This is a genomic window from Nocardioides sp., assembly GCF_036274455.1.
In the GTDB taxonomy this organism is placed as follows: domain Bacteria; phylum Actinomycetota; class Actinomycetes; order Propionibacteriales; family Nocardioidaceae; genus Nocardioides.
In genome coordinates this window covers 1-52,761 of sequence record NZ_DASUFR010000008.1, presented here as the reverse complement: position 1 = coordinate 52,761, position 52,761 = coordinate 1, and the positions used below count along the sequence as shown (strand labels likewise).

The 52,761-nt window shown below is 71.6% G+C and carries 55 protein-coding genes and 2 tRNA genes; 29 read left to right on the top strand and 28 right to left on the bottom strand.

Going from position 1 to position 52,761, the window contains the following annotated elements; translation table 11 throughout:
* Positions 1–43 precede the first annotated feature (43 nt).
* Together VFV89_RS00745 and VFV89_RS00740 are read right to left on the bottom strand one after the other, a co-directional pair.
* On the bottom strand, positions 44–241 hold the full coding sequence (locus VFV89_RS00745) for a hypothetical protein (protein WP_329703975.1): 198 nt from the start codon (positions 239–241) through the stop codon (positions 44–46).
* Positions 242–383: 142 nt separating this feature from the next.
* Positions 384–456: transfer RNA gene (locus VFV89_RS00740), tRNA-Glu, on the bottom strand.
* Between the two features lie 71 nt (positions 457–527).
* Between VFV89_RS00740 and VFV89_RS00735 the strand changes: the two genes are divergently transcribed.
* The 6 genes from VFV89_RS00735 (at position 528) to VFV89_RS00710 (ending at position 4,158) form a co-directional block, all read left to right on the top strand.
* Positions 528–601, top strand: a tRNA-Phe gene (locus tag VFV89_RS00735).
* 193 nt (positions 602–794) lie between these two features.
* Positions 795–2,393, top strand: coding sequence for an MFS transporter (locus VFV89_RS00730; RefSeq protein WP_329703974.1), 1,599 nt, complete (start codon positions 795–797; stop codon positions 2,391–2,393).
* Between the two features lie 80 nt (positions 2,394–2,473).
* A complete protein-coding gene (locus VFV89_RS00725) occupies positions 2,474–2,881 on the top strand; it encodes a DUF7144 family membrane protein (protein ID WP_329703973.1) in 408 nt (135 codons plus the stop codon).
* A 120-nt stretch (positions 2,882–3,001) separates the two neighbouring features.
* On the top strand, positions 3,002–3,400 hold the full coding sequence (locus tag VFV89_RS00720; protein ID WP_329703972.1) for an SHOCT domain-containing protein: 399 nt from the start codon (positions 3,002–3,004) through the stop codon (positions 3,398–3,400).
* A 27-nt stretch (positions 3,401–3,427) separates the two neighbouring features.
* Entirely contained in the window at positions 3,428–3,919 is a 492-nt protein-coding gene (locus VFV89_RS00715) for a DUF6325 family protein (protein ID WP_329703971.1), read from the top strand.
* A 104-nt stretch (positions 3,920–4,023) separates the two neighbouring features.
* Entirely contained in the window at positions 4,024–4,158 is a 135-nt protein-coding gene (locus VFV89_RS00710) for a hypothetical protein (RefSeq protein ID WP_329703970.1), read from the top strand.
* On the opposite strand, the gene VFV89_RS00705 is transcribed toward VFV89_RS00710, so the two are convergent.
* Positions 4,135–6,690, bottom strand: a complete 2,556-nt coding sequence (locus VFV89_RS00705) for a LuxR C-terminal-related transcriptional regulator (protein WP_329703969.1) — start codon at positions 6,688–6,690, stop codon at positions 4,135–4,137. The two genes, VFV89_RS00710 and VFV89_RS00705, sit on opposite strands and share 24 nt — an antisense overlap.
* A gap of 371 nt (positions 6,691–7,061) precedes the next feature.
* Here VFV89_RS00705 and VFV89_RS00700 point away from each other — a divergent pair, with 371 nt between their 5' ends.
* The 6 genes from VFV89_RS00700 to VFV89_RS00675 all read left to right on the top strand — a co-directional run bounded on the left by VFV89_RS00700 (position 7,062) and on the right by VFV89_RS00675 (position 13,688).
* Positions 7,062–9,833 (top strand): HAD-IC family P-type ATPase, encoded by a 2,772-nt coding sequence (locus VFV89_RS00700; RefSeq protein WP_329703968.1) that lies wholly within the window; start codon positions 7,062–7,064, stop codon positions 9,831–9,833.
* Between the two features lie 23 nt (positions 9,834–9,856).
* The gene (gene argF / locus VFV89_RS00695) at positions 9,857–10,858 is read left to right on the top strand and encodes an ornithine carbamoyltransferase (protein ID WP_329703967.1); all 1,002 of its coding nucleotides are present in this window, start codon (positions 9,857–9,859) and stop codon (positions 10,856–10,858) included.
* A 6-nt stretch (positions 10,859–10,864) separates the two neighbouring features.
* Positions 10,865–11,791 carry a carbamate kinase gene (arcC, locus tag VFV89_RS00690; protein WP_329703966.1) on the top strand — a complete coding sequence of 309 codons (927 nt, stop codon included), beginning with the start codon at positions 10,865–10,867 and terminating at the stop codon, positions 11,789–11,791.
* On the top strand, positions 11,788–12,552 hold the full coding sequence (locus VFV89_RS00685) for a hypothetical protein (protein ID WP_329703965.1): 765 nt from the start codon (positions 11,788–11,790) through the stop codon (positions 12,550–12,552). The genes arcC and VFV89_RS00685 overlap by 4 nt, the downstream gene beginning before the upstream one ends.
* A 71-nt stretch (positions 12,553–12,623) precedes the next feature.
* Positions 12,624–13,112 carry a DUF1269 domain-containing protein gene (locus tag VFV89_RS00680; RefSeq protein ID WP_329703964.1) on the top strand — a complete coding sequence of 163 codons (489 nt, stop codon included), beginning with the start codon at positions 12,624–12,626 and terminating at the stop codon, positions 13,110–13,112.
* Positions 13,113–13,145: 33 nt separating this feature from the next.
* Positions 13,146–13,688, top strand: coding sequence for a hypothetical protein (locus VFV89_RS00675; protein WP_329703963.1), 543 nt, complete (start codon positions 13,146–13,148; stop codon positions 13,686–13,688).
* Positions 13,689–13,738: 50 nt separating this feature from the next.
* Here the strand turns inward: VFV89_RS00675 and VFV89_RS00670 are convergent, their stop codons facing one another.
* The 3 genes from VFV89_RS00670 to VFV89_RS00660 all read right to left on the bottom strand — a co-directional run bounded on the left by VFV89_RS00670 (position 13,739) and on the right by VFV89_RS00660 (position 14,991).
* On the bottom strand, positions 13,739–14,044 hold the full coding sequence (locus tag VFV89_RS00670; RefSeq protein WP_329703962.1) for a hypothetical protein: 306 nt from the start codon (positions 14,042–14,044) through the stop codon (positions 13,739–13,741).
* Between the two features lie 41 nt (positions 14,045–14,085).
* The gene (locus VFV89_RS00665) at positions 14,086–14,403 is read right to left on the bottom strand and encodes an SHOCT domain-containing protein (protein WP_329703961.1); all 318 of its coding nucleotides are present in this window, start codon (positions 14,401–14,403) and stop codon (positions 14,086–14,088) included.
* A gap of 111 nt (positions 14,404–14,514) precedes the next feature.
* Positions 14,515–14,991 carry a DUF6325 family protein gene (locus tag VFV89_RS00660; protein WP_329703960.1) on the bottom strand — a complete coding sequence of 159 codons (477 nt, stop codon included), beginning with the start codon at positions 14,989–14,991 and terminating at the stop codon, positions 14,515–14,517.
* Between the two features lie 158 nt (positions 14,992–15,149).
* On the opposite strand from VFV89_RS00660, the gene VFV89_RS00655 reads away from it, so the two are divergent.
* Complete coding sequence (locus tag VFV89_RS00655) at positions 15,150–15,593, top strand: DUF7144 family membrane protein (RefSeq protein WP_329703959.1); 444 nt, start codon at positions 15,150–15,152, stop codon at positions 15,591–15,593.
* Positions 15,594–15,661: 68 nt separating this feature from the next.
* On the top strand, positions 15,662–16,990 hold the full coding sequence (locus VFV89_RS00650) for a YhjD/YihY/BrkB family envelope integrity protein (protein WP_329703958.1): 1,329 nt from the start codon (positions 15,662–15,664) through the stop codon (positions 16,988–16,990).
* Between the two features lie 9 nt (positions 16,991–16,999).
* On the opposite strand, the gene VFV89_RS00645 is transcribed toward VFV89_RS00650, so the two are convergent.
* A complete protein-coding gene (locus VFV89_RS00645; RefSeq protein ID WP_329703957.1) occupies positions 17,000–17,731 on the bottom strand; it encodes a DedA family protein in 732 nt (243 codons plus the stop codon).
* A gap of 153 nt (positions 17,732–17,884) precedes the next feature.
* Here VFV89_RS00645 and VFV89_RS00640 point away from each other — a divergent pair, with 153 nt between their 5' ends.
* The 3 genes from VFV89_RS00640 to VFV89_RS00630 all read left to right on the top strand — a co-directional run bounded on the left by VFV89_RS00640 (position 17,885) and on the right by VFV89_RS00630 (position 19,581).
* On the top strand, positions 17,885–18,709 hold the full coding sequence (locus VFV89_RS00640) for a hypothetical protein (protein WP_329703956.1): 825 nt from the start codon (positions 17,885–17,887) through the stop codon (positions 18,707–18,709).
* A 25-nt stretch (positions 18,710–18,734) separates the two neighbouring features.
* Positions 18,735–19,343 (top strand): hypothetical protein, encoded by a 609-nt coding sequence (locus tag VFV89_RS00635; RefSeq protein WP_329703955.1) that lies wholly within the window; start codon positions 18,735–18,737, stop codon positions 19,341–19,343.
* A gap of 73 nt (positions 19,344–19,416) precedes the next feature.
* Positions 19,417–19,581, top strand: a complete 165-nt coding sequence (locus VFV89_RS00630) for a hypothetical protein (protein ID WP_329703954.1) — start codon at positions 19,417–19,419, stop codon at positions 19,579–19,581.
* 6 nt (positions 19,582–19,587) lie between these two features.
* On the opposite strand, the gene VFV89_RS00625 is transcribed toward VFV89_RS00630, so the two are convergent.
* On the bottom strand, positions 19,588–22,212 hold the full coding sequence (locus tag VFV89_RS00625) for a LuxR C-terminal-related transcriptional regulator (RefSeq protein WP_329703953.1): 2,625 nt from the start codon (positions 22,210–22,212) through the stop codon (positions 19,588–19,590).
* Between the two features lie 215 nt (positions 22,213–22,427).
* Here VFV89_RS00625 and VFV89_RS00620 point away from each other — a divergent pair, with 215 nt between their 5' ends.
* Positions 22,428–23,786, top strand: coding sequence for a hypothetical protein (locus tag VFV89_RS00620; protein ID WP_329703952.1), 1,359 nt, complete (start codon positions 22,428–22,430; stop codon positions 23,784–23,786).
* Between the two features lie 27 nt (positions 23,787–23,813).
* Here VFV89_RS00620 and VFV89_RS00615 read toward each other — a convergent pair whose 3' ends face one another.
* The 4 genes from VFV89_RS00615 to VFV89_RS00600 form a co-directional block, all read right to left on the bottom strand.
* Positions 23,814–24,917: a hypothetical protein gene (locus VFV89_RS00615; protein WP_329703951.1), complete on the bottom strand. Its 1,104-nt coding sequence runs from the start codon at positions 24,915–24,917 to the stop codon at positions 23,814–23,816.
* 160 nt (positions 24,918–25,077) lie between these two features.
* A complete protein-coding gene (locus tag VFV89_RS00610) occupies positions 25,078–28,512 on the bottom strand; it encodes a S8 family peptidase (protein ID WP_329703950.1) in 3,435 nt (1,144 codons plus the stop codon).
* A 115-nt stretch (positions 28,513–28,627) separates the two neighbouring features.
* Entirely contained in the window at positions 28,628–29,089 is a 462-nt protein-coding gene (locus VFV89_RS00605) for a CBS domain-containing protein (protein WP_329703949.1), read from the bottom strand.
* Positions 29,055–29,315 (bottom strand): hypothetical protein, encoded by a 261-nt coding sequence (locus tag VFV89_RS00600; RefSeq protein WP_329703948.1) that lies wholly within the window; start codon positions 29,313–29,315, stop codon positions 29,055–29,057. The genes VFV89_RS00605 and VFV89_RS00600 overlap by 35 nt, the downstream gene beginning before the upstream one ends.
* Before the next feature lie 154 nt (positions 29,316–29,469).
* On the opposite strand from VFV89_RS00600, the gene VFV89_RS00595 reads away from it, so the two are divergent.
* From VFV89_RS00595 to VFV89_RS00585, 3 genes are read left to right on the top strand one after another with little or no spacing between them, the layout of a single operon-like run.
* Positions 29,470–30,447: a hypothetical protein gene (locus VFV89_RS00595; protein WP_329703947.1), complete on the top strand. Its 978-nt coding sequence runs from the start codon at positions 29,470–29,472 to the stop codon at positions 30,445–30,447.
* Between the two features lie 53 nt (positions 30,448–30,500).
* Positions 30,501–31,106 carry a TetR family transcriptional regulator gene (locus VFV89_RS00590; protein ID WP_329703946.1) on the top strand — a complete coding sequence of 202 codons (606 nt, stop codon included), beginning with the start codon at positions 30,501–30,503 and terminating at the stop codon, positions 31,104–31,106.
* Entirely contained in the window at positions 31,103–31,882 is a 780-nt protein-coding gene (locus VFV89_RS00585) for an MBL fold metallo-hydrolase (RefSeq protein WP_329703945.1), read from the top strand. Before VFV89_RS00590 ends, VFV89_RS00585 begins: the two co-directional genes overlap by 4 nt.
* A 10-nt stretch (positions 31,883–31,892) precedes the next feature.
* On the opposite strand, the gene VFV89_RS00580 is transcribed toward VFV89_RS00585, so the two are convergent.
* Together VFV89_RS00580 and VFV89_RS00575 are read right to left on the bottom strand one after the other, a co-directional pair.
* Positions 31,893–33,077, bottom strand: a complete 1,185-nt coding sequence (locus VFV89_RS00580) for a sterol desaturase family protein (RefSeq protein ID WP_329703944.1) — start codon at positions 33,075–33,077, stop codon at positions 31,893–31,895.
* Between the two features lie 39 nt (positions 33,078–33,116).
* Entirely contained in the window at positions 33,117–33,500 is a 384-nt protein-coding gene (locus tag VFV89_RS00575; protein WP_329703943.1) for a hypothetical protein, read from the bottom strand.
* 76 nt (positions 33,501–33,576) lie between these two features.
* Between VFV89_RS00575 and VFV89_RS00570 the strand changes: the two genes are divergently transcribed.
* Positions 33,577–33,846, top strand: a complete 270-nt coding sequence (locus tag VFV89_RS00570; protein ID WP_329703942.1) for an acylphosphatase — start codon at positions 33,577–33,579, stop codon at positions 33,844–33,846.
* Between the two features lie 129 nt (positions 33,847–33,975).
* Positions 33,976–34,185, top strand: a complete 210-nt coding sequence (locus VFV89_RS00565; RefSeq protein ID WP_329703941.1) for a hypothetical protein — start codon at positions 33,976–33,978, stop codon at positions 34,183–34,185.
* A 259-nt stretch (positions 34,186–34,444) separates the two neighbouring features.
* On the opposite strand, the gene VFV89_RS00560 is transcribed toward VFV89_RS00565, so the two are convergent.
* Positions 34,445–35,818, bottom strand: coding sequence for a hypothetical protein (locus VFV89_RS00560; RefSeq protein WP_329703940.1), 1,374 nt, complete (start codon positions 35,816–35,818; stop codon positions 34,445–34,447).
* A gap of 15 nt (positions 35,819–35,833) precedes the next feature.
* Entirely contained in the window at positions 35,834–36,415 is a 582-nt protein-coding gene (locus VFV89_RS00555; protein WP_329703939.1) for a 3'-5' exonuclease, read from the bottom strand.
* 56 nt (positions 36,416–36,471) lie between these two features.
* Between VFV89_RS00555 and VFV89_RS00550 the strand changes: the two genes are divergently transcribed.
* Positions 36,472–37,707 (top strand): hypothetical protein, encoded by a 1,236-nt coding sequence (locus tag VFV89_RS00550; protein WP_329703938.1) that lies wholly within the window; start codon positions 36,472–36,474, stop codon positions 37,705–37,707.
* Here VFV89_RS00550 and VFV89_RS00545 read toward each other — a convergent pair.
* Positions 37,691–38,236, bottom strand: coding sequence for an RNA polymerase sigma factor (locus tag VFV89_RS00545; RefSeq protein ID WP_329703937.1), 546 nt, complete (start codon positions 38,234–38,236; stop codon positions 37,691–37,693). The two genes, VFV89_RS00550 and VFV89_RS00545, sit on opposite strands and share 17 nt — an antisense overlap.
* Positions 38,237–38,417: 181 nt before the next feature.
* On the opposite strand from VFV89_RS00545, the gene VFV89_RS00540 reads away from it, so the two are divergent.
* Positions 38,418–39,413, top strand: coding sequence for a serine/threonine-protein kinase (locus VFV89_RS00540; RefSeq protein WP_329703936.1), 996 nt, complete (start codon positions 38,418–38,420; stop codon positions 39,411–39,413).
* A gap of 102 nt (positions 39,414–39,515) precedes the next feature.
* A complete protein-coding gene (locus tag VFV89_RS00535; RefSeq protein ID WP_329703935.1) occupies positions 39,516–39,917 on the top strand; it encodes a VOC family protein in 402 nt (133 codons plus the stop codon).
* A gap of 11 nt (positions 39,918–39,928) precedes the next feature.
* Here the strand turns inward: VFV89_RS00535 and VFV89_RS00530 are convergent, their stop codons facing one another.
* Positions 39,929–40,054: a hypothetical protein gene (locus VFV89_RS00530; RefSeq protein WP_329703934.1), complete on the bottom strand. Its 126-nt coding sequence runs from the start codon at positions 40,052–40,054 to the stop codon at positions 39,929–39,931.
* A gap of 31 nt (positions 40,055–40,085) precedes the next feature.
* Positions 40,086–40,922, bottom strand: a complete 837-nt coding sequence (locus VFV89_RS00525; RefSeq protein ID WP_329703933.1) for an SCO6745 family protein — start codon at positions 40,920–40,922, stop codon at positions 40,086–40,088.
* Between the two features lie 99 nt (positions 40,923–41,021).
* Here VFV89_RS00525 and VFV89_RS00520 point away from each other — a divergent pair, with 99 nt between their 5' ends.
* Positions 41,022–42,137: a Glu/Leu/Phe/Val family dehydrogenase gene (locus tag VFV89_RS00520; RefSeq protein WP_329703932.1), complete on the top strand. Its 1,116-nt coding sequence runs from the start codon at positions 41,022–41,024 to the stop codon at positions 42,135–42,137.
* Between the two features lie 353 nt (positions 42,138–42,490).
* Here the strand turns inward: VFV89_RS00520 and VFV89_RS00515 are convergent, their stop codons facing one another.
* The 3 genes from VFV89_RS00515 to purF all read right to left on the bottom strand — a co-directional run bounded on the left by VFV89_RS00515 (position 42,491) and on the right by purF (position 45,459).
* Positions 42,491–42,673 (bottom strand): DUF3073 domain-containing protein, encoded by a 183-nt coding sequence (locus VFV89_RS00515; protein WP_329703931.1) that lies wholly within the window; start codon positions 42,671–42,673, stop codon positions 42,491–42,493.
* A 161-nt stretch (positions 42,674–42,834) separates the two neighbouring features.
* Positions 42,835–43,890, bottom strand: a complete 1,056-nt coding sequence (purM, locus tag VFV89_RS00510; RefSeq protein WP_329703930.1) for a phosphoribosylformylglycinamidine cyclo-ligase — start codon at positions 43,888–43,890, stop codon at positions 42,835–42,837.
* A 9-nt stretch (positions 43,891–43,899) separates the two neighbouring features.
* Positions 43,900–45,459, bottom strand: coding sequence for an amidophosphoribosyltransferase (purF, locus tag VFV89_RS00505; RefSeq protein WP_329703929.1), 1,560 nt, complete (start codon positions 45,457–45,459; stop codon positions 43,900–43,902).
* Positions 45,460–45,704: 245 nt separating this feature from the next.
* Between purF and VFV89_RS00500 the strand changes: the two genes are divergently transcribed.
* Positions 45,705–47,522 (top strand): HAMP domain-containing sensor histidine kinase, encoded by a 1,818-nt coding sequence (locus VFV89_RS00500; protein WP_329703928.1) that lies wholly within the window; start codon positions 45,705–45,707, stop codon positions 47,520–47,522.
* A 5-nt stretch (positions 47,523–47,527) separates the two neighbouring features.
* Here the strand turns inward: VFV89_RS00500 and VFV89_RS00495 are convergent, their stop codons facing one another.
* From VFV89_RS00495 to VFV89_RS00480, 4 genes are all read right to left on the bottom strand, one after another.
* Positions 47,528–48,064, bottom strand: a complete 537-nt coding sequence (locus VFV89_RS00495) for a TIGR00730 family Rossman fold protein (protein ID WP_329703927.1) — start codon at positions 48,062–48,064, stop codon at positions 47,528–47,530.
* Positions 48,065–48,095: 31 nt separating this feature from the next.
* Positions 48,096–49,508 (bottom strand): FAD/NAD(P)-binding protein, encoded by a 1,413-nt coding sequence (locus VFV89_RS00490; RefSeq protein ID WP_329703926.1) that lies wholly within the window; start codon positions 49,506–49,508, stop codon positions 48,096–48,098.
* Between the two features lie 113 nt (positions 49,509–49,621).
* Positions 49,622–50,965, bottom strand: coding sequence for a dipeptidase (locus tag VFV89_RS00485; RefSeq protein ID WP_329703925.1), 1,344 nt, complete (start codon positions 50,963–50,965; stop codon positions 49,622–49,624).
* A 19-nt stretch (positions 50,966–50,984) separates the two neighbouring features.
* Entirely contained in the window at positions 50,985–51,377 is a 393-nt protein-coding gene (locus VFV89_RS00480; protein WP_329703924.1) for a DUF6916 family protein, read from the bottom strand.
* A gap of 50 nt (positions 51,378–51,427) precedes the next feature.
* Here VFV89_RS00480 and VFV89_RS00475 point away from each other — a divergent pair, with 50 nt between their 5' ends.
* Positions 51,428–51,742, top strand: a complete 315-nt coding sequence (locus VFV89_RS00475) for a DUF6916 family protein (protein ID WP_329703923.1) — start codon at positions 51,428–51,430, stop codon at positions 51,740–51,742.
* A gap of 17 nt (positions 51,743–51,759) precedes the next feature.
* Here VFV89_RS00475 and VFV89_RS00470 read toward each other — a convergent pair whose 3' ends face one another.
* Positions 51,760–52,242 carry a GNAT family N-acetyltransferase gene (locus VFV89_RS00470; protein ID WP_329703922.1) on the bottom strand — a complete coding sequence of 161 codons (483 nt, stop codon included), beginning with the start codon at positions 52,240–52,242 and terminating at the stop codon, positions 51,760–51,762.
* Positions 52,239–52,761: phage tail protein (locus VFV89_RS00465; protein ID WP_329703921.1), on the bottom strand; the 523-nt coding region annotated here is incomplete at its 5' end. The genes VFV89_RS00470 and VFV89_RS00465, both read right to left, overlap by 4 nt.

Genomic DNA, 52,761 nt, shown 5'->3' with positions numbered 1-52,761 from the left:
AGGGTGTGCCGACCAGGATCGCCTGGCCACCGGCGTACATCCCTTACGACCAGCGCTCGAGGGCGCGCGCGACGAATGGGTCGTAGATGGTGCCGATCGGGATCAGTCGCTGGCCCCAGCGACTCCAGGTGGCACCGAGCTCTCCGAGGAGCCCGACCCGGTTGACCTCGGCGATGCCGGGCTCGATGTGCTGCCTGTTGCCGACCTCGGCCCACGCCGAACGCCTCTCGAACCCACGCATGGGCGACTCGCCTGGTCGAGAGGACTTCTGCCCGTATTCTGCCCAGCCACCCGTAGAGCGCCATCCAATGCCGGACACAGCCGGACAGCACGCAAGGGGCCCTGACGAGCGTTCCCGCTGGTCAGGGCCGTTTTCACGCTCGCACCCCCTACCGGATTCGAACCGGCGCTACCGCCGTGAAAGGGCGGGGTCCTGGGCCGCTAGACGATGGGGGCCAGGTGCCGTCCAAGGGTAGAGGACACGATTCGGAGTCCACGATTCGACTCGGGTAGGGTGAGCGCCGCTCGGGCAGGTAGCTCAGTTGGTACGAGCGTCCGCCTGAAAAGTGGAAGGTCGGCGGTTCGACCCCGCCCCTGCCCACGAGCAGTTCGGGTCGCTGACCCGCACGGACGCCCCCGTCGTACGGCGGGGGCGTTCATCGTTCGGTCCGGGCCGACGCGCCCGGGGTGGCCACACACCCCACCCCGGTTCGGGTGGTGGCCGGCCGCCCCGTCAGGCCTAGCGTGGTGACGCCCGCGAGCGCGCGGCGCAGGTCACGAGGTGGTGGTGCACGGTGAGCAATGAGGGAGAAGCAGCAGCCTCCACGGAGTCGTCGGGCAGCACCGGGCTCGCGGTCCTCCTGGCCATGGCGATGTTCGTCCTGGTGGTGGACACCTCCTTCATGAACGTCTCGATCAGTGCCGTGGTCCGGGACCTGGACACCACCGTCAGCGGGGTGCAGTCCGCGATCGCGCTCGAGGCGCTGGTGTCGGCGGCATTCATCCTGATCGGCAGCAAGGTGGGCGACCTGATCGGGCGCAAGCGCGCCTACGTGCTCGGCCTTCTGGGGTATGCAACGGGAGCGGTCGCGATGACCCTGGCGCAGAGCCTGACGGCGGTCATCGTGTTCTGGGCCGTGATCGGTGGCCTCGGTGCCAGCTTGCTGCTGCCGGCGATGCAGTCGCTGGTGCACGGGAACTTCGAGGGCGCCGCACAGCGCAAGGCCTACGCGCTGGTCGGCGCGGCCGCGGCCATCGCGGCAGCTGTGGGCCCCCTGCTCGGGGGCTTCGTGACCACCTACCTGTCCTGGCGGGTCGCCTTCGGCATGGAGGCGGTGATCATCGCGGTGGTCCTGTCGGGCCTCAGGATGGTCCGCGATGCGCCCTACACCGGGCCACGGACCATCGACCCGGTCGGCGCCGTGCTGTCGATCGTGGCGATGGGCGGGCTGGTCCTCAGCATCCTGGTCTGGCAGGAGGGAGGCGAGTTCGTCCTGCTGCTCATGGTGGTGGGCGCGATCGCGCTGGGCTCCCTGGTCCGGTGGCTGGTGAGCCGCAAGCGCGCCGGCCGTCCGACGCTCGTGGACCCCGACCTCTTCGCCGTCCAGACCTTCCGGCTGGGCATCTCGCAGCAGATGATGCAGCAGATCGCGCTGGGCGGCGCGATGATCGCGCTCCCCATCTACCTCCAGATGGTCCTGGAGTACAACGCGATGGAGGCGGGGCTCTCGCTGGCGCCACTGTCGCTGAGCATGTTCGCGATCGCGCTCCTCGCGGGCCGCAAGCAGGGCGACCGACGGCCCAGCGTCATCATCCGGCTGGGCTTCGTCCTCCTGGCGGTCGGCATGGCGGCCCTCCTGCCGATCGTGCCGCGCGCCGACTCCGGGTGGGCCCTCGCCATCCCGCTGGTCGTCGCCGGCTGCGGCTTCGGCCTGCTCGTCTCGCAGCTGAACAACTACACGCTGGGCCCGATCTCCGGGGACCGGGTGAGCGAGGCCGCCGGCATCAACTCCGCGGCCGGGTCGTTCGGGCTGTCCTTCGGGCTGGCGTTCGCCGGCGCCATCATGCTGGCGGCGCTGTCGGTGACCTTCACCCACAAGGCCGACAACAGCTCCGTCCTGCCGCCCGACGACAAGGCCCAGGTGGCAGACACCCTGCAGCGCAACGCCGAGCTGATGAGCAACACCCAGCTCGAGGCGCTGCTGGCCGACGAGCCAGAGCAGATCCAGGACGAGATCGTGCGGATCAACACCGAGGCGCGCCCGCTGGCACTGCAGGTGGCGCTGCTGGTCCCGATCCTCGCCGCGCTCGTCGGGCTCGTGAACTCCTTCCGGATGGTCCGACTGCCCGAGCCCGAGGTGACCGGTGAGACCGAGGGGATGGCGTTCGGCTGACCATCCACCACCCCGGCGGGGTGGGGCGTGTCCACCCGGGTCTGGTGCCATGCTCGTGCTCGACCTTCGGAGGAGGACGCATGACCGCAGACGACATGGACCTCTCGGGGAAGGGCGGGCTTGCCGACGTCACGGCGACATTCGCCGGCGTCCTGCTGATGCTCGCCTCGTTCTTCGACATCCTCCAGGGGGCCTCGGCAGTCCACGACGACGAGCTGTTCGCCGCGGGCACCGAGTACCTCTACAAGATCGACGTGACGGCGTGGGGCTGGACGCACATCGTCATCGGCGTGATCGGGGTCGTGGTCTCGATCGGGATCCTGATGCGCAAGTCCTGGGGCCAGCTCACCGGCATGGTCGTGGCGGGTCTGTCGATCCTGACGAACTTCGCGTTCCTGCCGTTCTACCCCATCTGGGCCGCAATGATCATCGGCTTCAACATCGCCGTCATCTGGGCGCTCTCCTACCAGATGAAGCGCGGCTCGTAGCAAGTCCCGGTACGACCCCGTCCGGGGTAGTGCCCACCCACCCATGTCGTTCCGAGACTGGCGCGCGACTGGCCGGTCGACGACGACCCGCCGCATCACTTTGACCCAGGAGGTTTCACCGTGGTCACCGTTTGGGAGTACAGCCCGGGCGACGTCTTCTTCTCGATGCTCTGGTTCTTCCTCTTCTTCATCTGGATCTGGCTGCTGATCTCGGTCTTCTCCGACATCTTCCGCAGCGACGACCTGTCCGGATGGGGCAAGGCACTGTGGACGATCTTCGTGATCGTCCTCCCTTACCTCGGCGTGTTCGTCTACCTCATCGTGCGCGGCAAGCAGATGGGGATGCACGCGGTCAACGACGCCGCGCGGCGCGAGCAGGAGATGCGCAGCTACGTCCAGAGCGTGGCGGGCACCGGCACCAGCCCCGCGGCCGAGATCGAGCGCCTGGCAGAGCTGCACAAGAGTGGTGCGATCTCCGAAGCGGAGTTCCAGCAGGCCAAGGCGAAGCTCCTGGCGTAGGCCGCCGGTTCGGAGCAGGACACGACGATGGCCGAGGGTGGCGGACGCGACGGGCCCGACACCGAGGCGCGTCTCTCACCCGATCCGGACCTCGTCGAGTACATCGTCATCACGTTGCCCGAGCTGTCGTCGAGCATGTCCGTCGCCCAGGCGCTGCGGAGCCTGGTCGAGTCGTCGAGGATCAGGATCCTCGACCTGGTCGCGGTCGTCACCGACGCGCACGGCGGGTACGCCGTCACCGAGCCCGAGCTGGTGGCGGCGCTCGCCGACCTGCGCAGCGTGGACGGGGAGGTCGGCGGGCTCCTCAGTGACGACGACATCGCGCTGGCGTGCCGGGCCCTGCGGCCGGGTACCGCAGCACTGATCCTCGTCGCCGAGGACCGGTGGGCCCAGGAGCTGGCGGACGCGGCGAGGTCCGGCGGTGGCCGCATCGTGGGCGGAGAGAGGATCCCGCGGAACCGGCTCGAGCAGGCGCACCGCGCCCACCAGGAACACGGGGGGAGGGGGTTCGACACATGAGGCGAGTCTCGCTGTCACGACGCGACCACGCGGGTCTGCTGCGGCGTCCCCCGCCTCTGGACCCGAGAGGCGGACCCGTCGCGACGCCCGTGCAGCCCCGTCGGGTGGACGAGGTCCGACAGCTCCTCCAGCTGGTCGACCGGAGCCTGCTCTCGGAGGAGGAGTTCGAGCGTCAGGTGCTGAAGGTGTTCGGGCTCTCCTCCTCAGACGCAAGATCAGCGGCTGCGCAGCAGCCCTAGCGAGCGCGCGGTCTGGACCGCCTCGGCGCGGGAGCTCACGCCGAGCTTCTGGTAGATCACGCGCAGGTGGAACTTCACCGTGTTGCGGGACACGTAGAGCTCGCCGGCGATCTCGCGGACGGTCAGCCGGGTCGGAAGCAGGCGCAGCACGTCACGCTCCCGGGCCGTGAGCTCGTCGACCAGGATCCCCGGTGAGACCTTGAGGTCCTCACTGCCCACCACGACGTGGCGCAACCGGCGCATCCAGCCCTCCGGGACCCGCCATGCGGCGAGCTCGAGCAGGTCGAGCAGCTCCAGCCCCTCCGAGCCGACCGTCTGGAGCATGCCCCGCTCCGCGGCGATCTCGACCGCCCTGGCGACCTCCTTCTCCGCGGACGCACGCTGGCTGTCCCGCAGGGTCCTCGCCAGCATCAGGTGGCTGATCACCCGGTGCCGGGCCGACCGGGGGACGGCCCGGGTGAGGGCCTCGGCAGCCTCGGGGAGGTGGCGCGAGGCCAGCTCGACGCGAGCATCGCTCAGCGGTCGCCAGAACGGGTCGTCGATCCGCTGCGTCCAGTGTGCGGCCGCGTCGTGGTCCCCTCGGGCCAGGCCGAGCAGCACGCCGCGGCGGGCGAGCTCGCTGATCGCGCCGGGTCCGTGGTGGGCGCGCTCGCAGTTCTCCGAGGCGAGGCCGAAGACCGTCTCGGCGTCGTCGACGTCACCCTTCGAGAGGTGCAGCTCGACCAGCTCGAGCTGCGCCAGCACCTGGACGAACACGAGCGGGTACGACGGCTGTGCCGACAAGCCCTCGAGCAGCTGCCTTGCCTGCTCACGGTCGCCGAGCTCCCGGGTGGCGATCGCATCGGCCAGGGACAGCTCGGTCCGCAGCGAGCTCATGTCCTCGGTGTTGGCGATCCGGCGTACGCCGGCCGACGTCTCGACCGCGTCGAGCGGATGACCGGCCAGCGCGAGACCGATCGCGCGGGTGCCCTCGAGGGCGATCGAGCGGCCGGGGTCCCTGCTGACTCCGAGCCGCACCTGGCCGATGTCGGGGGCGCCGTCCTGCCAGCGCTCGGCGAGCGCGATGCCGTGGGCGACCAGGGTCCAGCCGAACCGGCCCAGGGAGCCGAGCCGGAGCTCGCCGATCGTGTCCAGCGCCTGTCGCGCGAGCCGCTCGCTGCGGTGGACGTCACCGGCGAGCATCGCGGACGCGGCACGCAGCACCAGCAGCCGGCCAACGGTGGCTTCGTCGGCCGGCGCCGCAGACTCCGCTGCGGCCAGCGCCACCTCGAAGGCCCGACGGTCGACGTGCAGCTGGCACCAGGCGAACTCGATCAGGGCGTCGACGTCGGTGTCGCTGAAGCTCGGCGAGATCCCCGCGAGCATGCGGTGGATCAGCGGCTCCCGGCCGCTCTCGAACAGGTCAACAGCGAGGTCCGAGAGCAGCCTGAGGGCCTCTCGAGGCATCCCCGCCGCAAGCCAGTGCTCGACCGCGCTGGTGCTGTCGTCCGCGGTCTCGAACCAGCGTGCGGCCCGGGCATGACGCTCCCGCAGCCGCTCGGGCCAGCGGCGCTCGAACTCGGCGAGCAGCAGCTCCCGCACCAGCCCGTGCACCTCGAACCAGCCGCCCGACTCGAGGGCGGTGACGAACAGCCCGCGGCGCTCGGCCTCGGCGAGGATGTCGCCGGCCTCGGGGTGGCCGGTGAGCGCCTCGGCGAGCGAGTAGTTCACGCGATCGACCACCGACACGGCCAGGAGCATGTCGATCAGCTCAGGGCGCTCGGCGCTGAGCACCTCGTGCCACAGGTACTGGTCGACCAGGCGGCCGGACCCTGCGGGGGCCTCGCCGGTGAGGTCGGGGGGCGGCGTCCCGGCGACCCTGTGGGAGCGGACCGCCAGCGCGATGAGCTGGAGCGCGGCCGCCCAGCCGCCGGCCGACCTGGCCAGGTCCGGCACGTCCTCGGCCGAGAGGTCCGGGCAGAGCCCGGTGAGCATCGCCATCGCCTCGTCGTCGGAGAAACGGAGTGCGTCGAAGGTGAGGTCGGCGAGCGCGCCCGCGGCGCGGAGCCGGTCGACGGGAAGCTTCAGCTGGCGTCGGCTCACCAAGAGGAGGTCCAGCCAGTCGGGCTTGTGCTCGATGAACGACGCGAGGCTCGACGACGCCGCGGCCTCATCGTCGACCAGGTGCACGTCGTCGATGACCAGCACGGCTCGGTCGACCTCCGCGCCCTCGAGCGCCTCGACCAGGGCGTGCACGGCGTCCTCGGGCTCGTGGGGTCTCCGGAGCACGTCCATCGTGGTCTCCGCTGCACCGGGAGCCAGCTGGTCGACCGAGGCCGCCAGCGCCGTCATGAGCTGTTGGGGGTCGCGGTCGGAGTCGTCGAGCGCGAGCCAGACCGCTCGCCGGTCCGTGGACCGGATCCAGTCCGCCGCGAGCGCGGTCTTGCCGGCACCCGCGGGCGCGACCAGGGCGGTGACGGGGTAGTCCGCGAGGTCGTCGAGGAGGCCCACGAGCCGGGGCCGGCGCACGAAGTGGCGGGGAGCGGTGGGCACGCGGAACTTCGACCGGAAGAAGGGCGAGTCGTGACGACGTCGCCGGACCGAACCGGAACCACGCCCAGCGTGTGCCATGGGGGCCATCCCATCGGTGGGAGTCAGTCTTCTCAGCTCTCAGCAGTCCACGTCGACCGCCCGGACCCCGTCCTTGGCGGCTCCGGCCGCCCGTGTCGCCCTGCTCCCGGTAGTGGTCGATCACACGATCTCACGATCTCACCCCCACGGGTGATTTCGGCTCACCCGTCGGAGAGGTACGCCGCCCGAAGCGCTCGGGCGTCGAGCCGAACCACCCATCGAGGGTGAGGCGTGACCACCCACCACCTCAGCAGGCTCCGGAAGAGAGCACCCGTGCCGACCGTGGAGGACCGATGACGACCCAGGACGCACCGATCGCCGCGGTCAGCAACGCAGCGGACCCGGTCTCCACCGCTGCCGCCGAGGTCGCCCGCGGACTCGACGTCGACCCCGAGCGTGGCCTGTCGGCCCAGGAGGCCGCCAGCCGCCTGTCGACCCATGGGCCCAACCTCCTCGCCGGAGGCAAGAAGGAGCCGGCCTGGCGGGCCTTCCTGCGCCAGTACCAGGACTTCATGCAGGTCATCCTGCTGGCTGCGGCCTTCGTCAACCAGGTCGTCACCGGTGACACCGGCACCACGGTCGTGCTCGCCGGGCTGACCGTCTTCAACGCCGTCATCGGCCTGCGCCAGGAGTCCAAGGCCGAGGAGAGCGTGAAGGCGCTCTCGCAGATGATGAAGACGATCGCCCGGGTCCGCCGGGACGGCCAGGCCGTGGAGATCGACGCCGGCGAGCTGGTCCCCGGCGACATCGTCCTCATGGAGGCCGGCAACCGGGTGCCCGCCGACGGCCGGGTCTGCCTGGCCGCCACGCTCGAGATCGAGGAGGCTGCCCTGACCGGCGAGAGCCTGCCGGTCGGCAAGACCGCCGACCCGGTCGTGGGCGACGACATCCCGCTCGGCGACCGGATCTGCATGGCCTACATGAACACCTCGGTCACCCGCGGCCGCGGCGAGATGATCGTCACCGCGACCGGCATGGACACCGAGATCGGCCACATCGCCGACATGCTCGCCAACACCGAGGCGAGCAAGACGCCGCTGCAGAAGCAGCTCGACTCGCTCTCGAAGATCATCGCCTCCATCGCTGCGGTCGCACTGATCCTGGTGATCCTCCTCGGCCTGGGGCAGGGCCAGAGCTTCGACGACCTGTTCATCACCGGCGTCGCGCTCGCGGTCGCCGCGATCCCGACCGGGCTGCCGGCCGTCGTCACGGCGCTGCTCTCGATGGGCACCAGGGAGATCGCCCGCCGCAACGCGATCGTCAAGCGGCTGCCCGCGGTGGAGACCCTCGGCTCGACCTCGGCGATCTGCTCGGACAAGACGGGCACGCTGACGCTGAACAAGATGACCGCCCGCCAGCTGATCATCCCCGGGCGGAACCGCTACACGATCACCGGCGAGGGCTACAGCACGGTCGGCGAGATCAGCCACGTCGGCGGCGAGCGGTACGACCTCGACCCCTACCTGCTGCCCATGGTGCTCTGCGCCGACGCCGTCCTCGACGGCGAGAGCCTGATCGGTGACCCGACCGAGGGCGCCCTCATCGTGCTCGGTGCCAAGGGCGGTCTGAACATCACCGAGACCCGGGCCGCCCTCCCCCGGGTGGCCGAGGTGCCGTTCGACTCCGACTACAAGTTCATGGCCACCTTCCACGACATGACCGGTGACGACGGACAACCTGTGGTCCGCTGCTACGTCAAGGGCGCCCCGGACGTGCTCATCGCCCGGGCCACGACGATCCGGGAACCGGACGGGACGTTGGTGCCGATCACAGACGACAACCGACATCTCGCGCTGGAGGCCAACGACAAGATCGCGAACGCCGGCGAGCGGGTCATGGTGGTCGCCCAGCGCGACTTCCCGCGCGGCACGATCAACCCGAACGACGACCTGATCGGCAAGGTCCAGGGCCTCACGCTCCTGGCCATGGTGGGCATCGTCGACCCGCCGCGGCCCGAGGCCAAGGCAGCGATCGCCGAGTGCCACGACGCCGGCATCCGGGTGCGGATGATCACCGGCGACCATGCCACGACGGCCGCGGCCATCGCCGGCGAGCTCGGCATCGAGGGTCGCGCGGTCACCGGCACCGAGTTCGCGGCCATGAGTGACGACGAGCTGCGCACCGCCATCGACGACATCGGGGTCGTCGCGCGGGTGGCGCCCGAGGACAAGGTCCGCCTGGTCCGGTTGCTCAAGGAGAAGGGCAACGTCGTCGCCATGACCGGCGACGGCGTCAACGACGCGCCCGCGCTCAAGACCGCCGACATCGGGGTGGCCATGGGCATCACCGGCACCGAGGTCTCCAAGGAGGCCGCGGTGATGATCCTCACCGACGACAACTTCGCGACGATCGTCGGCGCGGTCTCCTACGGTCGCACGCTCTACGACAACCTGCTGAAGTACCTGCGGTTCCAGATGTCCACCCTGGTCGCCTACATCGCGATCTTCATCGGGGCCGGGATCCTCGGCATCGCCGACGGCGTACCTCTCAACCCCATGCAGATCCTCTGGCTGAACATGGTCGTGGACATCCCGCTCGCGATCGCGCTCGGCTTCGACGAGCCCGCCCGCGGCCTGATGTCCCGGCCGCCGCGGCCGGTCGCCGCTCCGGTGCTCTCCCGCAACAACTGGATCCGCCTGTGCGTGCAGGGTGCGGTCATGACGGTGGGCGCCCTGGTGGCCTACCAGATCGGCGACGACCGGGGCAGCGCGATCCTGGCCGGGACGATGCTGCTCACGACCCTGTCGTTCTTCCACGTGTTCGCCGCGTTCCTGTCCCGCGACCAGGTCAACACCATCTTCGACCGCAGCGCGATCCCGGGGGCGCTCCAGCTGCGCCGCTACGGCATCGCGCTGCTCGCCATCGTCGCGATCACCGGACTCGACTTCCTCGAGCGGATCTTCGCGACCACCGGCATGACGTTCAACCAGTGGTGCATCTGCATCGGTATCGCCGCATCGATCATCCTCGTGGAGGAGATCATCAAGCTCGTGATCCGCCGACGTACCCCTGTTCCCGCCGCCCTCGCACCAGCGGCGCCCGTCCCCGCGCCCGTCGCGGCCTGAGCCCGAATCACCAAGGAGAACCGATGTCGTTCAACCTCCGCCACCGCAGCTTCCTCAAGGAGCTCGACTTCACCCCGGCAGAGCTCAAGTTCCTGCTCCACCTGTCCGCGGACCTCAAGGCCGCCAAGTACGGCGGCTACGAGGTGCCGCGGCTCTCGGGCAAGAACGTCGCGCTGATCTTCGAGAAGACCTCGACCCGCACCCGCACCGCCTTCGAGGTCGCCGCCAAGGACCAGGGCGCCCACGTGACCTACCTGGAGCCCAGCGGTTCGCAGATCGGCCACAAGGAGTCGATGAAGGACACCGCCCGGGTCCTCGGCCGCACCTTCGACGGCATCGAGTACCGCGGCTTCTCCCAGGAGAGCGTGGAGATCCTCGCGGAGTACTCCGGGGTCCCGGTCTGGAACGGCCTGACCGACGAGTTCCACCCGACCCAGATCCTCGCCGACGTGCTCACCATGACCGAGCACAGCGACAAGCACCTCGGCGAGATCACCTACACCTACCTCGGCGACGCCCGCAACAACATGGGCAACTCGCTGATGGTCGGCGGCTGCAAGTTCGGCATGGACGTGCGCCTGTGCGCCCCGAAGGACCTGTGGCCTGCCGACGACCTGGTCAAGACCTGCCGCGGCATCGCCGAGCAGACCGGTGCCCGGCTCACCCTCACCGAGGACGTCGACGAGGGCGTCGCCGGCACCGACTACCTCTACACCGACGTGTGGGTCTCGATGGGCGAGCCGAAGGAGGTCTGGGCGGAGCGGATCAAGCTGCTGACGCCGTACCAGGTGAACTCCTCGGTGGTCGAGCGCACCGGGAACCCGAACGTGAAGTTCATGCACTGCCTCCCCGCCTTCCACAACCGCGAGACGAAGGTGGGCGAGGAGATCTTCGAGCAGCACGGCATGGACGGACTCGAGGTGACCGACGACGTCTTCGAGTCCGAGCGCTCGATCGTCTTCGACCAGGCCGAGAACCGCATGCACACGATCAAGGCGGTCATGGTCGCCACCCTCGGGGACTAGCCACCGATGCGCGTCGTGGTGGCTCTGGGCGGCAACGCGCTGCTGAAGCGCGGCGAGCCGATGACGGCGGAGAACCAGCGCATCAACGTCAGGGTCGCCGCTCCCGCGCTGGCCGCGGTGGCCAAGGACCACCAGGTCGTGCTCTCGCACGGCAACGGCCCCCAGGTCGGCCTGCTCGCACTCCAGGCCGCGGCGTACAAGGACGTCGACCCCTATCCGCTCGACATCCTCGGCGCGCAGACGGAGGGGATGATCGGCTACGTCCTCGAGCAGGAGCTCGGCAACGCGATGCCTCCGGACGTGCCGCTGGCGACGATCCTCACGATGGTGGAGGTCGACCCCGAGGACCCGGCGTTCCAGGACCCGACGAAGTTCGTCGGACCGATCTACGGCGAGTCCGACGCCCTGGCCCTGACCAACGAGAAGGGCTGGGTGTTCAAGCCCGACGGCGACCACTGGCGGCGGGTGGTCCCCTCCCCCGAGCCGAAGGCGATCTTCGAGATCAGGCCCATCCGCTGGCTGCTCGAGCAGGGCACGGTGCTCATCTGCGCAGGCGGCGGCGGCGTGCCGACCATGTTCCTGCCCGAGGCCAGGACGACCCTGGTGGGCGTCGAGGCGGTCATCGACAAGGACCTCGCGAGCGAGCTCCTCGCTCGCCAGGTCGACGCCGACCTCTACGTGATGGCCACCGACGTCGACTGCGTCTACGCCGACTGGGGGACGCCGCAGCAACGACCGCTCGCGGAGGTGACGGTCGAGGAGCTGCGCGCGCTGAGCTTCCCGGCGGGCTCGATGGGCCCCAAGGTCGAGGCGGCGTGCCGCTTCGTGGAGCAGACCGGGGGGCGGGCCGCGATCGGCGCGCTGACCCAGATCCAGCAGATCGTCGACGGCGAGGTCGGCACCCAGGTGATCGCCAAGAAGGAGGGGTCATGACCGAGAGAGCGCTTCCGGCCTACGACGCCGAGCAGCTCGCCGGCCTCCTGGCCGCGCTGCCGGGGGTGGACTCGATCGAGCTCAAGCTGACCGTCCCCCAGGCCGACCAGCGGACCGTGGTGAAGGGGCTGGGCATCGACTCCATCGACGCGGTGATCCGCCAGGCAGCCTTCGTCGACGACCCCGAGCTGCGCCTGTCGGCCGCCGGGGTGGTCATCCGGGCGCGGCGTACCCAGCGCAAGCCCGGCGACGTGACGGTCAAGCTGCGGCCGATGCTGCCTGCCGACGTGCCGGAGGAGCTGCGCGAGGTGGCGGGCTTCAAGGTCGAGCTCGACGCCTCGCCCGCAGGCTTCACCTGCTCCGCCTCGCTCACCTCGAACGTGTCCGACAAGAAGGTCAGGGCGCTGATGAACGGCGAGCGCGCCCTGGCCGACGTGCTCGACGACACCCAGCGCGACCTGCTCGCCGAGCGGATGCCGGCGTCGGTGCAGATGACCGACCTGCGCGTGCTGGGCCCGGTCCACCTCCTCAAGTGCAAGTTCTCCCCCGATGGCTTCTCCCGGTCGATGACCGCCGAGCTGTGGATGCTCCCCGACGGCAGCCGCATCCTCGAGCTCTCGACGAAGTGCGAGCCCCTCCAGGCCTTCCACGTCGCGGCCGAGACCAAGGTCTTCCTGGCTGACCACGGCGTCGACCTCGGTGCCCCGCAGGAGCTCAAGACCGCCTCGGCGCTGGCCGCCTTCACCGCAGCGAGCGCCTGAACACGCGCACGACCGGTCCACAAGCCGGGCAAAGAGCGCTAGAAAGATCCCAGCAAGAACAAGGAGCGAACATGACGACGTTCACGGTGTGGAAGTTCGAGGATGCGGACGGGGCGCGCAACGCCGAGTCGGCGCTGCAGGCCGCTGCGGCGGAGGGGCTGGTCGAGATCGTGGACCACGCCCTGCTCACCTGGCCGGAGGGTGCGGACAAGCCCGATCTCCAGCACAAGCACGACAGCGGGAAGCGCGGCGCTGCCTGGGGCGCGCTGTGGGGCGTGCTGGGTGGCGCGCTGTTCATGATCCCCGTGGCGGGCCTGCTGGCCGGAGCCGGTATCGGCGCGCTGGCCAAGGCGACCGACGGCACGGGCATCACCAAGGAGGACCTCGAGCGGATCCGCACCGAGGTGACCCCCGGCACGTCCGCACTCTTCCTCGTCACCGACAACGCGAACCTCGACCGGCTCGGTGAGCGGTTCCACGGCGGCAACGGCAAGCTGATCTCGACCAACCTCACCGAGACCGAGAGGGAGATCCTCCTGGAGACCTTCGGCGGCGGCTGAGGTGCCGGCCGCCGGAGCCGGGACTGGTCCTGGATGACCGACCCGGCACCCGATCCGCAACCCGACCCGCTGACGGCCGGCGACCCGCCGCCGCGCCGCCGCGACCTCCTGGGCCTGGTCTCGGGCGGCGAGGGCACGATCACCGGGACGGTCGTGTGTGCCGCGGTGATCGCGTACGCCGGGGGCCACGTGGCGTCGACGGCCGAGCTCTGCGCGGCCATCCTGGGGACGGTGCTGGTCTACTGGCTGGCGCACCTGCACGCCGTCACCTTGGGCAGCTCGCTGACCCACCGGCACCACCCGGTCATCGCCTTGCGGCACGCCGTGCGGGAGACCGTGCCGATCATCGGCGCGTCCGTGGCACCGGTGCTCGTGCTCGTGGTGAGCAGCCTCGCGGGTGCCGACCTGCTGACGTCCGCCTGGATCGCGCTGGTCGTGACCATCGGCCTGCTGACCGGCTACAGCTACCTGGCGGGCGCGAGGGGAGGCCTGGACATGGGCGGCCGGATAGCGAGCGCGGCGGCCGGTGCAGCGCTCGGGATCCTGGTCGCGCTGCTGAAGGTCGCGCTGCACTGAAACGGCCTGGATCCACGCTGAGTCCGCCGAGACCGCTCAGCCCGCTCCGCTCACCCCTTCACCCACGGAGGTGGGTAGCGGGACGCGTATTCCCCGCGCTGCACGAAGCCACCCGCCATGTTGCCGACGTCGAGGACGACGGCAACGGCGATCCAGATCCACTCGGCGCCGGAGACCCCGCCCTGCTCGTGCAGGACGACGTAGACCAGGCACGTGTAGGGGAAGATGAACAACCCGAAGAACGGGATCAGGAACGTGTCGAACGCGTCGTTCACCAACGAGGGCCGTGCCATCCAGATCACGAAGAAGGCGGCGCGTGGGAACAGGAACGTGAAGAAGGTGAGGATGCAGCCCATGTCACTCCCTGGTCATTCGCGGCTCGGGACTCCGGGGACGCTCAGCCGTGCAGGATGCGGTCCTTCTGGACCTCGAACTCGGCCTCGCTCAGCACGCCCTGCTGCTTGAGCTCTCCGAGCTGCCTGAGCTGCTCCAGCTTGGTGTCCATGTCGACGTCCGCCGCGGGAGCCGCCGCGGGCGGCGGTGCGTAGGCGGGCTCCTGGTAGGCCTGCTGCTGCTGGTAGCCCTGCTCGTCGTAGGCCTGCTGCTCCTGCGCCGCCCACCGGCCGGCCTGGCGGCGGGAGACCCGGTTCGACACCGCCGTCGCAGTGCCGGCTACGACCGCGGTGCGTGCTACCCCTCGGATGAGTCCTGGCATCGTCTCTCCCTCTCGTGTCTGGGCGTCATGACAGAGGCGCCTCCGCCGGCCCCGGTCGAGAACCTAGGCAGTCCCGCCCGGGCGGGCCTCATCCGTACCGGGTGAACTCGCTCAGCCGGCTGCGCCTTCGGCGTCGAGTGCCTCCGCGGCCGCCAGGAGCGCCTGGACCGGGATCCGGCCACTGGCGACCAGCTGACCGCCGCCGCGCCTGACCGCCCGGGCGAACGGCGCCGCCCACACGTTCTCGTAGACGAGCACTCCCGCGGACGACCCCGGCTCGAGCACTCCCCCGGCCTCGCCCAGGTCGCCCTCGTCGAGCAGCCCGGAGGACGCTCCCTCGAAGACCGCCAGGTCGAGCGCACCGTCGCCGTCGAAGTCGGAGATCGCCATCGCGTGCACCGAGCCGTCCTCCTCCTTCATCACGAAGGCGAAGTCGAGGATCCGGATGATGCCGCGCTCCACCAGGTCCACCAGCAGCGGGAGCCCTTCACCGGTCATCCTGTTCCCCGGGAACTCCACCACCAGGTAGTCCACCGGCCCCATCAGGTCCAGGTCCATGCCCCCGGACTGGTCAGCAGCCTCGCTCATCGGTTCCTCCTCGTCCGGCCTGTCTGCGCGCGAGTACACGTCGCCGATCCGGAACCTAGGTCACCCCGGACGTGGCGGCCTCATCCCTTCCGGGTGAGGTACGCGCGACCGGTGCGGGAGCAGGGTCGGACCACCATCCCCCAGGACGAGGAGGAGCAATGACGCAGTACGTGGACGACGCGCCACCTGGTGGCTACGGTCCCAGCCGGTACCCGCGGGCGTCGCCGTGGGTCGGATGGATCGCGTTCGCCGGAGTGCTCATGGTCATCCTGGGGGCGCTGCACGCGTTCCAGGGGCTGGTCGCGATCTTCAAGGACGAGTACTTCCTCGTCTCGTCCAGGGGTCTCGCGGTGAAGCTCGACTTCACGGCCTGGGGGTGGGTGCACCTGGTCGTGGGGATCATCGTGGTCGTCGCCGGCCTGTGCGTGATGGCCGGCCAGTTGTGGGCACGGGTCGTGGGCGTGCTGCTGGCGTCCCTGAGCCTGCTCGCGAACGTCGCGTTCCTGGCGGCGTACCCGTTCTGGTCGTTGGTCATGATCGCCCTGGACATCGTGATCATCATGGCGCTGACGGTGCACGGGTCGGACATCAAGCCCGAGTGACGAGGGTGACGAGCAGGGTCTCGTGACGCCCGCGCTCGCAGGACTCCCCTGAGCCTTCGGAGACGACGGTGCGGCGCATACGAGGACCGTGGCTGGCCCAGCTGAGCGAGGTGCCGACGCGGGGGGTCTCCGAGCTGGTCGAACGGCTCCAGGGGTCCTTCGTGGGCCGGTGCGTGGGCCGGTTCGTGCGGATGGCCGGCCTCGACCGGTGCATCGTGCTCTCGTCCCAGGCGTTCACCGCGCTCATCCCGCTGCTCATCCTGATCACCACGCTGGCACCCGCCGACCAGTCGAACGCCGCGGCCGACGCCCTGATCAGGAAGTTCGAGCTCACCGGCGACTCCGCAGCGGCGGTGCACGAGCTCTTCGCCACCCCGGCCGGTTCGACCAGCGGCGTCAGTGTCTCGAGCGCAGTCCTCCTCCTCTTCTCCGGCGTCTCCTTCACCCGTCGGCTGCAGACGATGTACCGGTCCGCCTGGGACCAGGAGAAGGCGGGCGTCCGGGGCGGGCTCTTCGCGGCGCTCGGACTGTGTGCCCTGCTCGCCGAGATGCTCGTGCTCGTCGCCGTGCGGGAGTTCGTGCGGACGCTGGCGCTGTACTGGCTGTGGATCGTGCCGATCTCGATCGCGACCGGACTGGTGCTCTGGACGTCGATCCCCTACCTCCTGCTCAACCGGCAGGTGCACTGGCGTCGACTCCTCGCCGCTGGTGGCGCGACCGCGTTGGGCACGTCCCTCTTCGGTCTGGCCACCACGGTCTACATGGCACCGTTGGTGACGCAGTACACCCAGGAGTTCGGCCTGTTCGGCATCACGATCGCGTTGATCGGCTGGCTGCTGGGCGCGGCAGTCGTGCTCGTGTCGTGCACGGTGATCGGTGCCGAGTTCGATGCGTCGCAGGGGCCGTTCTTCCGTCTGGTCAAGACGAGGCTCCGGTTGCACGAGCCCGGCGTCGAGCTCCCCCTCGACGCGGAAGGCGACACCGACGCGGGGCTGAACCGCGACGACGTCGTGATGCTGCTCCGGGTGCTCGCGAACTGGTCGGTGATGGCGGGCGCGGTGTGGGTGGCAACCGCGCTGCTGCCCGGCATCGACGTGCACGGCGGCTTCTTCACCTACCTCGCGCTGTCGCTCCTCTTCGGCCTGGTGAACGCCGTGCTCGGTCCGCTGCTCCACCTCGTGGCACTGCCGTTGTCGGTGCTCACGGTGGGCGGGGCGGCCCTCGTCGTCAACGGCGTCCTGCTGTTGCTGACCGCAGGACTCACCGCGCGGCTCGACGTCGCCGGACTGGGCAGCGCGATCCTGGGCTCGGTCGTCATCTCGATCGTGACCACCGTCATCGAGCTGGTGGTCCGTCCGATCCGGGACCCGGACGACGACGCTGCAGAGCGTCTGTGAACGCGTCGGTCAGCCGGCTTCCGGGGCCTCCGCCGCGGCCTCGCGTCTGCGCTGACGACGGACGGTGAAGAAGACGACCGTGATCGCGACGGTGGTCACGAGCCCCGAGATGATGAACGACGCCAGCGGGAAGTCACCGAGGGCCAGGCCGATCTCGTAGGCCAGGATCGAGGTGTAGGCGCTCCACAGGATGCCGCTGATGACCGACCAGCCCAGGAAGCGCCGGTACCTGATGTCCGACAGGCCCATCGTCGCGTTCACGACGAAGCGCATGCCCGGCACGTACCGCCCGCCGATGATGAGGACGGCGGGGCTCCGGTCCATCAGGTCGAAGGCCATCCGCACCTGCTTGTTCGTCTTGGCCCGGGTGACCTGTGGCTCGAGCCTGACCGAGAAGACCCTCGCGATCCAGAAGAGTGCCGAGTCGCCGAGGATCGCGCCCAGGGCACCCATGACGATGATCGGCGCGAGGTCGAGCTTCCCGTGCGCGGCCAGGGTCGCAGCCGCGTTGAGCGTCGTCTCGCCCGGAAAGATCGGCATGATCGCGTCGAGGAAGATCAGCACGAAGACCGAGATGTAGGACCACAACGCGTCGTCTGGGTCGATGAGCGTGAGGCCGTCGCTGTTGGCCATGTAGCTCACCGCGGCTGCCACCACGACCAGCGCGACGAAGAGGGCGGCGGCGGCGCCTACCTTGCGACGGGTGGAGAGCCGTCGCCAGCGGTCGGCCGGGGAGCTCACCCGTCGACCTTGTGGGAGCCCGGGTGCTCGGCGCATCACCCATGAAAGGTGACGCCCTCGCCCGCGGCGGGTGATGACGGCGCCTGCGCGTGCGTGCCGACAATGCCGCGACCAGCCGGGCGACCACTGCGCCCCATCCGCGGGAGGCTCATCATGAACCTGTTGTGGGCGGTCCTCCTGCTCGTTGCGACGTGCGTGGTGTCGGTCGGGGTCATGCTCGCAGTCCGCAGGCGGGCACCGGAGGGCAGCTACTTCAGCGACGGCGACCGGGCCTCCGGCGTGTTCGGGGTGCTGGCGACGGGGTTCTCGGTCCTCCTCGGCTTCATCATCTTCCTGGCCTTCACCTCCTACGACGAGTCGCGGTCAGGAGCCGAGACCGAGGCCACGACCGTGTCCCAGCAGCTCGAGACCGCGCAGTTCCTCCCCGCCGACACCGCGTCGGAGCTGAACGGCGAGCTGGTGTGCTATGCACGCTGGGTCGTCGGGCCGGAGTGGGACGCGATGGCGGACGGCTCGCTCGACTCCTCGATCAACCCGTGGGGGGCGGCGATGTACCGCACCATGAAGTCCGCCGACCCCCAGACAGCCACCGAGCAGTCGGCCTACGACCGGTGGATGGACCAGACGGTCGAGCGCCAGCAGGCGCGTGTCTCCCGGATCCAGGGAGCCGAAGGGATCATCCCGCTGCCGCTGTGGCTGGTGCTGTTCACGATCTCCGTCGTCATCTTCGTCTACATGCTGTTCTTCGCCGACCGTGCCGAACGGGCCAGGACCCAGGCGCTCCTGATGGGCAGCGTGAGCACGGTGATCTGCCTGCTCCTCATGCTGGTCGTCTTCTTCGACCATCCTCACGGCCATGGCGTCGGGCGGCTGCACCCGACCGCGATGGAGCGCACCCTGCGGCTCATGGACGCCCAGTTCGAGGTCGCCGACGTGAGCCTGGAGGTGCCCTGTGACGACCGGGGAACCCCGCGCTGACGATGAGGACCGCAGGCAGCTCGGCATGGTCGAGCTCCTCGTGACCGTGCTCCTCGTGGTCGGGGCGGTCGCCGCCTCGTGGAGCAGCTACCAGGCCACCCGCTGGAACGGCGAGCAGGCCAAGGCGGCCGGCCGCACCAGCGCGATCCGGATCGGCGCGGCCCGGGCCGCCGGCCTGGCCTCCGCCCAGACCCAGGTCGACGTGGCCACCTTCATCGCGTGGACCGAGGCCGAGGGCCGTGGTGACACCGAGCTCGAGGCGTTCTACGTCGACCGGTTCCGGCCCGAGTTCAAGACCGCCTTCGACGCGTGGCTGGCCACCGACCCACTCGTCGACGACACCGCCCCCAAGACGCCGTTCGCCATGGCGGACTACCGCGTCGCGGAGCGCGAGGAGGCGACCCGGCTGGACGCGGAGGCCGAGGCCTCGTCCGCCAGGGTGGCCACGAACATCCAGCGATCCAGCAACTACGTCCTGTCCGTGGTGCTCTACACGATCGTCCTGCTCTTCGCGGGGATGGCCGGCAAGATGAGCAGCCGCCGGCTCCGGCTCGGCGTGGTCGTCGCGGCGTACGCCGTGCTCGTCGCCGCCCTCGCGTGGGTCTCGACCTTCCCGGTGAGCCTCGCCGTGTGACCGGATCACCCATCACGGATGAGGCCCGGCGGGCGACGAGGGGTCATGGTTGTCTCGAGTGGAGGAGGCCGGCATGGACGATGTCCCCGCGCTGCCCTGGGGCAAGATGGCTGTGGCCGCAGGAGGAGTCGTGGTCGCCTACCTGACCTTCCGCGGTGCCACGGCACTGATGGCCGTGGCCTTCCACGAGGCTCGTGACCGCCTGAACGCCGGGCACCTGCCCAAGCGCTGGGCGTGACGCCGGTCAGCAGGTCCCGAGCTCGCGACCGAGCCGGACGGCGTCGACCCGGCGGCTGACGCCGTACTTGCGCAGGATGCCCTTCACGTGGGTCTTCACGGTGTTGGGCGAGACGTAGAGCTCGGCAGCGATCTCGTCGGTCGAGCACATCTGGGCGACCAGCCGCAGGACCTCGGCCTCCCGCTCGGTGAGGGGTTCGAGGGGACCCTCCGCCGGCGCGGTCCGGGGACCGGCACCGCGCGGCTCGGCGACGGACAGGCCGGGAAGCGACTGGACGAACGGCAGGAACTCCCGCAGCCGGGCGCCGTCCCTGTGCATCAGCCACTGCAGCCAGAGGCCGTCCCCCGCCAGCGGTCGGCGCAGCTCGTCGCTGCTCGTGGCGCGCAGCGCGCGCTCAACCAACAGAACCGACCGCTCGAGCTCGCCGCGCTCGTGGGCCAGCCGCGCTCCCAGCACCAGGGCCCTGGCGTGCGTCGCCCTCGGGCCCTTCCGCAGCTCGTCCTCGGCCGAGACGAGCGCAGCGGCCGCACCGCGAAGGTCGCCGATCTCCCGACGCGCCGTCGCCGTGAGCACGGCTCGCTCCGCGGAGCCGGCAGGCAGCCCCGAGGTGACCAGGGCCAGCGCCCGCTGCGACTCGCCGGAGGCCAGCAGCGCCTCGGCAGCCACCGAGGTCACCTGGCCCTTCAGCCACACCGACAGGTCCCGCTCGGCGAGCGCCGCCGTCCACGACCCGGCCAGCCTCGATGCCTCGTCCGGCCGCCCTGAGTCGATGAGCGTCCGGGCCTCCACGACCTGTGCCGCGAGCCAGAGCCACGGCTCGAGGGGGCCGACCGCTGTCCTCTCCACCCGGGCCAGCCACCCCATGGCCTCAGCGGACTCGCACCGCTCGGAGTGGACCCATGCCAGGGCCACCTGCGCGTGCGCGACGCCCGCCTGGAGCGGGTCGGCCGCAGCGGAGAGGACCGACGCGGCACGCCGCGTGGACGCATCCAGGTTGCCGCGACAGGCGTCCAGCAGCGCGAGCTGACCCGCGCAGTCCAGCGCCGCGTCATCGCCGGACGACAACTGGGCCGCGCCACGAGCCAGGTGGGCCGCAGCCTGCTCGAGCTCGCCGGTCGCGACGCACACGGCACCAGCGAGGGCGTCGAGCTCGACCGACAGCCCGCCGGCATCGCCGGCCGGGGGGGCGAGGTCACACAGTGCCAGCAGCGCACGGGCCCGAGGCACCAGGCCGGCGTCGGGGACCGAGCGGCCCGAGAGCCGCGCGATCGCCAGCTGCAGGAAGGCGACGGCCAGCAGGTGCGCCGGCCACTGTGGGGTCTCGACCGCGAGTGCCTTCGCCAGCGCCGACTCGGCCACGGGCAGGTCCCGCCGCGCGACCGCGACGGCCGCGTGGACCAGCGGCTCCGCGGCCTGCACCTCGGACCGCTCGGCGGCTCGGGTGAAGACGTCGTCAGCCGTCCCGGCCATCAGCCGCGGCACGACGTGGGCCCGCACCAGGGTCGTCGCGACGGCCGGCCAGTCCTGGGTGGCCGCGCCCAGCTCGACCGCGGCGCCGGCCGCGCCGTGGTCGGTGAGCCAGGACGCGACGCGCCGGCGCGATGCCCGCGCCCGGGCCGGCCGCTCGACCGCGAGCTGGGCCCTGGCGGCCGCCCTCAGGAGCGGGTGGGATGAGACGTGCCCGCTCGACGACTGCTGGATGAGACCGGTCCTCGCTGCGGTCTCATCGAGTGCGCGACGGGCCCGGGCGCCCAGCATGTCCTCGACCAGGTCCGGCGGCACGCTGTCGACGACGCTCGTCCACACCAGCAGCCGACGGACCGCCGGCGTCATCCCGGTCAGCACCTCGCGGGTCAGGAAGTCCTCGATGGCGCCGTCCGTCTCCAGCATGGCGCTCGTCAGGTCCGCGGCGCCGGCGAGCTCGACTGCTGCACGCCGGACACCACACGCCCACCCCGCCGTGTGGTCGGCGACCGCGTCGACCACCAGCCGGCTGGCGACGACGTCCGCCAGGCGGAGGACGCCCGCGATCTCGGTGTCGTCCATGACCAGGTCCCGGTCGGTGACCCGGACCAGCTCCGCCGCGGCCGAGCGCCGGTGGAGGTCCAGCGCCGGCTCCCCGCGGCTGAGCACCACCACCTTGAGCGCGGGACCGGCGTGGTCGAGCAGGATCTCGAGCTCTGAGCCGAGCTGAGAGGTCACGCCCGTGGGGAACCCATCGAGGACGACCGTCCGCGACCCCCCACGGCCCAGAGCCTCGCCGAGCTCGATGAGTGCCTCGACGCGTGCCGGGCTCCCGGCGGGGGCGACCGGTGCCGCCGGGAGACGGCCCTCGCCCGCGTCGCGGAGTGCCCGGCGGAGGCGGCGCCAGACCATGCCGGGCTCCGTCCCGGACCGCGAGACGTCGAGCCAGACCAGCCCCGAAGGCGACGAGGGACCGGCCGCCCAGGCCGCCACTCCTGAAGTCTTGCCGGCCCCGGTGGGCGCGCGAACGACGGTGAGCTGCCGGTCGCCGTCGTCGAGGATCCGGTTCAGCCGGGGTCGCGGCAGCACCCACGCCGGGACGGACGGTACGCCGACGCGGGCCTGCGTCCTCTCGGCGGGCTCCGCGGCGGCGACGGACAGGCGCATGCCATACCTCCGTCGACTCGTCGGACGGCAGCAGCGCACCACCCGTCTGGGTGAGGTGTCCCCACCCACCCGTCGTCTCACCCGGGGTGATTCCACAGTCCGGGACCGAGTGGTCCAGACCAGTCGATCCCGGCTCGGGTCTGACGAGCCGCGACGTCTCGTCGTCACCCATCCCGGGTGACGTGTCGTCGCGGCCCCTGCCGGATGGTGGGCGGGTGAGCGGAGCTGAGACCCCGGGGCAACCCACGGACGCGAGCGAGGAAGAGCTGGCCCGCCTGCGGGCCGAGGTCGCCCGGCTGAAGGAGCAGCAGGCCCCGGCCGAGCCGCGTGACCGCGCGGGGTGGTGGCGGCCGGTGGTCGCCGGCGTCCTGGTCCTCGTCGCCGCCGTCCTGGCGCCCCTCTCGGTGCTCGCGACCTGGGCGAACGGGCAGATCAACGACACCGACCGCTACCTCGAGACGGTGGGACCCCTGGCCAACGACCCCGACATCCAGAAGGCCGTCGCCGCACGGGTCGAGCAGGTCATCTTCAGCTACCTGGACATCGATGCCGCCACCGAGGCGCTGGTGGAGGCCATCAACCAGCAGGGTCTCCCGCCGGCCGCAGCGGCGACGCTGCAGGCGGCGGTCGGGCCCCTGGCATCGGGGATCCGCAGCTTCGTCAACGACAAGGTCGTCGAGTTCGTGCAGTCGGACAACTTCGCGGATGCATGGGTCCGGGCCAACCGCGAGGCGCACTCCCAGCTGGTCGCGGCCCTCACCGGCAACGGCGACGCGGTCACCGTCGAGGACGGACAGGTGACGATCGGCCTCGCGACGATCATCGACGCGGTCAAGGCCCAGCTCGTCGACGCAGGCTTCGCCCTCGCCGAGCGCATCCCCGAGGTCGACGCGACGTTCACCATCTTGCAGTCCGCCGACCTCGGCAAGGTGCAGCGGCTGCTCGGCCTCATCGACAACCTCTCGACCTGGCTTCCGGTGATCGCGCTGGGCCTGGTCGCGATCGCGGTCGTCATCGCGCGCGACCGCCGCCGGATGGTCCTGGCCGCCGGCGTTGCGATCGCTGTGTCGATGGTCGTGCTGGGCGCCGCGCTCAACGCGATCCGCCCGTTCTACCTCGACGCGCTGCCGGCCGACTCTTCGACGGCCGCGGCAGGCGCGCTCTACGACCAGGTCGTCTCGTTCATCAGGTACGCGCTCCGCGGCGTCCTCGTCGTGGGTCTCGCGGTGGCCGTGGGCGCCTGGCTCAGCTCGCCCCGGGGCTCGGGAGCCACGGCCAGGGCGGGTCTCACGCGCGGCATCGACCTCGTCCGTCATGGCGGGGCGCGGGCGGGGATGAACACCGGCCGGTTCGGCGTCTTCCTGCGCCAGTACCGCACCGCCATCCGCGTGGTCACCGTCGCGGTCGCCGCGCTCTGGTACCTCTCCCTCGACCACCCCACCGGTAACACCGCGCTGTGGTTCGTGGTCGTCGTGGCGGTCGTGCTGCTGCTCACCGAGCTGCTGGCCGCCGGGCCACCCGGCGACGGGTCGGCCTCGGACACCCCGGCCGACGCGGGTGAGACCGCCACCTAGCTGGACCGGCGACCGGCCCCCTAGCGGTCAGCCGGCAACCTGAGGGTCCTGGGCGGTGATCTCCTCGGGCTCCCGGCTGGCGTTGACCGGCAGCCACCGCTCGTGCAGCGTCGTCACGAGGCTGATCAGCACGAGGTAGAACAGCGTGGCGGACACGCTGATCCTGCCGTCGCCGAGCGGCAGCAGCCACGACGCGACCACGACCAGCGCGACGTTGCCGACCATCCGTCCGAGGAAGGCCAGCCCCGTGGACTCGATGGTCCGCTCGCGCCTGGCCAGGGCCAGCGACACCGTCGCGTTGATCACGACCACGGCGGCGATGCCGATGAACAGCTGCACGTTCGACGCGTCCACGCCCGGGAGCGTCTGGGCGAAGATCACCGAGAGCAGGCCCAGGAGGACGACCTTCTCGAGGGTGGCCATCGACCACACGGCGCCGTACTCGGCGTAGTGGCGCGCCTGCTCGCGCGCGGTGTCCACCGCCTCCGGCAGCGGGTCGGCCTCGAACCGCCACGGGTGGTCGGCGGGCAGCAGTCGGGGACGTCCCCACACCCAGAACACGCCCGCGGCGACGAGCAGGAGGACCACGATCGTGGGCCCGGCCCAGGCGTGGTCGGCGAGGAAGTCGGTGAAGTCGAGCTTGGCCACGTGGATCCACCACTCCTGCGGCAGCTTGATGAACACCCAGATGATGGCAGCCACCCAGATCCACCAGCGCAGGCCCCACCGGGTGGTCCGCCAGCGCGAGCGGATGCCTTCGTAGGCGATGAAGAAGTACTCGAAGGTGTTCGGGAAGATCAGCAGCAGGGCTCGCACGTGGCTGAGCTCGAACGCGACCACCCCGACCAGGCGGTAGAAGTACAGGAACCTGCTGACCCGGTACGCCGGCAGGCTGGCCCAGTTGCGCAGGGTCGAGAGGTAGGCCATCGCCAGGTAGTAGACGTCCATGGCCTTGTCGTAGCTCTGGTAGCCCGGCGGGTCGTAGCCCATCGCCTGGAAGATCGACTGGTCCGCGGCGTCGAGCACGAGGCAGGCGAGGATCGCCGGCAGGGGGAACCGCGGGATCAGGAGCGGGACGAAGAACCGGGCGCCGATGACGGCGAGGAACACCAGGGTCTCGCCAGTGCTCATGTGAGCCTTCCGTCCGCTCGACACAAGGGGGAACGCCGCTTGGAGCCCCTCCGCGTGGGGCAAACGCTAGTCGGCCCGCACCCCACCCGGGCGTCACCCAGTACGGGTGATGCCCGGGTCCCGACCCACCACCGGTCAAGCGATCATCCGCCGCAGCCGATCACCCGGCCCGGTACTTGTAGGGGACGGTCGCGACGACCTCACCGGTGCTGGTGAACGGCAGCCCACCCGCACCGGTCGGCAGGTTCGGCACCGTGACCAGGTTGAGGATGCCGGAGGCCGGCCCACCGGTGCTCGGGGTGATCGTGACGCTGATGGTCTGCGTCTCGTGCGGTCCGATCCGCACCGGGTTCCCGAACCCGTCGTTGCCGGGGTCGACCGCGTTGCCGTAGGGGTCGCCGGCTTCTGAGGTGACGGCCGGGTCGAAGGCGAAGGTCCGCATCGACGCGGAGAGCGTGGACTGGCCCGCGGGCGCCGCGTCCGAGAACGGCCCGATCTGCTGCATGTTGGTGAACCAGACGCCGCGGCTGATGTAGTTGCCGTTGCCGGACTCGCTCACCGACGCCACCGACGACGTGCTCCCCTGCTGCGCCGCGGTCAGGTCACCGAAGAGATCGAAGCCGGCGGCCGAGCCCTGCAGCTCGAGCTGCGCGGGGGTCGTCGACTCGGCCGTGACCGTCAGGCTCTGCGTGTCGGGCGGGGCGTTGTAGATCGGCTCGGCCGCCGGGTCGGGCGGCAGGGCGAAGGTCTCCTGCCCCTGGATCGGCAGCGCCCGGAGCGTCACCGTCTTCTCCAGCCGAGGGTCGACGCCGATGAAGATCGGCTGCACGCCCGGGTTGGTCACCTTGAGGTCGTACGTCGCCGGCACCCCGACCGCCAGCCTGGTGCCGTTCGAGTCCGGCAGCTGGCGACGGTTCACGCCGACGCCCTGGTCGGTGACCTGGCCGGTGAACGGCTGCTCGATGCTGGTCCCGCTCACCGGGTTCTGTACGACGACGACCAGGTGCCACGTGCCCGGGACCGGGTCAGCCGTGAACGACTGCATGGCCGTGGTCAGGGTCAGCCCGTCCACCGTGTCGTTCAGCGTCTCGTTGCTGACGACGTCGGAGAGCTCGCCGTTCGGGTCGATCAGGACCAGGTCGACGATGCTGTTCGGGTTGTTGGCGAACCGTGTCGAGACCTGCAGGTCGTCCCACTTCTTCGGCACGTCGAACTGGTAGCTGAAGGTCTCACCCGGCGTGACGCCGCGTGCGTTGCCACCGGTCACGACGCCGCTGAAGGCGCCGTGGCCGTGCGCGGTGTCGATGATCGTGCGGATCACCGCCGCGACCGAGGTCTGGCGCCCCTCCGACGTCGCGAGGGTGAGTGCGACGGAGCGGTCGCCGGACGCCTTCGACGGCATGGAGTAGGAGAACTTCACGTCCTTGCTCGTCCCCGGCTGCAGCGTGAAGCTCGCCGGAGAGACGCTGCCGGCCGACACCGCGTGCTCGTAGGTCGACGAGAACGAGATGGTGCCCTTGAACCCCCCGGCCTGGACGGAGTAGAGGACGGCGGTCCAGGTTCCCGGCGCCGGCTTGCGCACGTCGACGTTCGCGTAGTTCGCCGTCGCCGTCCCACCCTGCGGGCGGCTGTTGGCCTGGTAGGTCCCGTCGGGGGCGAACAGGCTCACCCGGACGATCCCCGTCGGTCCGGATCCGGGCCACGCCGTACGGGTCAGCAGTCGGTCGGTGCCGCTCGGCACGTGGAACTGCACCTGCTTGAACGCCCATGGCGCCCCGTTGGTCGCATAGGGGAACGTCGGCAGCGTGGAGGCGTCGAAGGGGACGGTCTGCGAGTCCGCCGAGGTCGTTGCGAAGCCGCGCGTCCCGGCGTGGACCGTCACCGGGTGCGTCCCGACGTTGGTCACCGTCACCGAGTGGTGCTGTGACGTGCCGGGCTTGCCGGCCAGCGTGAACTGGTCCTCCGAGGTCACGATGTTCGACGCGAGCCCGGCGGGAGCACCGCTCGAGCCCTGGTAGGTGAGCGCGGCCTCGACCGCGGCCCGGGCGTTCACCAGCCCAGAGCCCTGCTCGTCCGACGGCATCGCGAGGTCGCTCGCCGTCCCGGTGATCAGCTGCTTCACCAGGGCCGGGGTCGGGTTGGCACCGTGGTGCGTGGACCGGTACGCCGAGATGACGAGCGCTGCCACACCGGCGGTGAGCGGCGCGGACTGGCTCGTCCCGCCGAACGCCTCGATCGGGCTGGCCGTGCCACGGAAGTTGGTGCAGCCGGCGAACCGGGACAGGTCCGGGGTGCAGACCGCCCAGTCCGACTCTCCGGGGGCGACCACGTCCACCGTGCGGCCGAAGTTGGTGAAGCCCGACGAGGACAGCGCCGAGATGTTGTTGTCGGCCCACTTGCCGTTGCCGAACTGGAAGGCGGCGTAGGCGGTCTGCGCGTAGAGCTGGCTGTCGGTCGTTGCCGCCGCGGAGATGACCAGCGGGTCCTGGGCGTCGCTGCCGATCGTGCCGGTGATTCCCCCGTCGCCGGTCGACTCGGTGATCGTGACGCCGGCCGCGACCGCCTGGTCGTTGAACAGCTGGATCGTGTTGCGGCTGCTGCTGTCGGGGAACTCGCTCAGTCCGAACGACTCGTTGATGACGCTGACGTGGTCGACGCGCACCGCGTAGTCGATCGCCTGCAGGATCGAGCTGTTGGTGAGGAACTCACCGCCGGCCTTGATGGCGACGATGCTCGCGCCCGGTGCCACGCCGAGGACGCTGATGTTGCAGCCGGGTGGCAGCGGGTGTGCCGGGTTGACGAACTGGGACACGTCGTAGACCACGCGGCCCTGGGCCGCGATCGCGGATGCGTCGCCGAACGCCTCGGCGCCGCCGGTCGGGGCGTTCGGGCCGTCGCCGGAGAAGTCCTGGTAGTCGACGATGACGTGGGAGCCGTCGGGCCGGATGAAGTCGGGGTTGTCGACGTCGATGCCGTCGGCGATGTAGGCGACCTTGACGCCCGCGCCGGTGGACAGCGCCTGCGCCCCCGCGTCACTGGCAGTCGGCGCGACGTGCATGGTGTGCAGCGCCTCGGGCTCGAGCAGTGGCTTGCCGGGGTCTGTGGGGCAGATGGCGTCCGGGTTGTTGTCGTAGGTGTCCGGCGCGCTCGGCGTGCTCGCGCTCGATCCGCCGCCGGTGGGCGGCGAGGAGGCCGCGGGCGTGAGCGCGATGCTCGAGTCCTTCACCACCGATGCGACCGCCGGGTCGGCGGCCAGGGCGGCCGCCTGGGAGGCGGTCACGGTTGCGATGAACGCGTTCCCGACGGTCAGGTGGGTCACGTCCGCCGGGTTCGGTCCGGCGAGCGTGTCCAGGACGTCGTTCTGCGAGGCCTTCGCCTGCGACCTGCGCGCCTGCATGTCGCTGCGGCGCACCGGCGTCGACGTCAGCTGGTCGCGGAGGACGACGATGACCTTCTCCGTGCGGGCCTCCGCGGCACCTGCCGTGTGGCCGCCCTGTGCGGCGACCGCCGTGGTCGGCGTGAGCGCGCCGGCGAGCACCAGCCCTGCCGACGCGGCCGCGGCGGCGAGCGCCGCCGACGTTCGGGATACGCGCATGACCCCTCCGTTCCGGGGCCCCGATGGGCTCCGGATCGGACTATTGACCTCCGCCGCACCACCGACAAGAAACCTGCAGGAACCTGGCAGGTTCTCTCATGGATGACGCTGGTCGTCAGGCGCTGCAGTCGCGGTCGGCAGCCCGGCCGGCGACGTCGGCGTCGCTGCAGAAGCCGGCGAGATCGTGCTTGAGGCACAGCAGGCCGAGCAGGTTGCCCTCGTTGTCGACGACAGCCCACCGGCGCGCGCCGGCGGCCACCATCTCGTCACGCACCGCCACGGCCGGTGTCGTCGGCGCCACCGTGCGGCCCGCGAGCCGGGCGTGGGGCAGGGCGGCGTCCGGCCCGGGAACCTCGGGTGGGAGGTCGCCCCGGACCAGGGTGCCGAGCAGCCTGCCCTCGTCGACGAGGAGCACCATGTGGACGTGGTCGTCGACGAACACGGCCCGGCACTCGCGCACGGTCAGCCCGGGCCCGTGCACCTTGGGCACCCGGACCATCACGTCCGCGGCGACGGCCGAGGTGAGCGCCGTGCTCACCTCGTCACCAGCGACCTGCGGGGAGGCCTCCTCGACCATCGCATTGCCCCACCGTAGCGCTGGAGCTCGCCCAGCTGCCCCGCCAGGTCGGGTGCTGCGGGGCCCGGAGGTGCCTCCTCGCGGCCAGCTCCTCGTCGTCGACCAGGGTCAGCATCGGTTCGCCGGGGATCCCCACCATGACGGCCACGAACATCGTCGGACGGTCGTCGAGGTGGTGGGCGGCCTGGTAGTGGATGACGTCCCCTCCCGGCTCCCAGAAGGACACGCGCTCCGGCTCGCCCTCGAGCTCGAAGACGAGCGCCCCCTCCCTCGCTTCGCTGGATATGCATTTGTCACCACGCGTTGACTTATGCACAATGCCTCTCATCGAACCACGAAAGTCAACGTCTGGTGACTTCCACTCTCGACCAGGAGGACTCATGGCCCGGTTCCCGCACCTGGCAGTCCCGCTGCGAGCGGTCCTGGCGGCCGCGGCGCTCGGCTGCCTCGCGTCGTTCACCTTCCTGGGCGCGCTGCACGCGCCCCACCCACACGGTCTCGACCTGGCGCTCGTGGGCACCCCCGACACGACCGGTGTCGTCGCGGCACACCTCGAGGCGGACACCCCGGGCGCCTTCGACATCACGTTCTACGAGACGAGCGAGGATGCGGAGCAGGCGGTGCGTGACCGCGACGTGACCGCCGCCTACGTGCCCGGGCCGCAGCCCGAGCTGCTGCTGGCAGGCGCGAACGGCGCGATGCAGGCCAGCACCTTGACCGCGATCTTCGACGCCGCAGCGCGCGACGACGGCGCGGACCTCGCCGTCCACGACGTCGCGCCGGTGCCCGCCGACGACCGCGCCGGCCTCTCGCCGTTCCTCCTCGTCGTGAGCCTCACGATCCCCGCGCTCGTGCTCGCCGTGCTCATCACCCTGCTCGGCGAGCGCGCCGGCCTCGGCCCGCGGGTCCGGCTGGCCGCGGCGCTCGTCGGCGCCGTCGCCGTGGGACTGGTCAACACCGGCGTCGCCGACGGCGCGCTGGACACGCTGACGGGGCACTACTGGCAGGTCAGCGCGGTCGCCGCCCTGACCGTCTTCGCGATGACCTCGGCGGCCCTCGCCCTGCACCGTCTCTTCGGCCCGGCCGGGCTCGCCGCGGCGTTCGCGCTCTTCCTCGTCGTCGGGATGCCCGCGACCGGCGCCGCGGTCGGGCCGGCGTACCTGCCCGGCTTCTTCCGGGCCGTCACGATGGCTCTTCCCACCGGCGAGGCGGTCCCGGCGGTGCGGAGCGTCCAGTACTTCGACGGGGCCGCGAGCGCTGCCTCGCTGTGGCTCCTCGCAGCGTGGGGTGTGGCGGGTGCGGCCCTGCTCGTGTGGGGGCCGAGGATCCGGGCCCAGCGGGCCGGGGCGCATTGCTAGCCTGAGCGCCGCCCGGCGGACCGATCGGACCCGGAGAGGGAGTCAGGACACCTGTGGCGACGACCGACGACGGCCTGCGCAAGTCGGACCGGACGCGGGCGGCCATCCTGGCGGCGGCGCGCAGACAGTTCGGCGAGCACGCCTACGACCAGACGAGCCTGCGCGCGATCGCCGCCGACGCGGGCATCGACCCGGCGCTGATCGTGCGCTACTTCACCAACAAGGAGACCTTGTTCGCGGCCGCCGTCGACGTCGACCTCCGGCTCCCCGACTTCCGCGAGATCCCGGTCCGGAGCCGCGGCGAGGCCCTGGCCAGGCACTTCCTCGACCAGTGGGAGGGCGAGGACCGCAACGAGGCGCTCCCGGTCATCGTCCGCTCGGCGGTGGCCCACGAGATCGCCGCCGACCACGTCCGCCAGGTCTTCGCCAGCCAGGTGCGGCGCGCGATCGCCCGTGCCTCCGGCGCCAATGGTGCCCGGACCCGCGCCGGGCTGGTGTCCAGCCAGCTGCTGGGCCTGGCCATCGCTCGCTACATGATCAAGCTGCCCGGGGTCGCCGACCTGAGCCGCGACGACGTGGTCCGGCACGTCGGACCCACCCTGCAGCGCTACCTGACCGCCGACCTGGGCGATAAGTCCGCACCGAGGAGGACGACATGACCACGCACCCCCGCCGAGGCGGGCTCCACATGAGCTCACTCGTCCCGCTCGACGGCCCGACCGTCCTCATCGACCTCGCCGGCGTCAGGCTGCTCGTGGACCCGACCTTCGACGCCGCCCAGGACTACCCCATCGGGTCGCGCACCCTCCGCAAGACCTCCGACGCCACGTGGGGCCCCGACCAGGTCGGCGCCGTCGACGCCGTCCTGCTCTCGCACGACCAGCACCCCGACAACCTCGACCACGGCGGGCGAGCGTTCCTGGCCGGGGTGCCGCTGACCCTCACCACCGAGGTCGCCGCCGAGCGGCTCGGCGGCACGGCGCGGGCGCTCCCGCCGTGGACGACCCACCAGGTCGGCGCGGTGACCGTCACCGGGGTCCCCGCCCAGCACGGACCCGACGGCACCGAGCACCTCACCGGCCCGGTCACCGGGTTCGTGCTCACGGCCGACCGGGGCCCGTCGATCTACGTCAGCGGCGACAACGCCTCGCTCGACGTCGTGACCGAGGTGGCGCGCCGGTTCCCCGGCCTCGACGTCGCCGTGCTGTTCGCCGGTGCAGCGCGGACCCCGCTGGTCGACGGCTACCTCACCCTGACCAGCGAGGAGGCCGCCCGGGCGGCCGAGCTCCTGGGCCGGCCACGCGTCCTCGGGATGCACACCGACGGCTGGGCGCACTTCACCCAGGACGGCGGCACGTTCCGCGACGCCTTCGCGGCCGCCGGCCTCGCCGACCTCCTCCTCCCCGTCGACCCCGGGGCCAGGGTCGAGCTCTGAACCGCCCGGGTCAGGCGACGCCGGCCGGCTCGTGGTCCGGCACGCCGGCCGGCCGGTGCGCGTAGGCCCAGCCGGGCCCGCGCACGAGGAACGAGATGCGGTCGCGCCAGGTGTCGGCCCCGGCCACGTCGCGGGCGATGTCGACCAGCTCGTGGGTGCCGATGACGACCGGGTTGTAGCTGTCGATGTTGCGGGTCAGCCCGTAGACGACCGGCTCCGACTCCGGCTCGAAGGTGCCGAACAGCTTGTCCCAGATGATGAGGATGCTGCCGTGGTTGCGGTCGAGGTAGCGCCGGTTCGAGCCGTGGTGCACGCGGTGGTGCGACGGGGTGTTCAGCACCCGCTCGAACGGTCCGATGGTGCGGATCGCCTCGGTGTGGATCCAGAACTGGTAGATCAGGTTGAGCGCCCGGGCCTGCTCGATCATCGCGGGCCGGACCCCGGCGAGCGCGAGCAGTGAGTAAGGGATCGCGATCGTGACCGACTCCGCCACCGGCTGCCGCAGCGCCGTGGAGAGGTTGTAGCGCTGGCTCGAGTGGTGCGCGACGTGGACCGCCCACAGCCAGCGCGACTCGTGCATGAACCGGTGGTTCCAGTAGTAGATGAAGTCCCAGCCGAGGATCGCCGCCGCCCAGGCCGGCCATGCGGTGCCGAGGTCGAGCCAGGAGCGGTCGAAGAACGACCTCGCGGACGTCCGGGCGGCCCACACGGTCGAGACGGTGAGCGCCCCACCCGCGACCGCGGCGACCGCCAGCCCGCCGTGGACCCGGCGCGGCAGGGACCGGGCCGGGCGCTCGGCACGCGGGACCGCCGGCGCGAGCCGCAGCGCGGCGAGCTCCTCCTGGACCTCGCGCACGTCGTCCGGGACGGTCTGCGGCTCCGGCAGCCGGCCGTCGCGCACCCGGCGGCGCACGACGTCGCCGACCGTGGTCAACAGGGCCGCGGTGGCGCCGGCGGCGAGCAGCGCCCTGCCGTACCTGCCCTTGCCCGGCGTGACCGGGTCGAGCGCCTTCCGCGCGACGTACGGCGCGACCAGGCTGCCCAGCCCCATGGCCAGGCTGGCCAGGGTGTCGGCGGTCTGGTAGTCACCAGCGCGGGTGCCCGGCTCGACCGGGTGCGCCCGCTGCCAGGAGTACTCCGCGCCGATCGCGGCGAAGTAGGCCGGGATCGCCAACACGGTCAGATCGACCTTCACGCGCACAGCGTGCCACGCGCGGGGTGATCGGCCGCCTGATCAGCCTGCGAGCTCCCTGGGGACGGTCAGCCGGGGCACCCCACCCAGCCCCCGCCGGTAGTGGACGTGTCCGGCGTACCGCTCGAGCGTCCGGTAGAGCGCCTGGTGCGCCGTCCACGGGAGCGGCTCCGCGCCGTGGTACCAGCTCTCCCCGAAGCAGATCCAGACCGGCACCCACTCCGCGGCGTCGTCCCACTCGCCGCGGCGAGCGGTCAGCATCCGGCGCCGGATCTGGAACGCCGTCCGGGGTCCGTCGGCGCAGATCGGCGCAGTGGCCACCGGCCACAGCCTCAGGTCCTGGGTCATCAGGTGGACCTCGAGGTCGCGCAGCACGCGCGGGTCGACCAGGACGGTCGCGGCGTTCTCGTGCGGGACGCGCTCCATGGCGCAACACCGTGTCCTGCCGAGCCCGACGCGTCAATACCCTCTGGTCGCGGCCTCGGGCTGCCAGCATGGGCAGATGCGTGCGGTCGAGGTCCGGGTCGGCGGCCGGGTGCAGGGTGTCTCGTTCCGGTGGTACGCCGCCCGCGAGGCGGACCGCCTGGGGGTGGCCGGCTGGGTTCGCAACGAGCCGGACGGCACCCTCACGGCCCACCTCGAGGGCCCGGACGACGCGGTCGCAGAACTGGTGGAGTGGCTGCGGCACGGCCCGCCCGCGGCGCGGGTCGACCGGGTCGAGCTCGAGGACGCCGCGGAGACCGGCGCAACGTCGTTCCGGATCGCCTACTGAGGGCCGCAACTCACCCCTGCCGCATTCGCGAATTTCCCCGCGGAGCGCCCTGCGTGGTGCCACTCTGAGACAAGGAGCTCGGCGGTCCCGGGCCGTACGGTCTAGCCGCCCTCGGGAGGGAGTTGGACGATGAGGCTCGCCATCGGTGTGCTGCTCGCCGCCTGGCTGGTCCTCGGCGCGGCCGCCGCGGGCCAGCGCGGCTACTTCGGCAACGACCGCGCGGTCAACTGCAAGACCAACGCGGACGCCGGCCTGACGATCCTGGCCGGCCCCCTCAACTACGCCGGCGTGAACCCGACGATCGAGTGCAAGGCGAAGCCCCCCCAGCCCTCCACCTGAGGTTCTCGGCCCGGTGCGGTCTGGACCCCCGGCGGCTTCTCCTGACAGGACCGAGCGGGCGCGGGATCATGGGCCTGCTGGTCTCGGGGAGCGGGCCGTGGGGACCGCAGGGGCCAGCGGTCACATGGGGGACCGACATGATCATGGGGAGCGGACCGCGTCTGCGCACGTGCGTGGAGCTCGTGGACCACGGAGTCGACGCAGACGGCCACGCGCCGGCCACCACCGACGAGCCGAGGCGCGCGACGCCTGAGACCGGTCAGGCCGGCTCCCGCGCGGCCAGGGAGTCCATGTAGGCCTTGATCGATGGCACCGCGACCAGGCGCTCGTGGAAGAAGTTGTTGATCAGGTTCACCACCTGGACCTTCGCCGACTCGATCTCGACCTCGCCGGCCTCGGCCGACGCACCGCCCCGGTTGGTCTCCTCGAGGGCGACCCTCAGCTTCAGCAACGCTGCCACCAGCTCGGCCTCCTGGACGCCGTCCAGGGCCCTGACGACGGTCAGCACGAGCTCGTCGGTCTGGGTCTGCACGGTCTCCGGCGAGATCGACGAGCCTGGGGTGGCGGCGTTCTCCAGGGTCCCGATCAGCGACCAGACCTGGTAGAGCATGGTGGTCGGCTCGTCGAAGAGCTCGCGGAGGTAGGCCGCGTCGAACGTGCGCCCGGTGAGCCGGAAGACGTTGTACATCCGCTTGGCCGCCTTGCCGTAGTTGGCGTGGTCGGCGGCGAGGTACTTGCGGACCTCACCCTCGAGAGAGTCGATGTACTCGTCGAGGGCGTTGCCCGACACGTGCTGCACGACCTTGGTGAAGGTCGGCAGCTGGCCGGCGTCGAGGTAGACCTCCTGGAAGTAGGCGTCGAGGTAGCCGTCCAGCGGCACGATGTCGCCGGCCGGCGACTCCCAGGTCACGTCGATGACGTTGCTGGCGTTGGTGAGCCGCTTCTGGTCGGGGTCGGCGACCACCCAGTCGAGCTTGCACCACCCCGGCTCGGTGGCGACGTCGTCCCAGTCGATCGTGTACCACTGCCCGTCGACCTCGACCTCGATCCGCCCCGCCTTGACCTCGTCGAGCTTCCACGAGATCGGGCTGCCCTTGCGCTGCGGCGCTCCGCGGTGCATGCAGTCGAAGGCGAACGAGCTCCACTTGGCCTCGATGAACTGGTAGGTCGGCCCGCTCTCGTGGGCCAGCACGTGCTCCTTCATCAGCGTCGCGAGGATCGAGCAGGCCTCGTCACGGCTCTCGGCCAAGATGTTGAGCCGCTGGAAGAAGTCCGCGTCACCGGGGTGGGTCTGGATCTTCGACTGCGCGGCGGAGCCGGACAGTGCCAGCGCGCCCTCGGCGACCCCCTCGGGCCCCTTCACCTCGACGATCTGGCCGATCCGGCGGAACCGAGCGAGATCGGCCGGGCTGAAGTCGAGCATGCTGATGCGGTGGCCGAAGACGCCGTCGTTCTCGTCGATGACGATGTCGGAGGTCTCGACCCCCTCCTCCTTGGTCATCGCCGCCAGCCAGCGCTCGGTGTCGGCGGCGTCGAGCTCGATGCCGATCCGCTGGGCGGACTCGACCAGCCTGGTGACGTCGTCTGCCTCGTTGACACCGCCGCCCGAGCCGGCGGAGATGGTGTCGGTCATGGCGATCCCTGTTGTCTAGTCCTCGTGGCGGTGCGCAGGCTCGGCGTACAAGGCCCGGAACAGGGCAGCCTGGTCCTGCGCGTCGGACAGAGCGTGATGGGCCAGGGGCCGTCCTGACAAGTACTTCGGCCCCAGCACGCTCATGCTCGTCTCGGCCCAGGTGCTGCCCAGCCGGCCCATGGCGAACGCCTTGATGTCGATGGCGGTGTAGCCGAACGGGTTGCGACCGACGTAGCGCTCGAAGTAGTCGGCCACGAACATCCAGTCGAACGGCGCGTTGAACCCCACGAAGACCGGCCGGCCGCCGGCGGGGACCACGTCGGCCACCCAGCCGGCGAAGTGCTTCATCGCGCTGTCCGGAGGCTCGCCCATCGTCTTCAGGATGTCGACCGAGAGCTTGCTGACCTCGAGCGCCTCGACGGTGATCCGCTTGTCCTCGGGCCGCAGCTCGACGTAGAAGGTCGTCTCCGGATCGTCGACCAGGCAGGCACCGATCGCCAGCAGCGCGTAGTCGCCGGGGGTGGCGCCGCCGGTCTCGACGTCGACCGAGATGAAGCACTCGTCGTGGTCGACGCCCTGGCCCTCGCCCGCGTTCACTGCGCGAGGGTCCCACAGACGCAGGCCGCGACCGGGGACGCTGACACAATCCCGGGGTGCTGCCGCGGTTCGAGGTCGTCGCCCGCCGGCGGCCGGTTGCGCTGGCGGTGCCCGGACCGGTCCGGGCGCCGTACGCCGCGGTGACCGCGCCCGGCCGTCCGGCGCTCACCCTCAGCAGCGGCGCGGTCACCCTCGAGGCGACGTTCGGCGACCGGGTGACCCTGCACGTCGGCACGGGGGGCCCGACCACGACCCACCGGTGCACGACCCACCGGAGCAGGCGCAGCGGGCAGCCCCAGGCGTTGGTCGAGGCGGTCGGGCTGACGCTGACCGGGCCGCACGTCACGGCCTTCACGCGGGAGGCGGGCGCGTGGGTGGCCCGGGCCCGCTACGACCTGACCGGCCGGCACGACGTCCACGACGAGGCGTGGCTGGCCGGGCTGAGCGCCTCGCACGAGCTGGGCCGGTTCGGGCAGCTCGGCCTGCGGGACCTGCGTGTGGTCAGCCACGCCGACGGGTCGGCGTACACCGACGACGGCTCGGTCCTGCTCACCGCGACCAGCGCGGGTCCCGGCGGCTTCCCGAGCGGGCACTGCTCGGTGTGGGCCCTGGACCCGTCGACGCTGGAGCTCGAGCACCGAGCCGACCTGTTCGTGCGCCGCGGCGGTGTCCACGGCGACCATGCAGCGCACCTGGTCCGCGACGGCGGGCGGTGGCTGCTGGCCAGCAGCACGTGGGGTGACTTCGACCGGCGCGAGCGGCCGGTCCGGGTCACCGTCGCGGAGTCGACGGCCGACCTCACGCGCGGGGTGCACGTGCTCGACGGCCGGCCGCTGGCGCTGCCCACCGACGGCTTCCGGTCGGTCGGCGTGTGGGACCCGCACCTGGTGCGCAGCGACGACGGCTGGCTGGTCGGGTACGTGAGTGCGACGAGGTACTTCCGGTTCCATCCCGTGCTCGCCGCCGGCCCGTCACTGGACGAGCTGTCGGTGAGAGGGGTCGGGTCCGGACCCGAGACCGAGGGCACCACGATCGCGACGCTGGACGGGGAACGGCGGGTGCTCGCCAGCGACAAGCGGCGCCGCTGCTACCCGGTGCTCGACCTGGAGCTGCGCGAGGTGGGGAGCCTCGAGGCGGCGTACCCCACCAACATCCCGTGGCCGACCATCGTGGAGCTGGAGGGTCCGCGCCTCCTGGTCGGCTTCAACGGCGCGCACCACGGGGGCCGCCTCGTCGGCTACGGGAGCCACGGCGAGGTCGTGATCCAGCGCGAGCTCAGTCCGAGACCTTGAGCAGCGGCCGGACCGCGTTGCGGGCGGAGTGGATCCGCGACTTGACGGTGCCGAGCGGGACGTCGAGCAGGGCCGCGATCTCGTTGTAGTCGAGCTCCTGCACGTCGCGCAGCACCAGCGGTTCGACGAGCTCGGGGTGGTCGGTGCCGACGACCTCGAGCGCGTCGAGCAGGTCGAGCCGGCTCCCGGCGATCACGCTGGTGGTCCTCGGGTCGGCGTGCACCGGCAGCTCGTCGGTCGGCCGCTCGGCGGCGCGGCGCTTCAGGGAGCGGTAGGTCGACCGGGCGCTGTTGGACGCGACCGCGTGCAGCCACGTGGTGAACCGGCTGCGCCCCTTGAACTGGTCGATCTTGGTGGCCACGAGCAGCAGCGCGTCCTGCGTCGCCTCCTCGGCGTCCTCGGGGAAGAGCAGCATCCGTCCGCAGATCCGGCGCACCCGGGGCTGGACCTCGGCCAGGACCTGCTCCAGCGCGACCCGGTCGCCGCCGGCCGCGCGCAGCGCCAGGTCGTCGAGATCGTCCGCCTCCACGCGTTTCACGATAGAGGCACCCAACCGATCCTCCGCGCAGCCCGTCAGTCAGGTGAGAGCAGCACGTCTGCGTGAGGCTCTGCCACGGCGGGCAGCCCGGCTGCTCCGGGGGACGGCCGCGGGCCGCGCCGCCTCGTCAGGCGCGGCCCGCGGTCCCTCGGAGGTCTGGGACCATGGCGCCGTGTCACTTCCCACCCGTCTGGGCCGACTGGAGCGCGTCGAGCGCCTCGGTGAGGGCGGGTTCGCGACGGTCTGGCTCTACCACGACTCCGAGCTCGACTCCGACGTCGCGATCAAGGCGCTGGCCGAGAACTGGGCGCAGCGGCTCGACGTGCGCGAGCGGTTCCTGGAGGAGGCCCGGATCCTGCGCCGCGCCGACTCCGACCACATCGTGCGGGTCTACGACATCGGCGAGGTCGACGGCACGCCCTACTTCGTGATGACCTACGCCGACCAGGGCTCGCTGGCGCGCCACCTGACGCCCGGCGTACCCCTCACCGTGGCGCGCACCGTCGACCTCGTCACACAGGCCGGCCTCGGGCTCGCGGTGCTGCACGAGAACGGCGTCGTGCACCGCGACATCAAGCCGCAGAACCTGCTGCTCCGCTCCGCCGGCTCGGCCGGCGACCGCCTCCTGGTCGCCGACCTCGGGGTGGCCAAGGCGATGCTGCACGCCTCCGGGCTGACCCAGGTGGTGGGGACCCCGGCCTACATGGCGCCCGAGCAGGCCACCGGCGGCACCATCGACGCGCGCGCCGACGTCCACGCGCTCGCCGCGGTGACCTACCAGATGCTCACCGGCGCACTCCCGCGCGAGGGGACCGTCGCGGAGCTGGCGCACGCGACGCTGCCGGTGGCAGCGTCCCGGCTCAACCCGGAGCTGCCTCGTGAGGTCGACGAGGTACTGCTCCGCTCCCTCGACCCGGCGCCGGAGGCCCGCTACCCGTCGATGGACGCCTTCGTCGACGCGCTGCGGAGCGCTCTGCCAGTCACCGCCTCGGCGCCCGCCGGACCGGCCCGGCCCACCACCCGCTACCAGACGCCGGACACGACCTACTCCCCGCTGCCCGAGCCACGCGCGCGGCGCCGGCTGCCGGTCCTGCTGACCCTGGTCACGCTGCTGGTCTTCGCGGCGGCGTTCGCGGCGGCATACGCCGTCGCCACCCTCGTCAGCTGATCGCTCACGGCTCGGAAACCCGGATGCTCCGGGGACGGCCGGACCCGCATCATGGGTTGGTGACTGCCGACGACACCGCCCACCTCGATCGGCTCGGCTGACATGGCGCTGCGCTGGTACACGCTGGTGGTCGACTGCCTTGACGTGCGGAAGCAGGCGGCGTGGTGGGCACGGGCCATGGACTGGACGATCATCCACGAGTCGGCCAAGGAGTGTGTGATCGTCCCGTCGTGGGCCGACGACACGGTGGTCGAGCAGACGCCGTGGGAGCAGGTCGGCCCCGGAATCGTCTTCGTGCCTGCATCCGGGGGCAAGCGCGAGAAGAACCGGCTCCACATCGACCTCGCTCCACACATCAGCCAGGATCGCGACGCGGAGATCGCGCGCCTCGAGGGTCTCGGCGCCACGCGTGTCGACGTCGGCCAGCCGAGCGACGCGTCATGGACGGTGCTCGCGGACCCGGAGGGCAACGAGTTCTGCGTGCTCAGCTCACGCGAGGTCTGAGCGCCGACTGGCTACGACCACCGCGGTCGGCCGGACGTCCTCCAGGCGACGAGGATGTCCGTGTCGTCGCGGGCCCCGCCCTCGTCGACGAGGCGGATGGCCTCGCGCCACCGCGCGGCCACGAGCCGGATGGTCACCGGTCCGATGTCGGGTGCCGACGAGCACGTCCTAGCCGGGTGTCGCCGGCAGCCCGATCGGGTTGACGTCCGGCAACGCCGTCCGGGTCGCTTGGGCGAGCGGCTCGGCCAGCTCGGCGAAGCGTCGTGCGGTCTCGGGGCCGGCGATGGTCCAGGGCTCCTGGGCGAGCTCGTCGGTCAGCGCCTCGGCCCGGTCCAGCAGCTCGAGCCCGGCCGGCGTGATCGACCCGTCCGGGCCGAGCAGCCCGCGGGCGGCGAGCGACTCGCCGCTGGCGGCCCACTCCTCGTCGGTCCAGCCGCGGTTGGGCTGCAGCACGTCGCGCGCGAGGTCGTGGCCCGAGCGCAGCACCATCGTCGAGAGCCCGTCGAGGCCGACCGCGAGCTGGGCCAGGACGTGGCCGTCGCCGCGCAGCTCGCGCAGGACGGTGGCGGCCTGCCAGAGCACGGCCAGCGGCTCGTCCGGCCAGGGCAGCGCGGCGTTCGCGGCGCCGAGGGCCCGTCCGGAGGTGGGCGCCGCGGCCGCGACCGACTGGAGCAGGGACGCCGCCTCGTCGACGGCGGCCCCCTCGAGGAGCCGGTCCAGCGCGGCCACAGACCCTTCGAGCCGGGCCTGCAACGCCTCGGCCGGCGAGGCGAGCTCCCAGACCGACGGGATGGCCCGCTCGACCATGCGCGGAGCGAAGTTGGCGAACAGCGCGACGGTCACCGCGGCCGGCGCCCGGCCCAGCGGCGCCGAGCGGGAGGCGAAGTAGCCGCGCCAGAAGCCTCGGAGGCCGGCGGCCTCGAACCTCGCACGTCCCTCGGGCGAGAAGTAGGTGACCGAGTGGACAGGCTCGACGATTGTCCACATTCGGCGGGCCGGCGTCACCCGCTCTACATTAGGAGAGTCCGCGCCACCCCTGCGGACCACCACAACACGACGCCACACCACCCCCGTGGCCACACAGGAGAAAGAGCGGGTCCATCCATGTCCCTGCATGACCCTCAGCTCACCAGCATGGACGTCTTCGACGCCGGTCACGACCACGAGCAGGTCGTCTTCGCCAACGACCCGGCCACCGGACTTCGCGCGATCATCGCGATCCACTCGACCGCCCTGGGCCCCGCGCTCGGCGGCACCCGCTTCTTCCCCTACCCGTCGACGGCCGCCGCGCTCTCCGACGTCCTCGACCTCTCGCGCGGCATGTCCTACAAGGCCGCCCTGGCCGGGCTCGACCTCGGCGGCGGCAAGGCCGTCATCATCGGCGACCCGGCGCGGGTGCGCGCCGGTGGCGGTGCCGAGGCCCTGTTCCGCGCGTACGGCCGGTTCGTGCAGTCGCTCGGCGGCCGCTACTACACCGCCTGCGACGTCGGGACCTTCTCCCCCGACATGGACGACATCGCCCGCGAGTGCTCCTACGTCACCGGCCGCACGGTCGCGCACGGCGGCGCCGGGGACAGCTCGGTGCTCACGGCCTACGGCGTCTACCAGGGCATGCGGGCCGCGGCGCAGTTCCAGTGGGGCAGCCCGAGCCTCGAGGGTCGCACCGTCGGAGTGGCCGGCGTCGGCAAGGTCGGCCACCACCTGGTGACCCACCTCCTCGAGGACGGCGCCAGCGTGGTGGTCAGCGACGTGAACGCCTCCGCGGTCGAGCGGGTCCGCGACGAGCACCCCGAGGTGCGTGCGGTGGGCGGCACCGCGGAGCTGGTGGCCAGCCGGCTGGACGTCTACGCACCGTGCGCCATGGGCGGCGCGCTCACCGACGAGGTCGTCGAGGCGCTGAGCGCGACGATCGTGTGCGGGGCCGCCAACAACCAGCTCGCCCACCCCGGCATCGAGAAGGCCCTCGAGGAGCGCGGCATCCTCTACGCCCCCGACTACTGCGTGAACTCCGGGGGCCTGATCCAGGTCGCCGACGAGCTCGACCCCAACGGGTTCAGCTTCGACCGCGCCCACCAGCGCGCCGCCGGAATCTACGAGACGACCTACGCCGTCTTCGAGCTGGCCCGCCGCGACAACGTCCCCCCGGCCATCGCCGCCGACCGGCTGGCCGAGCGGCGGATGCACGACGTCGGCCGGCTGCGGGGCATCTGGCTGGGCTGAGTCGCACCAGCCTCATCCGCCCCAGGGGTCACCGGATATCAAGTGACCCATCCGCTTCTGTGCCGAGATCTCGGTACAGAAGCTCAGCGGTCACCGGATATCCGGTGACCCCGACGTTTCCCGTGGGTGCCCGCGCGCCCACCGGCCCCATCGGTGGGTTTGCGGAGGGAAATCGGCACCTGGTGCCGGGAATCCTCGGCAAAGGCCGGGCCTGGCGGATTTGCACCACATCCTTGGCTCCTGGTGGCGAATTTGCGGTGCAAATCGCAGAGCCCGAGCGCGCGGCCGACCGTCACGGGCAGGCCGCAACGCGCCGGGAGCCACCCGGCCATCACCCGCTCGGCGGGAAGAGCTCAGTCGCGAGACGGCTCGGCGTAGTCGGACCACTCCTCGTGGCCGTCCAGCCCGTCGGAGTCCTCAGACCCCTCGTCTCCGTGCAGCTCGCGCGCCAGCGCCCCGAAGTCCGTCTCGTGAGTGCGGTACTTCAGGTCGCGCGCGACCTTGGTCTGCTTTGCCTTTGCTCGGCCGCGGCCCATAGGGTCCAGCCCCCTCGCACGCTATGCCGGGGCACCCAGGCTCCCGGACTCAGAAGGATTCTCGTGGGTCCAACGCTACCTGTTGCCTGGCTGTTCCCGCACACCCGTATCCGAAATCCTCGTCACAGGGTATGAAATGCCCCTCGCCGGTGAAGCGGTCGTTACCAACCGGGGTGCTGGCCGACCAGCTCGACGGTCCCGCCCGGCCCGGTCGCCGCGGCCACCCGGCCGGCGACCCAGGCGTCGATCCCGTGCTCGCCGAGCAGCCCCACGGCCGCGTCTACGGAGGCCGGGTCGAGCAGCGCGACCATGCCGACGCCGCAGTTGAGCGTGGCCTCCAGGTCGGGCTGGGGTACGTCGCCGAGCCGGCGGACCAGGTCGAAGACCGGCGCCGGGGTCCAGGTCGACCGCTCCAGGGTCGCGCTCAGCTCGACCGGCAGCACCCGGGCCAGGTTGGCGGCCAGCCCGCCGCCGGTCACGTGGGCCATCGCGTGCACGCCGGCCTCGCGGGCGAGCGCCAGGCAGGCCTTGGCATAGATGCGCGTCGGGGTGAGCAGCTCCTCGCCCAGCGTGCGGCCGAGCTCGGGGACGTCCCGGTCGAGCGTCCACCCGGCCTTGGCCACGACGTGCCGGACCAGCGAGTAGCCGTTGGAGTGCAGCCCGCTCGACGCCATCGCCAGCACCGCGTCACCGGGCCGGACCCGCGCCGGGCCGAGCAGCCGGTCGGCCTCCACGACACCGGTGGTCGCGCCCGCGACGTCGTAGTCGTCCGGACCGAGCAGCCCGGGGTGCTCCGCGGTCTCACCGCCGACCAGCGCACAGCCCGCCTCGACGCAGGCCTCGGCGATCCCCTTGACGATGGCCGCGATCCGCTCGGGCACCACCCGGCCGCAGGCGATGTAGTCGGTCATGAACAGCGGCTCGGCGCCGCACACCACCAGGTCGTCGACGACCATGCCGACCAGGTCGAAGCCGATCGTGTCGTGCACGTCCATCGCCTGGGCGATCGCCACCTTGGTGCCGACGCCGTCGGTCGAGGTGGCCAGCAGCGGCCGGGAGTACGACGTGAGCGCGGAGGCGTCGAAGAGACCGGCGAAGCCGCCGATCCCGCCGATCATCTCCGGGCGCCGGGCCTTGTCGATCCAGACCTTCATCAGCTCGACGGCCTTGTCGGCGGACTCGATCGAGACCCCGGCCTCGGCATAGGCATCCGTCACGAACAGCTCCTATGGGTTGTTCAGCACGGGCAGCGCCTCACCGAGCGTCGGCGAGGCCAGTGTCGCCTCCAGCAGGTGCTTGCCGAGCAGGCTCTCGTCCGGCAGCGGGATCGGGTAGTCGCCGGTGAAGCAGGCCCGGCACAGCGACGAGGCGGGCTGCCTGGTGGCCTCGATCATCCCCTCGAGCGAGATGTAGCCGAGGCTGTCGGCGCCGATGCTGGCGCGGATCTCCTCCTCGTCGAGGCCGTTGGCGATCAGCTCGGCCCGGGTGGCGAAGTCGATGCCGTAGAAGCACGGCCACTTCACCGGGGGCGAGGAGATGCGCACGTGCACCTCGAGGGCGCCGGCCTCGCGGAGCATCCGGACCTGGGCGCGCTGGGTGTTGCCGCGCACGATCGAGTCGTCCACGACGACCAGCCGCCTGCCCCGGACCATGTGCTCGAGTGCGTTGAGCTTGAGCCGGATGCCGAGCTGGCGCAGCGTCTGGCTGGGCTGGATGAACGTCCGGCCGACGTAGGCGTTCTTGACGAACCCCTGGCCGAACGGGATGCCGCTCTCCTCGGCGTACCCGGCCGCTGCCGGCGTGCCCGACTCGGGGACCGGCATCACGAGGTCGGCCTCGACGGGGTACTCGCGGGCCAGCCGCCGGCCCATCTCGACCCGGGCCGCGTGCACGCTCTGGCCGCTGATGGTGGCGTCCGGCCGCGCGAGGTAGACGTACTCGAAGACGCAGCCCTTCCGCTCCGCCTCCGCGAACCGGTGGGTGCGCAGCCCGTGCTCGTCGACGGCGACCAGCTCGCCGGGCTCGATCTCGCGGACGACGGAGGCGCCGACCGTCGCGAGCGCGGCGTCCTCCGAGGCCACCACCCAGCCGCGGTCGAGCCGGCCCAGCACCAGCGGCCGGATGCCCTGCGGGTCGCGGGCGGCGTACAGCGTGTCCTCGTTCATCCAGACGAACGAGAACGCCCCGCGCAGCATCGGCAGCACCTCGAGGGCCCGCTGCTCGAGCGAGGTGTCCGGGTGGTGGGCGAGGAGCGCGGTGACCAGCCCGGTGTCGTTGGTCGAGCCCTCGACGTCACGGGTGTGCAGCGGCAGCTCGCCGTCCGGGTCGGGCAGGGCCTCGACGAGCTCGCTGAGCTCGTGGGTGTTGATGAGGTTGCCGTTGTGGCCCAGCGCGATCGACCCGTCGGCGGTGGGCCTGAACGTCGGCTGGGCGTTCTGCCAGGTGCTCGCGCCGGTCGTCGAGTAGCGGCAGTGGCCGATCGCGAGGTGGCCCTTGAGCGAGTCGAGGGTGGTCTCGTCGAAGACCTGCGAGACCAGCCCCATGTCCTTGTAGACCAGGATCTGCCGGCCGTTGCTGACCGCGATGCCGGCCGACTCCTGGCCGCGGTGCTGGAGGGCGTAGAGGCCGAAGTAGGTCAGCTTCGCGACGTCCTCACCCGGGGCCCAGACCCCGAAGACGCCACACGCGTCCTGCGGGCCCTTCTCGTGCGGGTCGAGGTCGTGGCCGAGCCGGCCGTCGCCCCGCCGCGGTCGTGGGTGGTGGCCGCCGGTGCTCAGATAGGGCACGGCCTCATCGTACGAGGGTGCGGCAGAGGTCACGGCATCGACGTGCGGTCTGGACCATGTGGATCGGGATCGGTCGGGGTCGGTCGGGGTCGGTCGGCGTCGGTCGGGGCGGCGGTCCGGGCGCGCACCGGCGGCCGTGACGGATTCGCCGGACACCGCGTTGTCCACCACATAACCTTCAAGGGAGCTCTCGGCTCTCCTGACGACCCTGCATCCTGACGACCCGCCTCCTGACGAGGATCCTCATGCCCATGGACCCCCTGACCGACGCTGCGCCCGACGCAGCGGTCAGCAGGGTCGCGGTCGCCGACGAGGCGACCAGCTGGGCCGACGCCGCCACCCGCGACGCGCTGCTCGTCATCGCCGAGGGGATCACCCAGCTGGCCGGCTTCGACGTGGCCGCCGTGAGCGTCGTGCGCGACTCCCAGCACATGCAGGTCATGGCCGTCGCCGGCGATGACGACGCGCGAGACACCCTGCTCGGGACCTTCACCCCGATCGCTCGGCTGATGGAGGAGCTCGACCACGCCGAGGACTGGGGGATGTTCAAGTTCGTCCCGCAGGAGGCGCTCGACCCGGAGGTCGAGAGCTGGGGCTGGGTGCCCGACATCGTGCCTCTCTCCGAGCCCGACGCCTGGCAGCCGCTGGACCTGCTGGTGGCACCGCTCTACGGCCCGGACGGCGAGCTGCGCGGCACCCTCTCGATCGACTGCCCCAGCGACGGCCGCCGGCCCGACGAGGCGCACCGCTGGATCCTCAACCGGTACGCCGAGCAGGCCGCGCGCGCTCTCTACGTGGCCGTCGAGCGGGAGGCCTTCGCCGACCAGGTGCGGGTGCTGTCGGCCACCCGCGAGGTGGTCCGCAACGCCACCCGGGAGCGCAACATCGGCGTGATGCTGGAGAAGATCCAGCCCAGCCTGATCGAGGGGTTCCGCTGCCTCGGCAGCTGGATCCACACCTTCGACGAGGACGGGCACGGACTGGGCGCCATCTACTCCGGGGACGGGGCCCGGATCGAGATGCCGCAGCACCTGGTGGCGATCGCGGAGCGTGCGGCGTCGGAGTCGTGGCGGGCCCAGCGGGTGGGGCTGGTCTCGCGCCACATCCCGATCGACGAGCGGGTCGCCCAGGTGTCCGAGCCCGAGTTCGAGGAGATCCTGCTCTTCCTCGAGGAGATCGGGGTCGGCTCGCTGCTCTTCGTCCCGGTCGGCGCGGGCCGGGAGTGCCTGGGCAGCCTGGTCCTGACCCGGGCGCTCGGCGGCGCCGAGTGGACCCCGGCCGAGGTGGACGCCGCGCTCGAGGTCGGCCGCGACCTGGGCCGGGCGGTGCTCAACGCACGCGCGCTCGACCGCGAGCGCGAGCTGGTCCGCGAGCTCAAGGCGCTCGACGACTACAAGAGCAAGCTGATCGCGACCCTCTCCCACGAGCTGAAGAGCCCGCTGGCGGCGATGCTGGCGAACATCGAGTTCCTCACCGGGAGCATCGACCTCGAGCCGGGTGCGCTCGACGTGCTGGCCGCGGTCAACCGGGGCGCGAGCCGGCTGGTCCGCGTGGTCGAGGACCTCCTGCTCCTGGCCAAGGTCGGTGACCCGCACCTGCCGCTGCTCACCCGCCCGGTCGACGTTCTCGGCGCGGTCGAGGACGTCGTGAACTTCATCCCGCTCGCCGACCAGCCCCGGATCAAGGTGGAGGTCCAGGGCGACGCGGCGGCGATGGTCGCGATGGGCGACCCGGCGGAGGTGGACATCCTGGTGACCAACCTGGTGTCCAACGCGCTGAAGTACTCCGACGCCGCCTCCACGGTGACGGTCACGCTGTCGCGCGACGAGGAGTGGGTGGTGCTGGCCTGCGAGGACCAGGGCATCGGGATCTCCGAGAGCGACCGCAAGCAGCTGTTCCGGGAGTTCTTCCGCTCGGAGTCCGCGGAGGTGAAGGCGCAGGCCGGCACCGGGCTGGGGCTGACGATCGTCGACCGGATCGTGACCAGGCACCTCGGCCGGATCGAGGTCGACTCCGTGCTGGGCGAGGGCAGCACCTTCCGGGTCTTCCTCCCGACCGCCTGACGGCGTCAGGCCCTGACGTCGTAGGACGCCAGCAGCTCGCCGACGTCGCGGAACCGCGGCAGGGCCGCGCGCTTCGCCGCACTCAGGTAGCCCTCGGCGACGACCCGGTCGAGCTGCTCGACGAGCGGGTCGTAGTAGCCGTCGGGGTCGAGCAGCGCGACCGGCTTGCCGTGCAGCCCGAGCAGCTGCCAGGTGAAGACCTCGAACAGCTCCTCGAGGGTCCCGACCCCGCCGGGCAGGGCGACGAAGCCGTCGGCCAGCTCGGTCATCCGCGCCTTGCGCTCGTGCATCGAGTCGACCTCGATCAGCCGTGCGACACCGGTGTGCGGCACCTCCCGGGCGAACACCGCTCGCGGGATCACGCCGATGACCTCACCACCGGCGGCCATCGCCCGGTCGGCCAGCAGCCCCATCAGGCCGACCTGCGCGCCGCCGTACACGATGCCGATGCCGTGCGCGACGAGCGCGTCTGCGAGCTCGGCCACCAGGGCCTGGTGGCGGGCTGGGCCGGGTGAGGAGCCGAGGAAGACAGCGAGTCGCACGGGCCACATCAGACCACGGCTGCGGCCCGGCTCAGACCCTCACGTGGCGCTGTGCGGGCAGGCGGTGGGCCAGCGCGGCGGCCTGGGTCCGGATCTCGGGGATCGCGGTGGTCTCCCACAGCACCCCCTTGCGGGGCGGGCCGACGACGTGGAGGCCGGGCACGACCTGGCCCGAGACGTCGAGCACGTCGCCCTCCGGCGTACAGGCGACACCGAGCCGGAGCGGGTCGGGGGTCAGCAGCCCCCTCGCGACGAGCGAGCGGACCAGCGGATCGGCGCTCCGGGCCACGTCGGACTGCGGTCCGGTGCAGTTGACGACCGCATCGGCGAACATCGGGTCGGGCAGCGCGGGTAGCTCGAGCTCGCAGCGCGACCCGTGGTCGGTGACGGCCGCGACCCCACCGGCCAGGACCTGGAGCCGGCCCTCGTCGCGGTACGTCGCGAGGGCCGTGGCGACCTCGGTGGCCATGCGGTGCCGGCGTACCTCCCACTCGCGGGCGTAGTGCTGAAGGAACCGCTGGCGCTCGGCGAGGTCGAGCCGCTGCCAGAGCCCCTGGGTGGGGGCCCGCAGCCCGTCGACCACGGCCCGCCAGTCCACCCCCTGGCGCCGTGCGGCAGCGATCTGCTCGCGCAGCAGCCCGGCCAGCTGGTCGGCGGTCACCGGCCCGGAGGGGACCGGGCTCAGCCAGGCCGTGGAGCTCTGCTCGATGTGCGCCGCCGGGAGCAGGCCGTGGCGGCTGACCATCACGACGCGCCGGTCGGGCGCGTCGCCGAGCAGCGTGATGGCGGCGTCGACCGCGGTGAGCCCCGAGCCGACGAGCACCACGGCGGCGTCGCGCGGCAGCGCGGTGAGCCGCTCGAGGTCCCACGGGTCCGGGAGGTGCCAGCGGGCCTCCGGCAGCGGGATGCCCTCGACGGCCAGACGGGCCGGACGCTCGTTGCCCTGCGCGAGCACCACGGTGGCGGCCCGGGTCACCCGGCCGCCGATCGTGCGCAGCTCGAAGCCGCCGTCGGTCGGTACGGCGTCCACCACCCGCTCGGCGCGCAACGAGAGCCGGTCGTCAGCAAGCCGGTCGATGGTCTCGCGAAGGTAGACGGCGTAGTCACGGCGGGGCAGGAACGCCTGCGCGTCCGGCTCGCGGCCGGTCCGACGGGCCCACTCGACGAGGTCGGACGGGATGTCGGGGAAGGCGCTCATGTGCCTCGACCGGACGTTGAGCAGGTGCCTGCGGTCGCTCGTGCCGTAGGCCAGTCCCTTGCCGATCTCGCCGGAGGCGTCGTGCACGCTGACCGTGAGGTCGTGCGCCCGCGAGGCCAGCAGGTGGATGGCGGTCAGGGTGCCGCTGGCCCCGCCGCCCACCACCGCCACGTCGGTCCGCACCGGCCCGGTGTCGGTCAGCGGCCGCGCTGGAGGGACGGTGACCTGGACCTCGGGCTGGAGCATTCGCTAACTGTAGTAGGTCACTTCTGTTTGTGCACAACGCGCCGCGCCCGTCGCGATAGTCCGTGACGAAATGGCTGGACGAACACTGTTCTCCACAACCAGATCGTCACGGACTATCCCGACGCGCCGAGGTTCCTCAGCAGCAGTGCTTCGGCGAGCACGACCCGCTCGAACTCGGCGAGGTGGAGTCCCTCGTTGGCCCCGTGGGCACGGGTGTCGGGGTCCTCGACACCGGTGACGAGCACGCTGGCGTCGGGGAAGGTCTGCAGGAACTCGGCGATGAACGGGATCGAGCCGCCGACCCCCATGTCCACCGGTGCGACCCCGTCCCAGGCCTCGGTGAACGCCGCCCGGGCCGCGTCGTAGGCCGGCCCGGTCGCGTCGATGACGATCGGCTCGCCCTTGTCCGACAGCGTGCAGGTCACCTGCGCCCCCCAGGGGACGTGCTTCTCGAGGTGCTCGCGGAGCCGGGCCGCGGCGTTGGCCGTCGAGTCGCCGGGGGCGATCCGCATGGAGATGAACGCCCGGGCCGCGGGCACCAGGGTGTTGCTGGCGCCCTGGGCCGGCGGGGCGTCGATCCCGGTGACGGTCAGCGACGGCTTGGTCCACAGCCGCTCGACCATGGAGCCGTGGCCGATCCACTCGACGCCATCGGCGATCCCGGACTCGGCCCGCGCCCGCTCCTCGGGGTAGGTGACGTCGGCGGCCGGACCGCCGACGAGGCCCTCGACGGCGACGTTGCCGTCATCGTCGTGCAGGGTGGCCAGCAGCCGACAGAGCGTGATCAGCGCGTCCGGCACGACCCCGCCCCACATGCCCGAGTGGACGCCGTGGTCGAGGGTCCGCACCTCGACGTACATCCGGACCAGCCCGCGCAGGCTGGTCGTCAGGGCCGGCTCGCCGATGTCCCAGTTGCCGGAGTCCGCGATCACGATCACGTCGGCCTCGAGCTTGTCCTTGTGCTCGCCGAGCAGCGCCGGAAGCGTGTCGGAGCCGACCTCCTCCTCGCCCTCCACGATCACCTTCACCGTCACCGGCAGGTCGTCGCCGAAGACCCGCAGCGCGCCGAGGTGGGTGACGATCCCGGCCTTGTCGTCGGCGGCGCCCCGGCCGTAGAGCCGGCCGTCGCGCTCGGTCGGCTCGAACGGCGGGCTGTCCCAGTCGGCGTGGTCGTTCTCGGGCTGGACGTCGTGGTGCGCGTAGAGCAGCACGGTCGGAGCGCCCTCGGGTCCGGGCTTGTGGCCGATCACGGCCGGGCCGCCGCCGTTCGCGCTCACGATGTCGACCGCCGCGAAGCCCTCGGCGCGGAGCAGGTCGGCGACCGCGTCCGCCGACCGCCACACCTCACCGGTGCGGGCGGGGTCGGCACTCACCGACTGGATCCGGACCAGGTCCTCGAGGTCCGAGCGGAGGCCGGGCATCAGGTCGCGCACCTTCGCGCGCAGGTCGTCGGTCATGGGCCCGACCCTAGTTGGGTCAGGGCTTGCGGAAGACCACGGCCTCGTAGGTCCGCCGGCGGCGGTCGCTCGGCACGATGAAGAGTGTGGTCGGCTTGAAGCCCGGGCGGCGCAGCAGGTAGCTCCCCTGCTCGGGACCGGCCGAGCCGGCCCGGAAGGTCAGGCTGAACGCGTGCTGGTCGTGCCGGGAGCAGTTGGGCAGGTTGCGCACCTTGGTGAGCTTGACTCGCCAGTGCCGCGTGGGTCCCTCGAGCCGGAAGGTCCTGCGACGCAGCGCCGCGAAGCGGCTCCTCGTGTAGAGGTCGCGGCGGGTGGTCGCCGCGGCGTACACCTCCGGCGCCAGGAGCAGCGGCGCGATGGCGGCGCCGAGCGCGCTCGCCCGGAGCAGGGTGCGGCGGGTGGTACGGCTCATCGGCTCCTCCTGGGCGGCTCCCCGGCCGGGAGCGGCACTACCATCCTCCCGTGGCCGGGCCGGTGTGGATGACTTTCGACCAGTTCTCGGGTCGGGTGGGCCAGACCTTCGAGGTGGGCGCCGAGGACGGCGTGCGCATCCGCGCCGAGCTGGTCGAGGCGACCGAGGGCGCGGAGGCGGGTGGGCCCGGACCGGAGGGACAGTCGCGCCGGCAGTTCGCGCTGGTCTTCCGCGGGCCGCTGGAACCCGTTCTGCCGCAGGCGACCCATCCGGTCGAGCACGACGAGCTGGGCCGGCTGGAGATCTTCCTGGTGCCGATCGGTCCGGACGGCTCGGGGATGCGCTACGAGGCAGTCTTCGCCTGAACCAGCGCGACGACCGGTCACGGCGTCCACTCCATGCGCCGGTAGACACCGAGGTCCTCGGCGAGCGCGAACCCGAGCCGCTCGTAGAGGGCCGCGGCGCGGTTGCTGTGCTCGACGTGGATGCTGACGATCCGGCCCTCGCGCGCCGCCTCCTCCTGGAGGCCGCGCACCAGCATCGCTCCGATCCCGCGACCGCGGTACGCCGGCAGCAGCGCGATGTCGACGATCCGTAGGTCGCCCGGGCGGCGGTCGACGTAGAGACGGCCGGCCGGGACGCCGTCGACCTCGATGACGTCGAAGCTGCCGTCGGGGTTGTGCCGGCGGTACTCGTGGTCCTGCGCGGCGAACTGCTGGGCCAGGAAGGCCTCCCTCGCGCCGGCCGGCCACGCGACCTGGTCGAGCTCCTCCTGCCGGGTCGAGCCGTAGACCGCCAGCAGGTGGTCGCGGTCCGCGTCGGTGGCGGGGCGGAGCGCGACCGCCCCGGCACTGGTCGTCGTCACGTCCGCGGGGGGAAGACGCCCTGCAGGGCGATGTTGAAGTAGAGGCTCAGGTAGGGCTGCATGTTGTTGTGCGGCTGGTCACCGCCGGCCGGCGCGATCGCCTCCGGCGCGAGGGTCGTGTTCCCCGGCGCCGCGGCGTAGAGACTGACACCGATGCCGGTCGCAGGGAGCTGCCCGGCCACGACCCGGGTGGTCGCGTCCTGCCCGGACGCACGCACCGCATGGCTGTGGGAGGGGATCTCGCTCTCCAGGAGCGTGACCGACTCCGAGCCACCGGTCTCGCCGAGGTCGTGCAGCGACAGGCCCGGCCCCTGACCCGGGTGCATGGGCGCGCGTCCCTGCAGGTCCGGCAGCGCGAAGTTGCTCTTGCCATTTCCCCCGTAGGTCGTCCCGAGCAGGGAGAAGAGCGCGGTGTTCTGCGAGAGGGGCAGGAGCTGCCCGTCGCACCACGCCCAGCCCCTCGGCGCGAAGTTGAAGGGGAAGATCCTGATCTCGGCGACGAACGGGTCGGCCATGGAC

What these genes read in the sequence shown, in the direction of transcription:
- VFV89_RS00745 (WP_329703975.1), bottom strand. Translation starts at nt 241, where the DNA reads ATGCGTGGGTTCGAGAGGCGTTCGGCGTGGGCCGAGGTCGGCAACAGG.
- VFV89_RS00725 (WP_329703973.1), top strand. Translation starts at nt 2,474, where the DNA reads ATGACCGCAGACGACATGGACCTCTCGGGGAAGGGCGGGCTTGCCGAC.
- VFV89_RS00715 (WP_329703971.1), top strand. Translation starts at nt 3,428, where the DNA reads ATGGCCGAGGGTGGCGGACGCGACGGGCCCGACACCGAGGCGCGTCTC.
- VFV89_RS00700 (WP_329703968.1), top strand. Translation starts at nt 7,062, where the DNA reads ATGACGACCCAGGACGCACCGATCGCCGCGGTCAGCAACGCAGCGGAC.
- argF (WP_329703967.1), top strand. Translation starts at nt 9,857, where the DNA reads ATGTCGTTCAACCTCCGCCACCGCAGCTTCCTCAAGGAGCTCGACTTC.
- arcC (WP_329703966.1), top strand. Translation starts at nt 10,865, where the DNA reads ATGCGCGTCGTGGTGGCTCTGGGCGGCAACGCGCTGCTGAAGCGCGGC.
- VFV89_RS00685 (WP_329703965.1), top strand. Translation starts at nt 11,788, where the DNA reads ATGACCGAGAGAGCGCTTCCGGCCTACGACGCCGAGCAGCTCGCCGGC.
- VFV89_RS00680 (WP_329703964.1), top strand. Translation starts at nt 12,624, where the DNA reads ATGACGACGTTCACGGTGTGGAAGTTCGAGGATGCGGACGGGGCGCGC.
- VFV89_RS00675 (WP_329703963.1), top strand. Translation starts at nt 13,146, where the DNA reads ATGACCGACCCGGCACCCGATCCGCAACCCGACCCGCTGACGGCCGGC.
- VFV89_RS00670 (WP_329703962.1), bottom strand. Translation starts at nt 14,044, where the DNA reads ATGGGCTGCATCCTCACCTTCTTCACGTTCCTGTTCCCACGCGCCGCC.
- VFV89_RS00665 (WP_329703961.1), bottom strand. Translation starts at nt 14,403, where the DNA reads ATGCCAGGACTCATCCGAGGGGTAGCACGCACCGCGGTCGTAGCCGGC.
- VFV89_RS00660 (WP_329703960.1), bottom strand. Translation starts at nt 14,991, where the DNA reads ATGAGCGAGGCTGCTGACCAGTCCGGGGGCATGGACCTGGACCTGATG.
- VFV89_RS00655 (WP_329703959.1), top strand. Translation starts at nt 15,150, where the DNA reads ATGACGCAGTACGTGGACGACGCGCCACCTGGTGGCTACGGTCCCAGC.
- VFV89_RS00640 (WP_329703956.1), top strand. Translation starts at nt 17,885, where the DNA reads ATGAACCTGTTGTGGGCGGTCCTCCTGCTCGTTGCGACGTGCGTGGTG.
- VFV89_RS00635 (WP_329703955.1), top strand. Translation starts at nt 18,735, where the DNA reads ATGGTCGAGCTCCTCGTGACCGTGCTCCTCGTGGTCGGGGCGGTCGCC.
- VFV89_RS00630 (WP_329703954.1), top strand. Translation starts at nt 19,417, where the DNA reads ATGGACGATGTCCCCGCGCTGCCCTGGGGCAAGATGGCTGTGGCCGCA.
- VFV89_RS00625 (WP_329703953.1), bottom strand. Translation starts at nt 22,212, where the DNA reads ATGCGCCTGTCCGTCGCCGCCGCGGAGCCCGCCGAGAGGACGCAGGCC.
- VFV89_RS00615 (WP_329703951.1), bottom strand. Translation starts at nt 24,917, where the DNA reads ATGAGCACTGGCGAGACCCTGGTGTTCCTCGCCGTCATCGGCGCCCGG.
- VFV89_RS00610 (WP_329703950.1), bottom strand. Translation starts at nt 28,512, where the DNA reads ATGCGCGTATCCCGAACGTCGGCGGCGCTCGCCGCCGCGGCCGCGTCG.
- VFV89_RS00605 (WP_329703949.1), bottom strand. Translation starts at nt 29,089, where the DNA reads ATGGTCGAGGAGGCCTCCCCGCAGGTCGCTGGTGACGAGGTGAGCACG.
- VFV89_RS00595 (WP_329703947.1), top strand. Translation starts at nt 29,470, where the DNA reads ATGGCCCGGTTCCCGCACCTGGCAGTCCCGCTGCGAGCGGTCCTGGCG.
- VFV89_RS00585 (WP_329703945.1), top strand. Translation starts at nt 31,103, where the DNA reads ATGACCACGCACCCCCGCCGAGGCGGGCTCCACATGAGCTCACTCGTC.
- VFV89_RS00575 (WP_329703943.1), bottom strand. Translation starts at nt 33,500, where the DNA reads ATGGAGCGCGTCCCGCACGAGAACGCCGCGACCGTCCTGGTCGACCCG.
- VFV89_RS00570 (WP_329703942.1), top strand. Translation starts at nt 33,577, where the DNA reads ATGCGTGCGGTCGAGGTCCGGGTCGGCGGCCGGGTGCAGGGTGTCTCG.
- VFV89_RS00565 (WP_329703941.1), top strand. Translation starts at nt 33,976, where the DNA reads ATGAGGCTCGCCATCGGTGTGCTGCTCGCCGCCTGGCTGGTCCTCGGC.
- VFV89_RS00560 (WP_329703940.1), bottom strand. Translation starts at nt 35,818, where the DNA reads ATGACCGACACCATCTCCGCCGGCTCGGGCGGCGGTGTCAACGAGGCA.
- VFV89_RS00535 (WP_329703935.1), top strand. Translation starts at nt 39,516, where the DNA reads ATGGCGCTGCGCTGGTACACGCTGGTGGTCGACTGCCTTGACGTGCGG.
- VFV89_RS00520 (WP_329703932.1), top strand. Translation starts at nt 41,022, where the DNA reads ATGTCCCTGCATGACCCTCAGCTCACCAGCATGGACGTCTTCGACGCC.
- VFV89_RS00515 (WP_329703931.1), bottom strand. Translation starts at nt 42,673, where the DNA reads ATGGGCCGCGGCCGAGCAAAGGCAAAGCAGACCAAGGTCGCGCGCGAC.
- VFV89_RS00500 (WP_329703928.1), top strand. Translation starts at nt 45,705, where the DNA reads ATGCCCATGGACCCCCTGACCGACGCTGCGCCCGACGCAGCGGTCAGC.
- VFV89_RS00490 (WP_329703926.1), bottom strand. Translation starts at nt 49,508, where the DNA reads ATGCTCCAGCCCGAGGTCCAGGTCACCGTCCCTCCAGCGCGGCCGCTG.
- VFV89_RS00485 (WP_329703925.1), bottom strand. Translation starts at nt 50,965, where the DNA reads ATGACCGACGACCTGCGCGCGAAGGTGCGCGACCTGATGCCCGGCCTC.
- VFV89_RS00480 (WP_329703924.1), bottom strand. Translation starts at nt 51,377, where the DNA reads ATGAGCCGTACCACCCGCCGCACCCTGCTCCGGGCGAGCGCGCTCGGC.